The organism is Plantactinospora sp. B5E13 (assembly GCF_039871775.1).
GTDB lineage: Bacteria > Actinomycetota > Actinomycetes > Mycobacteriales > Micromonosporaceae > Plantactinospora.
The window spans coordinates 57,672-115,342 of the sequence record NZ_JBDPLT010000019.1 but is presented as its reverse complement, the minus strand read 5'-3'; the positions used below and the strand labels follow the sequence as shown (position 1 = coordinate 115,342).

General features: G+C 72.1%; 48 protein-coding genes and 2 pseudogenes (2 of these 50 cut by a window edge). 29 read left to right on the top strand and 21 right to left on the bottom strand.

Annotated elements, in window-relative coordinates; all coding sequences use genetic code 11:
* From ABGB05_RS19180 to ABGB05_RS19155, 6 genes are all read left to right on the top strand, one after another.
* Positions 1–5,177, top strand: the 3' portion of a protein-coding gene (locus tag ABGB05_RS19180; protein WP_347654800.1) for an SDR family oxidoreductase. The gene continues 2,005 nt to the left of window position 1, outside the view; the window shows 5,177 of its 7,182 coding nt (coding positions 2,006–7,182); the start codon falls outside the window, past its left edge; its stop codon occupies positions 5,175–5,177.
* Positions 5,174–9,907 (top strand): beta-ketoacyl synthase N-terminal-like domain-containing protein, encoded by a 4,734-nt coding sequence (locus tag ABGB05_RS19175; protein WP_347654799.1) that lies wholly within the window; start codon positions 5,174–5,176, stop codon positions 9,905–9,907. Before ABGB05_RS19180 ends, ABGB05_RS19175 begins: the two co-directional genes overlap by 4 nt.
* A gap of 28 nt (positions 9,908–9,935) precedes the next feature.
* Positions 9,936–10,292: a phosphopantetheine-binding protein gene (locus ABGB05_RS19170; RefSeq protein ID WP_347654798.1), complete on the top strand. Its 357-nt coding sequence runs from the start codon at positions 9,936–9,938 to the stop codon at positions 10,290–10,292.
* A gap of 79 nt (positions 10,293–10,371) precedes the next feature.
* Positions 10,372–11,253: an alpha/beta hydrolase gene (locus ABGB05_RS19165; RefSeq protein ID WP_347654797.1), complete on the top strand. Its 882-nt coding sequence runs from the start codon at positions 10,372–10,374 to the stop codon at positions 11,251–11,253.
* Between the two features lie 36 nt (positions 11,254–11,289).
* Positions 11,290–12,255: a hypothetical protein gene (locus tag ABGB05_RS19160; protein WP_347654796.1), complete on the top strand. Its 966-nt coding sequence runs from the start codon at positions 11,290–11,292 to the stop codon at positions 12,253–12,255.
* Between the two features lie 124 nt (positions 12,256–12,379).
* Entirely contained in the window at positions 12,380–12,511 is a 132-nt protein-coding gene (locus ABGB05_RS19155) for a hypothetical protein (RefSeq protein WP_347654795.1), read from the top strand.
* A 75-nt stretch (positions 12,512–12,586) separates the two neighbouring features.
* On the opposite strand, the gene ABGB05_RS19150 is transcribed toward ABGB05_RS19155, so the two are convergent.
* The 3 genes from ABGB05_RS19150 to ABGB05_RS19140 form a co-directional block, all read right to left on the bottom strand.
* Positions 12,587–13,513 (bottom strand): carbohydrate kinase, encoded by a 927-nt coding sequence (locus ABGB05_RS19150; protein WP_347654794.1) that lies wholly within the window; start codon positions 13,511–13,513, stop codon positions 12,587–12,589.
* Positions 13,514–13,566: 53 nt separating this feature from the next.
* On the bottom strand, positions 13,567–14,532 hold the full coding sequence (locus ABGB05_RS19145) for a family 43 glycosylhydrolase (protein WP_347654793.1): 966 nt from the start codon (positions 14,530–14,532) through the stop codon (positions 13,567–13,569).
* 74 nt (positions 14,533–14,606) lie between these two features.
* Positions 14,607–15,632, bottom strand: a complete 1,026-nt coding sequence (locus ABGB05_RS19140; protein ID WP_347654792.1) for a LacI family DNA-binding transcriptional regulator — start codon at positions 15,630–15,632, stop codon at positions 14,607–14,609.
* 452 nt (positions 15,633–16,084) lie between these two features.
* On the opposite strand from ABGB05_RS19140, the gene ABGB05_RS19135 reads away from it, so the two are divergent.
* The 6 genes from ABGB05_RS19135 to ABGB05_RS19110 all read left to right on the top strand — a co-directional run bounded on the left by ABGB05_RS19135 (position 16,085) and on the right by ABGB05_RS19110 (position 22,819).
* Positions 16,085–17,377, top strand: a complete 1,293-nt coding sequence (locus tag ABGB05_RS19135) for an extracellular solute-binding protein (RefSeq protein ID WP_347654791.1) — start codon at positions 16,085–16,087, stop codon at positions 17,375–17,377.
* Positions 17,378–17,523: 146 nt separating this feature from the next.
* Positions 17,524–18,348, top strand: a complete 825-nt coding sequence (locus ABGB05_RS19130) for a sugar ABC transporter permease (protein WP_347654790.1) — start codon at positions 17,524–17,526, stop codon at positions 18,346–18,348.
* Positions 18,345–19,169, top strand: a complete 825-nt coding sequence (locus ABGB05_RS19125) for a carbohydrate ABC transporter permease (RefSeq protein ID WP_347654789.1) — start codon at positions 18,345–18,347, stop codon at positions 19,167–19,169. Before ABGB05_RS19130 ends, ABGB05_RS19125 begins: the two co-directional genes overlap by 4 nt.
* Before the next feature lie 137 nt (positions 19,170–19,306).
* On the top strand, positions 19,307–20,599 hold the full coding sequence (locus ABGB05_RS19120; RefSeq protein ID WP_347654788.1) for a hypothetical protein: 1,293 nt from the start codon (positions 19,307–19,309) through the stop codon (positions 20,597–20,599).
* 105 nt (positions 20,600–20,704) lie between these two features.
* Entirely contained in the window at positions 20,705–21,064 is a 360-nt protein-coding gene (locus ABGB05_RS19115; RefSeq protein WP_347654787.1) for a YkvA family protein, read from the top strand.
* Positions 21,065–21,130: 66 nt separating this feature from the next.
* Positions 21,131–22,819 (top strand): hypothetical protein, encoded by a 1,689-nt coding sequence (locus tag ABGB05_RS19110; RefSeq protein ID WP_347654786.1) that lies wholly within the window; start codon positions 21,131–21,133, stop codon positions 22,817–22,819.
* A 48-nt stretch (positions 22,820–22,867) separates the two neighbouring features.
* On the opposite strand, the gene ABGB05_RS19105 is transcribed toward ABGB05_RS19110, so the two are convergent.
* The 7 genes from ABGB05_RS19105 to ABGB05_RS19075 all read right to left on the bottom strand — a co-directional run bounded on the left by ABGB05_RS19105 (position 22,868) and on the right by ABGB05_RS19075 (position 30,949).
* Positions 22,868–23,473 carry a response regulator transcription factor gene (locus ABGB05_RS19105; protein ID WP_347654785.1) on the bottom strand — a complete coding sequence of 202 codons (606 nt, stop codon included), beginning with the start codon at positions 23,471–23,473 and terminating at the stop codon, positions 22,868–22,870.
* Positions 23,470–24,570, bottom strand: coding sequence for a sensor histidine kinase (locus ABGB05_RS19100; RefSeq protein WP_347654784.1), 1,101 nt, complete (start codon positions 24,568–24,570; stop codon positions 23,470–23,472). Before ABGB05_RS19100 ends, ABGB05_RS19105 begins: the two co-directional genes overlap by 4 nt.
* Before the next feature lie 9 nt (positions 24,571–24,579).
* Complete coding sequence (locus ABGB05_RS19095; RefSeq protein ID WP_347654783.1) at positions 24,580–25,341, bottom strand: ABC transporter permease; 762 nt, start codon at positions 25,339–25,341, stop codon at positions 24,580–24,582.
* Positions 25,338–26,225, bottom strand: coding sequence for an ABC transporter ATP-binding protein (locus ABGB05_RS19090; RefSeq protein WP_347654782.1), 888 nt, complete (start codon positions 26,223–26,225; stop codon positions 25,338–25,340). Before ABGB05_RS19090 ends, ABGB05_RS19095 begins: the two co-directional genes overlap by 4 nt.
* A 183-nt stretch (positions 26,226–26,408) precedes the next feature.
* Positions 26,409–27,608 carry a PQQ-dependent sugar dehydrogenase gene (locus ABGB05_RS19085; protein ID WP_347654781.1) on the bottom strand — a complete coding sequence of 400 codons (1,200 nt, stop codon included), beginning with the start codon at positions 27,606–27,608 and terminating at the stop codon, positions 26,409–26,411.
* Between the two features lie 133 nt (positions 27,609–27,741).
* Complete coding sequence (locus ABGB05_RS19080) at positions 27,742–29,391, bottom strand: AMP-binding protein (protein ID WP_347654780.1); 1,650 nt, start codon at positions 29,389–29,391, stop codon at positions 27,742–27,744.
* Positions 29,378–30,949: an NAD(P)-binding domain-containing protein gene (locus tag ABGB05_RS19075; protein ID WP_347654779.1), complete on the bottom strand. Its 1,572-nt coding sequence runs from the start codon at positions 30,947–30,949 to the stop codon at positions 29,378–29,380. Before ABGB05_RS19075 ends, ABGB05_RS19080 begins: the two co-directional genes overlap by 14 nt.
* A gap of 74 nt (positions 30,950–31,023) precedes the next feature.
* On the opposite strand from ABGB05_RS19075, the gene ABGB05_RS19070 reads away from it, so the two are divergent.
* Positions 31,024–32,538, top strand: coding sequence for an aromatic amino acid ammonia-lyase (locus ABGB05_RS19070; RefSeq protein WP_347654778.1), 1,515 nt, complete (start codon positions 31,024–31,026; stop codon positions 32,536–32,538).
* A 26-nt stretch (positions 32,539–32,564) separates the two neighbouring features.
* Here ABGB05_RS19070 and ABGB05_RS19065 read toward each other — a convergent pair whose 3' ends face one another.
* Positions 32,565–32,693, bottom strand: coding sequence for a hypothetical protein (locus ABGB05_RS19065; RefSeq protein WP_347654777.1), 129 nt, complete (start codon positions 32,691–32,693; stop codon positions 32,565–32,567).
* Between ABGB05_RS19065 and ABGB05_RS19060 the strand changes: the two genes are divergently transcribed.
* Positions 32,664–33,113, top strand: a complete 450-nt coding sequence (locus ABGB05_RS19060) for a nuclear transport factor 2 family protein (RefSeq protein WP_347654776.1) — start codon at positions 32,664–32,666, stop codon at positions 33,111–33,113. The genes ABGB05_RS19065 and ABGB05_RS19060 overlap by 30 nt on opposite strands.
* On the opposite strand, the gene ABGB05_RS19055 is transcribed toward ABGB05_RS19060, so the two are convergent.
* Positions 33,024–33,416, bottom strand: coding sequence for an STAS domain-containing protein (locus ABGB05_RS19055; protein WP_347654775.1), 393 nt, complete (start codon positions 33,414–33,416; stop codon positions 33,024–33,026). The genes ABGB05_RS19060 and ABGB05_RS19055 overlap by 90 nt on opposite strands.
* Positions 33,417–33,548: 132 nt before the next feature.
* Here ABGB05_RS19055 and ABGB05_RS19050 point away from each other — a divergent pair, with 132 nt between their 5' ends.
* From ABGB05_RS19050 to ABGB05_RS19025, 6 genes are all read left to right on the top strand, one after another.
* Positions 33,549–35,129: an FAD-dependent oxidoreductase gene (locus ABGB05_RS19050; RefSeq protein WP_347654774.1), complete on the top strand. Its 1,581-nt coding sequence runs from the start codon at positions 33,549–33,551 to the stop codon at positions 35,127–35,129.
* A gap of 66 nt (positions 35,130–35,195) precedes the next feature.
* A complete protein-coding gene (locus ABGB05_RS19045; RefSeq protein ID WP_347654773.1) occupies positions 35,196–36,254 on the top strand; it encodes an alpha-hydroxy acid oxidase in 1,059 nt (352 codons plus the stop codon).
* Positions 36,251–37,630: a cytochrome P450 gene (locus ABGB05_RS19040; protein ID WP_347654772.1), complete on the top strand. Its 1,380-nt coding sequence runs from the start codon at positions 36,251–36,253 to the stop codon at positions 37,628–37,630. Before ABGB05_RS19045 ends, ABGB05_RS19040 begins: the two co-directional genes overlap by 4 nt.
* A gap of 43 nt (positions 37,631–37,673) precedes the next feature.
* A complete protein-coding gene (locus ABGB05_RS19035) occupies positions 37,674–38,960 on the top strand; it encodes a cation:proton antiporter (RefSeq protein ID WP_347654771.1) in 1,287 nt (428 codons plus the stop codon).
* A gap of 98 nt (positions 38,961–39,058) precedes the next feature.
* Complete coding sequence (locus ABGB05_RS19030; RefSeq protein ID WP_347654770.1) at positions 39,059–39,697, top strand: response regulator transcription factor; 639 nt, start codon at positions 39,059–39,061, stop codon at positions 39,695–39,697.
* Positions 39,694–40,974, top strand: coding sequence for a HAMP domain-containing sensor histidine kinase (locus ABGB05_RS19025; protein WP_347654769.1), 1,281 nt, complete (start codon positions 39,694–39,696; stop codon positions 40,972–40,974). Before ABGB05_RS19030 ends, ABGB05_RS19025 begins: the two co-directional genes overlap by 4 nt.
* A 123-nt stretch (positions 40,975–41,097) precedes the next feature.
* Here the strand turns inward: ABGB05_RS19025 and ABGB05_RS19020 are convergent, their stop codons facing one another.
* Complete coding sequence (locus tag ABGB05_RS19020) at positions 41,098–41,355, bottom strand: hypothetical protein (protein ID WP_347654768.1); 258 nt, start codon at positions 41,353–41,355, stop codon at positions 41,098–41,100.
* Positions 41,356–41,888: 533 nt separating this feature from the next.
* Here ABGB05_RS19020 and ABGB05_RS19015 point away from each other — a divergent pair.
* The gene (locus tag ABGB05_RS19015; protein WP_347654767.1) at positions 41,889–42,425 is read left to right on the top strand and encodes a class I SAM-dependent methyltransferase; all 537 of its coding nucleotides are present in this window, start codon (positions 41,889–41,891) and stop codon (positions 42,423–42,425) included.
* Here ABGB05_RS19015 and ABGB05_RS19010 read toward each other — a convergent pair.
* Positions 42,403–42,861: an FUSC family protein gene (locus ABGB05_RS19010; RefSeq protein ID WP_347654766.1), complete on the bottom strand. Its 459-nt coding sequence runs from the start codon at positions 42,859–42,861 to the stop codon at positions 42,403–42,405. The two genes, ABGB05_RS19015 and ABGB05_RS19010, sit on opposite strands and share 23 nt — an antisense overlap.
* Positions 42,862–42,971: 110 nt before the next feature.
* Here ABGB05_RS19010 and ABGB05_RS19005 point away from each other — a divergent pair, with 110 nt between their 5' ends.
* Positions 42,972–43,244 carry a VOC family protein gene (locus ABGB05_RS19005; protein WP_347654765.1) on the top strand — a complete coding sequence of 91 codons (273 nt, stop codon included), beginning with the start codon at positions 42,972–42,974 and terminating at the stop codon, positions 43,242–43,244.
* Positions 43,245–43,296: 52 nt separating this feature from the next.
* Here the strand turns inward: ABGB05_RS19005 and ABGB05_RS19000 are convergent, their stop codons facing one another.
* Both ABGB05_RS19000 and ABGB05_RS18995 read right to left on the bottom strand, forming a co-directional pair.
* Complete coding sequence (locus ABGB05_RS19000) at positions 43,297–44,085, bottom strand: alpha/beta hydrolase (RefSeq protein WP_347654764.1); 789 nt, start codon at positions 44,083–44,085, stop codon at positions 43,297–43,299.
* A gap of 115 nt (positions 44,086–44,200) precedes the next feature.
* Complete coding sequence (locus tag ABGB05_RS18995) at positions 44,201–44,824, bottom strand: LysE family translocator (RefSeq protein WP_347654763.1); 624 nt, start codon at positions 44,822–44,824, stop codon at positions 44,201–44,203.
* A gap of 108 nt (positions 44,825–44,932) precedes the next feature.
* Between ABGB05_RS18995 and ABGB05_RS18990 the strand changes: the two genes are divergently transcribed.
* Positions 44,933–45,907: a LysR family transcriptional regulator gene (locus tag ABGB05_RS18990; RefSeq protein ID WP_347654762.1), complete on the top strand. Its 975-nt coding sequence runs from the start codon at positions 44,933–44,935 to the stop codon at positions 45,905–45,907.
* Between the two features lie 102 nt (positions 45,908–46,009).
* Positions 46,010–46,072 (top strand): annotated as a pseudogene (locus ABGB05_RS18985) (VOC family protein); the annotation flags it as partial.
* A gap of 331 nt (positions 46,073–46,403) precedes the next feature.
* On the opposite strand, the gene ABGB05_RS18980 reads toward ABGB05_RS18985, so the two are convergent.
* The gene (locus ABGB05_RS18980; protein ID WP_347654761.1) at positions 46,404–47,462 is read right to left on the bottom strand and encodes a lytic polysaccharide monooxygenase; all 1,059 of its coding nucleotides are present in this window, start codon (positions 47,460–47,462) and stop codon (positions 46,404–46,406) included.
* 393 nt (positions 47,463–47,855) lie between these two features.
* Between ABGB05_RS18980 and ABGB05_RS18975 the strand changes: the two genes are divergently transcribed.
* On the top strand, positions 47,856–48,494 hold the full coding sequence (locus ABGB05_RS18975; protein WP_347654760.1) for a response regulator transcription factor: 639 nt from the start codon (positions 47,856–47,858) through the stop codon (positions 48,492–48,494).
* A 76-nt stretch (positions 48,495–48,570) separates the two neighbouring features.
* Here ABGB05_RS18975 and ABGB05_RS18970 read toward each other — a convergent pair whose 3' ends face one another.
* Together ABGB05_RS18970 and ABGB05_RS18965 are read right to left on the bottom strand one after the other, a co-directional pair.
* Entirely contained in the window at positions 48,571–50,193 is a 1,623-nt protein-coding gene (locus tag ABGB05_RS18970) for a GAF domain-containing sensor histidine kinase (RefSeq protein ID WP_347654804.1), read from the bottom strand.
* A 146-nt stretch (positions 50,194–50,339) separates the two neighbouring features.
* Positions 50,340–50,642 (bottom strand): annotated as a pseudogene (locus ABGB05_RS18965) (trehalase-like domain-containing protein); the annotation flags it as partial.
* A gap of 217 nt (positions 50,643–50,859) precedes the next feature.
* Here ABGB05_RS18965 and ABGB05_RS18960 point away from each other — a divergent pair.
* From ABGB05_RS18960 to ABGB05_RS18950, 3 genes are read left to right on the top strand one after another with little or no spacing between them, the layout of a single operon-like run.
* Positions 50,860–51,882, top strand: coding sequence for a 3-oxoacyl-ACP synthase III (locus ABGB05_RS18960; RefSeq protein ID WP_347654759.1), 1,023 nt, complete (start codon positions 50,860–50,862; stop codon positions 51,880–51,882).
* Positions 51,879–54,518, top strand: a complete 2,640-nt coding sequence (locus ABGB05_RS18955; protein ID WP_347654758.1) for an alpha/beta fold hydrolase — start codon at positions 51,879–51,881, stop codon at positions 54,516–54,518. Before ABGB05_RS18960 ends, ABGB05_RS18955 begins: the two co-directional genes overlap by 4 nt.
* A complete protein-coding gene (locus ABGB05_RS18950; RefSeq protein WP_347654757.1) occupies positions 54,512–55,528 on the top strand; it encodes an NAD-dependent epimerase/dehydratase family protein in 1,017 nt (338 codons plus the stop codon). Before ABGB05_RS18955 ends, ABGB05_RS18950 begins: the two co-directional genes overlap by 7 nt.
* On the opposite strand, the gene ABGB05_RS18945 is transcribed toward ABGB05_RS18950, so the two are convergent.
* Together ABGB05_RS18945 and ABGB05_RS18940 are read right to left on the bottom strand one after the other, a co-directional pair.
* The gene (locus ABGB05_RS18945) at positions 55,480–55,995 is read right to left on the bottom strand and encodes a hypothetical protein (RefSeq protein WP_347654756.1); all 516 of its coding nucleotides are present in this window, start codon (positions 55,993–55,995) and stop codon (positions 55,480–55,482) included. The genes ABGB05_RS18950 and ABGB05_RS18945 overlap by 49 nt on opposite strands.
* Before the next feature lie 216 nt (positions 55,996–56,211).
* The gene (locus ABGB05_RS18940) at positions 56,212–57,003 is read right to left on the bottom strand and encodes an NAD-dependent deacylase (RefSeq protein ID WP_347654755.1); all 792 of its coding nucleotides are present in this window, start codon (positions 57,001–57,003) and stop codon (positions 56,212–56,214) included.
* A 311-nt stretch (positions 57,004–57,314) separates the two neighbouring features.
* Between ABGB05_RS18940 and ABGB05_RS18935 the strand changes: the two genes are divergently transcribed.
* Positions 57,315–57,671, top strand: the 5' portion of a protein-coding gene (locus ABGB05_RS18935; protein ID WP_347654754.1) for a hypothetical protein. 51 nt of this gene lie beyond the right edge of the window; only the first 357 of its 408 coding nucleotides appear in the window; the start codon lies at positions 57,315–57,317; its stop codon lies beyond the right edge, outside the window.

Here is a 57,671-nt window from a genome sequence, read left to right as displayed (position 1 = left end):
AGGTGCCCGCCCAGCGATGGCCGGTGGAGACCTACTACGCGTCCGAGGTGGAGCCGGGCCGGGCGGGCCGGACCAGCGTGTCGAAGTGGGGTGCGTTCATCGCGCCGGTGCCGTTCGACGCCATCCGGTACGGCATCCCGCCAGCGGCGTTGGCGAGCATCGACCCGACCCAACTGCTGGCGTTGGAGGCGTCGCACCGGGCCCTCGTCGACGCCGGGTACGGCTACGACCTTCCGGGTGTCGACCACTCCCGTAGCGGGGTCGTGTTCGGCGCCGAGGCGGGCAGCGACATGGGACACGCACAGACGCTGCGCACCATGCTCCCGGCGTACCTCGGCGAGGTCCCCGCCGAGTTGGAGGAGCAGTTGCCCAGGGTCACCGAGGACTCGTTTCCCGGCATGCTGGCCAACGTGATCGCCGGGCGGGTCGCGAACCGGCTGAACCTGGGCGGACCGAACTTCACGGTGGACGCGGCGTGCGCCTCGTCGCTGGCGGCCATGGACGCGGCGTGCAAGGAACTGGCGGCGGGCGGCAGCGACCTGATGATCTGCGGCGGCGCCGACCTGCACAACGGCATCAACGACTACCTGATGTTCACCTCGGCGCACGCGCTGTCACCCACCGGTCGGTGCCGTCCGTTCGACAGCACCGGCGACGGCATCGCCCTCGGCGAGGGTGTCGCCTGTGTCGTGCTCAAGCGGCTCGCCGACGCCGAGCGTGACGGCGACCGCGTCTACGCCGTCGTCAAGGGGGTCGGCGGGTCCAGTGACGGGCGCGCCCTGGGCCTGACCGCGCCACGTGCCGAGGGGCAGCGTCGGGCGCTCGACCGGGCATACGCGCGCAGCGGCGTCTCCCCGCGACAGGTCGGGTTGGTCGAGGCGCACGGCACCGGCACGGTGGTCGGGGACCGTACCGAGTTGGAGACCCTGACCGGGTTCTTCGTCGAGTCGGGTGCCCGGCCGGGCGGTACCGTGCTCGGCTCGGTCAAATCACAGATCGGCCACACCAAGTGCGCCGCCGGACTTGCCGGCGTGATCAAGACGGCGCTCGCGCTGTACACCGGCGTTCGGCCACCGACCATCAACCTGACCCGGCCCAACCCGGCCTGGGACCCGCAGCGCAGCCCGTTCGCCTTCAACACCTCGGCCCGCCCGTGGAGCGTCCCGCCCGGCGACCGGTTCGCCGGGGTCAGCGCCTTCGGCTTCGGCGGTACCAACTACCACGTGGTCCTCGCCGCACACCCGCACACCCTGGAACCACGCCACGCACGCCAGGAGTGGCCGGCGGAGCTGTTCTGCTTCCGGGGCCCCGACCGGGCCGCGGCGCACCGGAGCGTACGGAAGCTGGCCGCCACACTGCGGACCACCGACCGGTACGACCGGCCGTGGCGACTACGTGACCTGGCCGCTACGACCGCCGCCCAGGCCGACCCGCGCTCCGGAGAGGTCCAGGTCGCGATCGTCGCCCGGGACGTCACCGAACTCGGAACGCTGCTGGACCGCGCGCTCGCCGGCGAGCACGACCCCGGACAGGGACTCGTCCAACCGCCGCCGTGGCCCACCGGATCCGCCCCCGGGAAGGTCGCGTTCCTCTTCCCCGGGCAGGGCAGTCAACATCCGGGTGCCCTGGCCGACCTGTTCGTGACCTTTCCCGAGCTGCGCCAGTACCTCGAGCTCGGTCAGGAGTGGACAGAGCTGCTGTTCCCGCCGAGCGCGTTCGATACCGCCACGAGGGCCGCCCAGCAGGACCGGCTCCGCGACACCCGGGTGGCCCAGCCGGTGCTCGGCGTCGGCGGGCTCGCCGTCGACCACCTGCTCCGCCGGCTCAACGTCCACCCCGACCTCACCGCCGGACACAGCTACGGCGAGCTCGTCGCCCTCTGTGCCGCCGGCGCGTACGACCCGCCGACCCTGCTGCGGCTCAGCCGCGAACGCGCCGACGCGATCCTCGCCGCCGTCCGGGACGATCCGGGGACCATGGCCGCGGTCGGCGCCACCGCCGAACGTGTCGGTGCGGTCCTGGACAGCGCCGGTCTCGCCGACCAGGTCGTCCTGGCGAACAGCAACGCGCCCACCCAGCAGGTGATCTCCGGCCGTACCCCGGCGGTGCGGGCGGCGGTCTCGGCGCTGCGGGCCGCCGGTCTGACGGCGCGCGAACTCAACGTCGCCTGTGCCTTCCACAGCCCGCTCGTCGCCACCGCCGTGGACCACTTCGCGCGGGTGCTCGCCGCCCAACAGATCGGCACGCCCACCATCCCGGTCTGGTCCAACCGCACCGCCATTGCCTACCCGGCGGACGCCGACGGGCTGCGGCACGAACTCGCGGCCCAGATCGGTGCCCCGGTCCGCTTCGTCGAGCAGGTCGAAGCCATGTACGCGGCCGGCGCCCGGACCTTCGTCGAGGCCGGGCCCGGGCAGGTGCTGACCGGCCTGGTCCAGGCCATCCTCGCCGCCCGGCCGCATCTCGCCGTGGCCTGCGACCGGCGTACCGGAGAGGGGCTCCGGGACTTTCTCCTCGCCGTGGCACAGCTGGCCTGCACCGGGGTACCGGTCCGGACCGGTTGGCTCTTCCACGGCCGCGAGACCGTCGTGGCGGGTACGACCGAACCCAGCAGCCGTCCCTTCTGGACAGTCGACGGGCAACTCGTCCGCGACCGCAACGGAGACAGTCTCCCCGGCGGCATGACGCCCCCGCGACGCAGCAAGGAGTTGTCCATGAGCGCAACAGTCGGGCCCACGGCCCCCGGCACCGATGACCGTGACCGGCGGGACGGGCGGGACGAACTGCTCGCCGAGTTCCTCCGGACCAACCGCGAGTTGATCGCCGCTCAGCACGACGTCCTGCTCGCCTACCTCGGCGGCACCGGCGGCGGAGATCCCGCCGGACGGATGCCGGGGAACCGCCACCTGGCAGGCCCGTCGGTCGACGCCAGCGCCGTCACGGCAGGTCCGCCGACACTGGTCTCGCCAGCGCCGGCACGGGCGCAGGCGGCGACGAACCACGGCGTACCGGTCCTGCCGGCCAATCAGACGCTGTCCATCTCGTCGGGGCCGGCCACGGGCAGCGCGACCGTGCCGTTCCCGGCCGGGCCGACGTCGCGCCCGGCGCCGAGCTCGGTCACGGCACCGACGCCGATCACGGCACCGACGGTCGAGCCGCCCGGCGGCGACAGAGCCGCCACCGGCCCAGGAGGAACCGGCCCAGGAGGAACCGGCGCCAGCGTCGGCACCCGGAGCGCCACGGCCGGCGTACCGGTCGGCGCGCTCGCGGCGGAACCACCCGCGCTCCACTTCCAGGCCGCGGTGCTGGTGGTGCTCAGCGAGCGGACCGGTTACCCGGCTGACCTGATCGAACTCGACCTGGATCTGGAGGCGGACCTCAGCATTGATTCGATCAAGCGGGCGGAGGTGGCCGGCGAGGTGGCGACCCGGCTCGGGCTGTCGGCGGAGGGCGATGAGTCGGAGCTGGAGGGGTTGGTCAAGGCCCGGACGGTACGGGCGATGGTCGACTGGCTCACCAGCCGGATGAACGACGCCGTGGCCGCCACGGTCTCCGTACCGGCCACCCGGACGGCGATCGCCGAGGCCCCGTCGGTCGTACCGGCACGGGCGGGTACCGGACCGGCCGTGGCGGTGCCCGCCGATCAGCGACGGCCCTCTCCGGCGCTGGCGACGACGAGGGGCGGCCCGGGACCGGTGGATGCCGCCGCGTCGCTCGGTGTCGGGCCGACGCGGATGCTTTACACGGTGGTCCCGGTCCCGGAGGCACCGAGACGACCGGCGACGGCGCTGGCGGGTACCACCCTGGTGGTCACCGGAACCGGTCCGGTCGCCGTACGGCTCGTCGACCTGCTCCGCGGACACGGGGCGGAGGTACGTACCGGCACCGCGGCCGAGCCCGGCGGCCTGGCCGGGGCGGACGGGCTGATCCTGCTCGACGCGCTGGTCGACGGGGAGGCGCCGCCGGTGCTTCCCGCTGCGTTCGCGTCGATCAGGAGGGCCCTGACCGACGGGGTGCGGTGCGTCCTGGCGGCCGCCGACCCGAACACCGGTGCGGAGGCGGACGGGCTGCGCGGCCTGTTCCGCACCATCGCCCGGGAGTTTCCGTCCGTCGACGCGCGCCTGGTCATCGTGGACGGCAGGGAGCCCGTGGAGCGGCTCGGTGAGACGCTTGTCGACGAGCTGCTGGCCGGCGGCGAGACGCCGGTGGTGGACCGGGGCGGCGGCGGGCGGCGCACGTACGACCTGGCGCCGGCGAGTCTCGGGGCGCTGGCGACCGGTGGTGCCGGCCCGGCCGGCGACGGGGTGGCGGAGGCGCGGGCGATCGGGCTCGACCCCGACTCGGTGCTGCTGTTGATCGGCGGCGCCCGGGGCATCACCTCCTGGGCCGCCCGTGCCCTCGCGACGGCTGCCCGGTGCCGTATCGAACTGGCCGGCCGTACCCCGTTTCCGGACGGACTCCCGGATCCGGCCCTGGCGGCGGCCACCGACGCGGCGGCGGTCCGGGCGGTGCTCGCCCGCCAACGGACCGGCTCCCCGGCGGCGATCGCCCGCGCCGCCCAGGCGGTCCTCGCCGGCCGGGAGGTCGAGGCGACCGTACGGGAACTCGGTGAACTGGGCGCCAGCGTGCGCTACCACAGCCTCGACGTCCGCGACGCGCAGGCGACCGAGCGGCTGATCACCGCCGTCCACAACGAGTACGGCCGCATCGACGGACTGGTGTACGCCGCCGGCGTGATCGAGGACAGGCTGATCGTCGACAAGGACCCCGAGTCGTTCACCCGGGTCTTCGACACGAAGGTGGCGGGCGCCCGGTCGGTGCTGAACGCGCTGGACACCCTCGGCAGTCGACCGAGATTCGTGGTGCTGTACGGCAGCATCGCGGCGGTGCACGGCAACCGTGGCCAGGGCGACTACGCGGCGGCCAACGACGCCCTGGAGACGATCGGCGCCCGGTGGGCCGCCCGGACGGGCAACCGTTGCCTGACGGTGCACTGGGGGCCGTGGGCGCCGGTCGACGGGCACGGCGGCATGGTCAGCCCGGAACTGGCCCGGGAACTCGCCCGGCGCGGCATCGGCCTGATCGACCCGGAGGACGGCGCGCGGAGCCTGCTGAGCGAGCTGGCCTGGGGCGACCCGACGCTTACCGCCGTCGTCTACACCGCGTCGGGTTGGTGACCGGCGTGCCCGGCGACCCGGTCGCGATCGTGGGGATGGCGGTGCTGCTGCCGGCCGCGGCCGACCTGGACAGCTACTGGCGCAACCTGGTCGAGGGTGTCGACGCCATCACCGAGACGCCGCCGCACCGCTGGGATCCGGAGTTCTACGACCCGGCGCGGGCGCACCGGCCGGACCGGCTCTACTGCCGCCGCGGCGGATTCGTCGACGACCTGGCCACCTTCGACCCGCTCCGGTTCGGCATCATGCCGGCGTCCATCGCCGAGATCGAGCCGGACCAGCTCATCGCGCTGAACGTCGCGGCGGCGGCGATCGAGGACGCCGGGGGGATGGACCGGCTGCCCGCCCGTGAGCGGGTGGGGGTGATCCTCGGCCGGGGCGGCATCCTCAGCCCGGCCCAGGCCCGGTACGCGCAGCGGGTCCGGATGTCCAGCCAGGTCATCCAGGTGCTCCGGGAGCTGATCCCGGACCTGCCGGAGAGCCGGCTGGACGCGGTACGGGCGAGGTTCGACGAGCGGCTCGGCGAACACCGGCCGGAGGGGACGATCGGACTGGTACCGAACCTGGCCGCCTCCCGGGTGGCCAACCGGCTGAACCTGCTCGGGCCCGCGTACACGTTGGATGCCGCCTGCGCCTCGTCGCTGATCGCGGTGGACCAGGCGATCTCCGAGCTGAACAGCGGCCGGCTCGACGCGGTCCTCGCCGGTGGCGTACACCACGTGCACGACATCAGCTTCTGGTCCGTGTTCAGCCAGCTCGGCGCGCTCTCCCGTCGGGGCGAGATCCGACCGTTCGACACCGCGGCGGACGGGCTGCTCATCGGCGAGGGTACCGGGATCGTCGTACTGAAGCGTCTGGCCGACGCGGTGCGCGACGGCGACCGGACGTACGCGGTGCTCCGGGGCACCGGGACGTCCAGCGACGGGCGCGCCGCGAGTATGGTCAATCCGGCCAGCTCGGGTCAGGTGCTGGCCGTCCGGCAGGCGTGGGCGGCGGCCGGGCTGGATCCGACCGCACCGGACGCGCTCGGCCTGCTGGAGGCGCACGGCACCGCGACACCGACCGGGGACGCCGCCGAACTCGTCACCGTCGCCGAGGTGTTCGGTCCGCACCGGGGCGGGGCACGACCGGTGATCGGCTCGGTGAAATCGATGATCGGCCACGCTATGCCGGCGGCCGGCGTCGCCAGCCTGATCAAGGCGGCCCTGGCCGTCCACCGGGGCGTGTTGTTGCCGACGTTGCACTGCGACACGCCGCGGCCGGAGCTGGGGCGTACCCGGTTCGCGCCGATCACCACCGCCCAGCCGTGGGAGAGCGACGGACCACGCCGCGCCGCCGTCAACGCGTTCGGCTTCGGCGGCATCAACGCCCACGTGGTCCTCGAGGAGGCGCCGGACGCGTTCGCCGACCGGCGGGCTGGCACCGGCTCGGGCGCCCCGGTGACCCGGCCGGTTCTCCCCCCAGGGTCGGTGGCCACCCGGGGGGCGGTCGGTCAGGCCACGGCGCGGGTCACCGTCGAGCAGCCCGACGAGGTGCTGTGGCTGGCCGCCTCCGAGCCGGCCGCGCTCGCCCGTCTGCTCGACACCGACGACCACGACGTACGCGTCCTCGGCGCCGCGCGGGCGCGTCAGGCCTCTCCGGCCGGTGGACGAACGCTGACGGCCGACGAACGCTGCCGGCTCGGCATCGTCAGCCCCGATCCCAAACGGCTCGGCGTCGCCCGGCGGGCCGTCGCCCGGGGACAGTCCTGGCGCGGTGCCCGGGACATCTGGTTCAGCCCGAGCCCACTGCTCGCCGACGACTCCGGGGGGCAGCTCGCCTTCGTGTATCCCGGGCTCGAGACGGAGTTCAGTCCACGTACCGCGGACGTGGCGGCGCACTTCGGCCTGCCGGACCGGCAGTGGTCCGCCGACGATCTCGGCCGGCACGGCGCCGGTGTGATTGAGGTCGGCAGGCTGCTGAACGAGGCCCTGCACCGGGTCGGGGTCACCCCGCAGGCGGTCGCCGGGCACAGCATCGGCGAATGGACCGCCGCGGCCACCACCGGACAGATCAGCTCGACCTCCGTCGACGAGTTCCTCGCGGCGTTCAGCGCGACGTCGATCGAGGTGCCCGGCCGCGCGTTCGCCGTCATCGGCGGAGCCGCGGAACAGGTCACCCCGCGACTCGCCAGCTATCCGGGGGTGGCGCTCTCGCATGACAACGCGCCCGCCCAGTGCATCGTCAACGGACCCGAGAGCGAGATAGAACTGCTCGTCGAGGCGCTACGGCACGACGGCCTGCTCTGCCGGAAGCTGCCGTTCCGCTCCGCCTTCCACACGCCGATGTTCGCGTCCGGACTGGAGTCGATCGGCGCGGCTCTCCGCCGCTGGCAGGTCCGTCCCACCCGGGTACCCGTCTGGTCCACCACACTACGGGCGCCGTTCCCCACCGACCCGGCCCGGGTACAGGAGATATTCGTCCGGCACATGCTCGAACCGGTCTGGTTCCGGCAGACCGTCCAGGCCATGTACGACTCCGGCGTCCGGGTGTTCCTACAGGTCGGCGCCGGACAGCTCGCCTCCGTCATCGCCGACAACCTGCGAGGTCGCGACCACCTCGCCATGCCGGTCAACGTCACCCACCGCAGCGGGCTGGACCAACTGCGCCGGGTCGCCACCGCACTGTGGGTCGAGGGTGCCGCACCGGACCTGTGCGCCCTCGACCCGCCGCCTCCGGGTGGTGCCCGGGTCACGGCGCCCGCCCCGGCCCAGGCCGTCCGCCGCGGCCCGACCGTACGGCTCGACCTCGGCGGTCCGCTGGTCCGTCTCGGCGAGGGCGCCGACGGTCTGCTCGCCGTCTCGGTGCACGACGCGCCGGGCGGCAGCCCGGACGACCACGGCGGCGTCGGCGTCACGTCGGGCCCGACCGGGGGAGGGGACGGAGCCCGCTCGGCCGTCGCGGAGGGGACGGTGCCGCTGCTGGTGAAGACGCCTGCGACGGGACCGGACCCGGTGGCGGCGCAGGCCGCTGCGGCGCTGCCGGGATCGCCGGCCCTGGCCACGCTGCACCGGCTCGCCGGCGACTCCAGCGCCGCGGCGGAACTCGCCACGCTGCTCTCCGGCACCCCGACCGTCGAGGGCACCGACGGCGGGACCGGTCAGCCGACGCGGACACCACCGCCGCGTCCGTACCGCACCGTCCTGCGGGTCGCCCTCGACACCATGCCGTACCTGCGCGACCACTGCTTCTTCGTGCAACCCGATGACTGGCCCGACGCGGAGGACCGTTGGCCCGTGGTGCCGGCCACCACCGTCGTACAGCACATGATGGACGCCGCCGAGCACGCCGCCCCGGGTACCCGGGTGATCGGGGTACGCGCCGCGCGGTTCACCCGTTGGTTGATCGCGGCCCCGCCGCAGGACGTCGAGATCACCGTCCAACCGGTCGGACCCGGCCGACTCGAGGTGTCCCTGAGCGGTCACGCCCACGCGACGGTGGAGGTGGCGCCGGACTACCCGGCCGACCGTCCGGCGGTCTGGCGGTACGACCCCGCGACCGAGCGACCGCCGCAACTGCACGCCGAGGAGATGTACGCCGAACGCCTGATGTTCCACGGTCCCCTGTTCCGGGGCGTGACCAGGGTGCACGCCCTCGGCGACCGGCACATCCGTGGCGTGGTGACCGCCCCGGCCCCGCCCGGCGCGCTGCTCGACAACGCGCTCCAGATGGTCGGCAACTGGCTCGTCACGACGCAGCCGGTACGGACCGTCGCACTGCCGATGGAGTTCGGCCATGTCCGGTTCTTCGGGCCGGCGCCCGCGCCCGGTACGGCGTGTGAGTGCGTGGCCCGGGTGCGCGCGATCGACGACCGGCAACTCGTCGCCGACACCCAGCTCTCCGTCGACGGTCGGGTGTGGGCACAGATCGAGGGCTGCGTCGACCGGCGGTTCGACAGCCACCCCACGTCCCGCCCGGCGGAGCGCTTTCCCGAGCGCCATCCGATGTCGCTGCGCCAACCGGAGGGCTGGACCATGGCCTTCGACTGCTGGACGGACCTGATCACCCGTGGCATGGCCGCTCGCGGCATCCTCGGCAGCCGCGGCTACCTCGACTACGAGCGGCAACCGCCCAAGGCACGCAAGCACTGGCTGCTCGGCCGGATCGCGGTCAAGGACGCGGTCCGCTTCCGACAGTGGGAGGACGGCCACACCGACGTCTACCCGATCGAGCTGACCGTCACCGACGAGCCGGACGGCCGTCCCCGGGTACGCCTACGGCCGGGCCGGGGGTTCCGCGACTGTGACGTCTCACTCGCCCACACGGCCGAGATCGGCGTGGCGATCGCGAAGCCCCGCCCGCCCGACGCGCCGCCGGGTGCCGCCGGCGTCGGCATCGACGTCGCCGAGATCGCGGATCAACCGGACGGCACGGTCACGGCCGCGCTCTCCGAACCGGAACGGCGGCTGCTCGACTCGGTGGCGACCGGCGAGGAGGTCTCTGCGTGGCTCGCCCGTTTCCAGGTGGCGAAGCGAGCCGCGGCCAGGGCGGAGGGCGCCGGCGTCACCGGGGACCCAGGCCGGTTCGCGGTGGTGGGTGCCAGCCCGAGCGTGTCGACCGTCCAGGTGGGGGACCGCGTCTACCAGGTCGCACACCGGGTGGTCGCCAATCCTGACGATCTGCCCGCACGGCGGTACGTCGTCGGCTGGACCTGGGGGCCGGAGCCTGCCCACCGGGCCGGCCGTCCGTAGCGTCCTGGAGCACGAAAGGGGACATCACATGCCTGTGGACCGGGCCCGCATCCTCGCCGAGGTTGCCGAGATGCTGCACGCGATCCGCGACGACGCCGGAGTCGACGAGGAGATCACCATGGCGACCAGGTTCCAGGACGACCTGGAGATGGAGAGCATCGACGTGGTCTCCCTCGCCGGTCGCCTACAGGGGCGGTACGGCGACGCGGTCAACCTCGCCCAGCTCGTGGCCGGCCTCGACCTGGACTCGATCCGGCAACTGCAGGTCGGTGACCTCGTCGAGCACATCGCCGCCGCGCTCGACCGGACCGACGCCAGCAGCACCGCGGACATCGGTGTCGGCACCGCGGACCCGAGCCAGGGCAGAGCGGGTACCCCGGCATGAGCGGGGGTGGCGACGAGCGGATCGTCAGGCCCGGGGTGTGCGGGCCCGCTGGCGGGATGACGCGAAGCGGGGTGCCGGGATGAGTACGGTCCGGGCCAACGGCCTGTCCGTCCACGTGGAGCAGCTCGCCCCGGCCGACGCCGTCGCCGGTCGGGACGGTGCCGCACCGACCGCGGTGTTGATCCACGGCCTGACCACGGACACCCTGGCCAGTTGGTATCTCACCCTCGCCCAGCCGCTCGCCGCCAACCGCCTCCGCGTGGTCATGTACGACCTGCGCGGGCACGGGCACACCGAACGCCCGCCGGCAGGCTACGCGTTCGACGATTTTGTCAACGACCTGGCGGCGTTGCTGGCCGCGCTCGACGTGACCGGTCCGATCCACCTGTTCGGGAACTCTTTCGGCGGCACGATCGCGATCGGCTACGCCGTACGCCACCCCGGGCGGGTCGCCGCCATCGCCGCGATCGAGTCCTCCCCGCCGACGGCGACGTGGTTCGCCCGGGTGGCCCAGCAGCTCGAGCACGCTGCCGCCTACCTGCCGCTCGACCACGCGCTGGCCGAGATCAGGGCCGAACGTGGGGAACTCGCCAGCCGGCGGGCCAGGACCGCCCGGGAGGTGCTCGCCGCCACGAGCCTCGTACGCGACCTGCCGGCCAGCCGGCTGCCGGCGGAGGAGAGCATCGCCGCGATCGACTGCCCCGTGCTGTGGGTGTACGGCGGCGACTCGCCCGTGGTCGGGATGGTTCCCGAGGCCCGGCGGCTGTTGCCGCGGGCGCGGTTCGTCACCGTGCCCGGCCAGCGGCACTCCCTCCTTGTCGACCGGCCGGGTGCCGTACGCGACATCGTCCTGTCCTGGCTTCGCGAGGAGTGCGGCCTCCCGGTCGGCCTGCCGAACATCACGGGGTTCTCCGGTCACGACGGTCAGGATCAGCCGTCCGCACCGGCGACCGCCCACTGATCCGCTCATCGATCCACAGCGCAGAGGAGGACCTCGATGGAGCAACCGCCCGTCGGCCAGGCGATCATCATCAGTACCGGTCGGTGCGGGTCGACGCTGCTGTCCGACCTGGTCGCCGAGCAGTCCGACACCCTTTCGGCCCACGAGTTCCTCGCGTCGGCGGAGACCTGGTCCGGCGACAGAGGGGTGCTCAGCGGAGCCGAGTACTGGTCACGGCTGAGCAGCCCCAGACCGGAGCTCGCCACGCTGTTCCGGATCGGCGTCGGCCCGGTCGAGGTGTGCTACCCGGCCGACGGTCGATGGGCCGGCAACCTCGTCGAACTGCCCCGGATCCTCGCGACCACGCTGCCGAAGATCTCGCCCGAGCCGGACCGTCTGTTCGACCGGCTCGCCGGGCTGGTGCCCGGTTTTCCGGCTCAGTCGTTGGCCGGGCACCACCAGATGTTCCTGGAACTGCTCACCTCGCTCGTCGGCCGGCGGCGCTGGGTCGAGCGTTCGGGCGGCTCCAGTCATTTCGCGCGGTACCTGCTGGAGGGGTTCCCCACCGCGAAGATCGTCTACCTGACCCGCAACCGGGAGGACACCGCCCGATCGATGAGCCGGCACCCCTCCTTCCAGCTTCTCCAGCTCGGCCTGGAAGTTCTCGGCCGGTACGGGGTCGACCTGTTCCAACCCGGCGCCGATCAGCAGGTGCCGGAGGAGCTGGTGCGCTACCTGCCGAGCCGACTGACCGCCGAGACGCTGAGCGAGCGTGGCCGGGACGTCCAGCGTTACCGGCGGTTGTGCGCGTTCCTGACCAGTGAGGCCGAGCAGGCCATCACCGATGCCGGGCCACGGGACCTGTTGAGGATGACGTACGAGGACCTTGTCGGGGACCCGCTGGCGCAGCTCGCGCGGCTGGGCCGGTTCCTGGAGTTCGACGACTGGGAGCAGTGGGCACAACGGGTGGCCGGGGCGGTGGTGCCGGGCCCCCGCCAGCGCGATGCGGCGACTGTCGCCTGACCGGAGTGACACGTAGTCCTGGACGGACCATCCGCCGGGAGGTGGCCGGGCACGTCGGGTGGTCGGCAGGGATCCGAATCATTGATGACGTGGTCGGGCCGACCGGAGCGAACAGGGGTCGCAGATGTTGGCGGTGACGCCCCGCCTCACCGGTGGCGGCGGGTTCTACGTCCTGAACAGCGAACGCGGTCTCCAGACCCCACCCGGCCAACCGGGTGGCACCGGTACGGTCGACTTCCTGCTCGCTTACGCATGATCGGATCCGGTGTCCCCGGTCGTTCCCGGGGTGGCGGAGGTGCGGGGCGCCCTGGGCGGTCCCCGGACGCCAGCGTCAGGTCGTCGGGCGTTGCAGTTCGTGCCGGTACGGTGGGTCCGCACCCGCGCGGGTACAGGTGATCGCGGCCACCTCGACGGCGAACCGTACGGCGGTGGCGACGTCGTCGTCGGGCCAGGACGGTCCCGAACGGGACCGGTGCAACCGGGCGAGCAGGCCGGCGGTGAACGCGTCACCGGCGCCGATGGTGTCGACCACGTCCACGACCGGTGCCGATCGGCGCAGCAGGCCGGCACCGGTCGCGGCGACCGCGCCCCGGGGGCCGAGCGTCGCGATCGCGAGCACGGCGCCGAGGTCACGCCACCAGCGGAGCACGTCCTCGAGCTGATCCTCCGGGTAGAGCCAGCCGATGTCCTCGTCGCTGGCCTTCACCACGTGGGCGTGGCCCACCAGCCGCTCGACGCGGGCGCGGGCCCGGTCCGGGGTGCCGACCAGGCCCGGGCGGATGTTCGGGTCGAGGCTGACCAGCATGCCCTGGTCGCGGGCGGTGCGCAGGGTGTCGTCGATGTGTTCGGCTCCGGGTTCCAGGAACACCGACAGCGAGCCGGCGTGGAGGATGCCCTGGTGGTCGAGGGCGGCGGCCAGCTCGGCCGGTTGCCACTGCCAGTCGGCTGTCCCGTCGAGGTAGAAGTCGTAGCCGGCGGTGCCGTCGCCGGACGTGGTGACAACCGCGAGGGTGGCCGGTTCCGGGACGGTCACCGAGGGTCCCAGGTCGACGCCGTTGGCCTCGGCATGCTGGCGCAACCGGCGGCCGAACCGGCTGGTGCTGAACCGGGCGAGCAGTCTGGTCGGTACGCCGAGTCGGGCGAGCCCGACGGCGACGTTGAGCGGGCTGCCGCCGGGGTGCGCGGTGAATCGGCCGTCGGGTCCTTCGACGAGGTCGACGACGGCCTCACCGATGACGGTGACCGCTGCCGTGCTCACGACGTGCCTCTCTGCTCGGGTGGCGTTGGTCCTGGTTGGGTCGCTACGGATTGTCACGGTGCCGGAGTCGGCGAGGTGTTCTCGCCCGGTACGTCGGTGACCAGCCCGGTGCCGGGCTGGTACCGGACGGGGATGGGGTCGCTGAGTTCGCCGACGAACTCGCCGTCGACGTCGTCGAGGAAGCCGATGAGTGCCCATCGGCCGTCGGTGTCGGAGACCAGCCGGGGGGCGTACAGGTGCGGGTGCGGCCAGGGCCGCGCCGACGCGATGTCCCAGGGGCCGTTGACGGTAGGGCCGGTGGCGGTCCAGATCCGGTGCTCGACGCGCTCCGGGGTGGTCGCGGCGTTGGTGCAGAACAACAGGACGGGCTGACCGTCGACGACCGCGACCTGGGGGACCTCGAGGTGGCCGAACCCGGCCGGGGTGGACAACGGCGGCTGGACGGTCCAGTTCAGCAGGTCCTCGGAGGTGGCGTGGCCGATGACGCCACGTCCGGCCGCCGTGCCGTGGTTGGCCCGGGCGGTGACCAGCATGTGCCAGCCGGTGCCGCCGGGGTCGGGGAAGACCCAGGGGTCGCGCCAGGCCTGTTCGTACCACAGGTTCCGGTCCAGATGCTCGTACCAGGTCGGGTCGGCCTCCACCAGCGGACCGGTACCGTGCCGGTGCCAGCTGGTCAGGTCGTCGGAGACGGCCAGGCCGATGCGTTGCACCAGCCCGTCCTCGGCGCGACTGACCCCGGTGTAGAACAGGTACCACCGTCCGTCCGGGCCCCGTACGACGCACCCGGTCCAGGTGGCCAGGTCGTCCCAGGCGGGCGTGTCGGCGGGGACGAGTGCGTCGGCAACCAGGCGCCAGGTGCGCAGGTCGGTGGAGGTGGCGTGGCCGATGGCGGCGCGCAGGTGTCGGCGGTGCGGATCGAGCAGGGCGCGGGAGGCGCGCAGGAAGAACGCGTGCCGCAGTCCAGCGTCGTCCTGCACGTACCAGCTGTCCCACACCCAGTGGTCTGGCAGACGGAGCATGGCGGGCAAGCTATCAGATAAATCGGTTTAGCAACATCGGAGCCAGGCTCGGCCAGCGCGTGACGACGCGGGGATTACGCCACGGGTGCGGCGATGGACCTGCGCCGCCGCAGCGGCATGGGAACGAGGGTCGGTTCCGTGGTTCCGCCGTCGAGGAGGATCTCCACCGCGCGCCGCCCCATCTGCTCGTGCGGCAGGGCGGCGGTGGCCAGGCCGGGACGCAGCCAGGTGGCGATGGGGTCGTCGTCGAAGGAGACGACGGAGATGTCGGTGGGCACGGCCAGCCCGGCCTCGCCGAGCGCCTGGTAGGCGCCGAAGGCCAGCCGGTCGTTCATGCAGATGACGGCACTCGGGCGGGTGGGCCTGGTGAGGAGGCCGCGCATGGCGGCGTAGCCGTGTTCGGGCAGCCAGTCGCTGCAGAACACGTCGGCGAACAGGGTGGCACCGGCGGCCGAGAGGGTGTCCTGGATTCCCCGCAGGCGGGCCTGCGCGGCGAGGGAGACCTCGGCTTCACGCTCCTTGAGGCGGTTGCGGCCGATGAGCGCGATCCGGTCGCGGTGGCCCTTGTCGAGGAGGGCGGTGGCGACGGTCCGACCGGCGCGTTCGTCGTCGGGGAGTACGCAGGGCAGGTTCTCCGGGCTGGTGGCGTTGAGTAGCACCACGGGGCCGCTGTGGATGGCGGGCGGTACCGCCAGCCGCCGGGTCGCCATCGCCGCGTAGATGACCCCGTCCACCTGGCGGTCGAGCATCGCCTCGATGGCGTACTGCTCGAACGCCGCGTCGCCCTGGGTCTCGGCGATGAGCAGTACGTGGTCGCGTTCGCGGGCCGCGTCCAGGGCGCCGCGGATGAGCCCGCCGGCGAACCGGGTGGTGGCGACGATGTCGGAGACGAACGCGATGGTGGCCGTCTTACGGGTACGCAGGCTGCGCGCGGCGACGTTGGGCCGGTAGCCGAGCTCCTCGGCGGCCGCGAAGACGCGCTGGTGTGCCTCGGGGGACAGTCGGGTGCCCTCCCGCCCGTTGAGCACCATCGACGCGGCGGTCTTGGACAGCCCGGCGAGCCGCGCGACGTCAGCCAGGGTTGCTCTGTTGCGGCCCATCAGTCCTCCGAATCGGGGCGGGTGATCCGACACCGCCGCTGCCCATCATGCGGGGTGGGTTGATGGTGTCCAGCGCCGGCGACGGCCCGACGCGGTCCGGTCGGGTGAACCGGTCGTTTCCGGGCCGTTGCCGGCTTGTTCTTGACAGCTACACGCCCCGCGTTCATGCTCTGCTAAATCAGTTTAGCGGACGTTCTGCTTCCGCCGAGGGCATGCCACGCCCCTCGCGGGAGTGACCATGGTCGGTTACCGCGCGCCGGGGTCAGGGGCTGGCCCGCGACGTGGATCACGTGGCGGCCGCAGGCTGTCGCGGCGGGTCTGAGAAACCTGCCGGGACAACTGCCGATCGGCGAGACGCGCGGACGAGTCAAGGAGCCGTAGGAGTGGACGGATTTTCGACGAGGTACACGCGGCGCAGGCTCGTGTTGCTCGCTTCGCTGGTCACTGCCGCCGTGTCGGTCACCGCGTGCAGTGCGCCCGGATCGGATCAGGAATCCCCGGCTGATTCCACCGCGCCGATCAGCACCGAACTGGGCACCGAGCCGATCACCCTGGAGATGTACGCCGAGACCGGCTTCCCGCTGGCGAAGGCGCTCGCCGACGAGTTCACCAGGCAGCACCCGAACGTGCGGTTCAACGTCCGGGAGGACCAGTTCACGGTCATCGTGGAGAACGCACCGCGGGTGCTGGCCTCGGACAACGCGCCGGACATCATTCGGCTGCCCACCATGGTCGACCTGGTGAAGGACGGGCTGCTGAAGAACCTGGACCCGTACTTCACCGCGTACGGCTGGGACAGGTTCCCGGCCTCCCAGCTCGTGCAGCTGCGCGTCGGGGAGGGGGGCCGGCCACGTGGTGCCGGGTCGCTGTACGGGATGGGACTCGGGTACAGCGTGACCGGGGTGTTCTACAACAAGAGCCTCGCCGAGCGGGTCGGCATGACCGCGCCGCCGGCCACCATCGCCGAGTTCGAGCAGCTGCTCGCCAAGGCGAAGACCGCCGGGGTGCAACCGATCATGCAGTTCAACAAGAACACCGCCGGGATCAACTTCCCCCACCAGGCGCTGCAGAACCAGTTCGGTGACCCGGCCCAGATCGCCGACTGGATCTTCCAGAAGCCGGGCGCGACCTTCGACACGCCGGCCGCGCTGAAGGCCACCCAGGTCATCCAACGGTGGGCACAGGCCGGGTACTTCCCGAAGGACGCGAACGCCCTGGACTACACCGCGATGATGGGCGAGTTCCAGAAGGGCAACGGCCTGTTCATGTTCAACGGCGACTGGGAGTCGGGCAATCTCGACAAGTCGATGAGCGGCAAGGTGGGCTTCTTCCTGTTCCCCACCGAGTCCGGCAGCGGCAACCACGTCGCGATGTCCGCGCCCAACACCTTCGGCGTCGGCGCGAAGGCCAAGCACCCGGACGCGGCCGCCTTCTTCCTCAACTGGGTCCACACCAACGCCAAGGCCCGGGAGATCTCCGTGACCGTCGGCGGCTCGCACCCCGGCGGCCCGTCCGACCTGGCCATCCCGACGGTGGCCGAGGGAAGCGTGCTGGCCCAGACGCTGAAGGCGTCCCAGCAGCTCGGGGCGGAGAACGGCGCGGTGGACTTCACCGCGAACGCCACCGGCGGCATCTTCGCCGCGGCGATCACCCCGGAGATGCAGAAGCTGGTCGCCGGTCAGCAGACCCCCGAGGGGTACGTGAAGGCGGTCCAGGCCGAGTACGAGAAGGAACTGTCCCGATGACGCCTGCTGCCGTCGGCAGCGCCCGGACCGGGCCGGCGGCGACCTCGTCGTCGGCCCCGCCGAACCGCCCGTCATCCGTGCGGCCCCACCGACGTCGGTGGGGCCGCACGGCCCGGTGGGCCGGCTGGCTGTGGGTGCTGCCTGCCATGATCATGTACGCCGTTTTTGTCCTGCGCCCCCTCGCGTTGACGGTCCAGTACTCGTTCTACGACTGGAACGGCATCGGCGTGGCCCGGTGGGCGGGCCTGGACAACTACCTGACGGTGTTCACCGACAGCGACCTGTTGAAGATTATTTCGAACGCGTTCGTCCTGATCATCTTCTTCAGTCTCATCCCGGTCGCCCTCGGGCTGCTGGTCGCCAGCCTGGTCCGGCGGATCACCGCAGGGCCGTTCGGCACCGTCGTGCGGACCATCCTGTTTCTGCCACAGGTGATCCCGCTGGTGGCGGCCGGCATCGCGTGGAGCTGGCTGCTGTCGTCGAACGGCCTGGTCAACCAGGCGCTGCGCGCGGTCGGCCTCGGTGGGCTCGCCCGGGCCTGGCTCGGCGACTTCGACACGGCGCTGCCCTCCGTCGGCGTCATCGGCGCCTGGGTCCTGCTCGGTCTCTGCACGATCCTGCTGGTCACCGGCATGAGCAAGATCGATCCCGCGCTGTACGAAGCGGCCCGCATCGACGGCGCCGGACCGGTACGCGAGTTCTTCGCCGTCACCCTGCCCAGCCTGCGCAACGAGATCGGGGTGTGTCTCACCGTGACCGTGATCGCGGCCCTGGCCAGTTTCGACATCGTCTACATCTCCACCAGCGGCGGTCCCGGCCTGCAGACCACCGTGCCGGGGCTGGAGATCTACCGGCTCGCGTTCTCCCAACGTCAGGTCGGGCTCGCCTCGGCGCTGGCCGTCGTCCTCATGCTGCTGGTCCTGGCCTGCGTACTGCCGATCCAGCGGCTCACCCGGGAAGGCAAGGAATGAACCTGAGTCGAAGCGAACGGCTGACCGGCCGCGTCTTCCTGATCGCGCTGGTCCTCGTCACACTCCTGCCGTTCGTGAGCATGCTGTCGGCCGCGTTGCAGCCCCGCGGCACGGTACCCACCGGGCTGGCCTGGCCGTCGGATCCGCAGTGGGGCAATTTCGTCGACGCGTTCACCGCCGCGAACATGGCCGCGTTGCTCCGCTCCAGCCTGCTGATCGTGGTCGGGGTCGTACCGGTCTCCGTGGTGATCGCCACCATGGCCGGCTTCGGGCTCGGTCACCTGCGGGTACCCGGCGGCAGGTTCGCCTTCGGCCTCCTGCTGCTCGGCCTGACCCTTCCGTTCGAGGCGGTGATCACCCCGATCTACTACCAGATGCGGGACTTCGGCCTGCTCAACACCCGGTGGGCGATCATCCTGCCGCTCATCGCGCTCTACATGCCGTTCGGTGTGTTCTGGATGCGGGCGCACTTCAGCAACGTCCCGACCGAACTCTCCGAGGCGGCGCGGATGGACGGCAGCAGCACCTGGCAGCTGTTCTGGCGGATCCAGGTGCCGCTCGCCCGGCCGGCGATCGCGTCCCTGACGATCCTGCTGTTCCTGTGGACCTGGAACCAGTTCCTGCTCGCCATCGTGCTCGTCGACGATGCCACCAAGCGCACCATGGCCGGCGCTCTCGGCGCGTTCCAGGGCCAGTGGGGCACCGACCTGGTGCTGCTGTGCGCCGGCTCGCTGCTCATCCTCACCCCGACCCTCATCGTGTTCCTGATCTTCCAGCGCCAGTTCATCAAGGCTCTGCTGCAGGGATCCCTGAAGGGCTGACTCCTTGACACCGGCGGCGGGGCTGGCGAGAGTACCCGCTGACTCGATTCGGCGCCGGTCGTGCTCGGTCGTTCCGTCCCGTCTGCCGATCGGCGGTCACCGATCCTGGGACACCAGTTGACGTGGAGGTGCCACCCATGGCGATCCGCCGTACCACCGCCGCTCTGGCCGCTGCCGGACTCGTCGTCGCGCTGACCGCGTCGGCGATGGCCGCGCCATCGGCGTACGCGGGTGCCCGGACCGGGATCCAGAGCGTCACCGCGATCACCAAGGTCTACACCTTCGGCCAGAAGGTCGCGGCGGTCGCCATCGAGTACCGGGATCCGGTCGACCCCCGCACCCTCGACCGGGACACGTTCACCGTCTCGGACAGCATCTACAACTTCCGCTTCAACCCGCCCGAGGACCTGCCGAAGCGAGCGGACCGGACGGTTACCCGGATCTACACCAACGACGAGCCGACGATCATCCCCGACGGACGATCGCACCGGGGCCGGTACGTCATCGTCGAGCTCGACCCCGGCGACCCCGGCGGCAACACGGTCATCCGCTCGACGTGCACCACCCGCTGCTACGAAAAGATCAATCCGAACCTGCCCACCGAGGTTGTCCAGAACGAGGACGTGTACGCCAGCGGCGGCCCGGGCCGGGGTCGGGTGCTCGGGGCGGGGGGACCGGCCCGCTATCCGCTGACCACCGAACCGGTCAACCTTCTGGCGGACGAGTTCCGCCACGAGACGTACGACCACCCGGGCATGACCGTGCCGTACGCGTACCACCTGCCGACCCGGTACAACCCGAATCGGGCGTACCCGCTGGTGGTCGTACTGCCGGGTTGGGGCTCCGGGTACGACGGGGAGAACGTGGGCGTACAGGTCGCGGTCGACGTCACCGCGACCGCCTGGCTGCAACCGACCTGGACCGGCGGCCGCGAGAACGTCATCGTCCTTTCGCCGCAGACCCAGCGTGTCGGCACCGAGGCCGAGTCAGCCGCGTTGGTGGCGCTCCTCGACGCGTTCACGAAGCGCTACCACGTCGACCGGAAGCGTGTCTACGTGTCGACCTACTCCTGGGGCTCGACCCTCGCGTACGACGCGATGGCCAACCATCCCGGCCTCTTCTCGGGGGCGTTGATCAACGCCGGTTTCCGGATCAGCCCCGACCAGGCGGCCCGGATCGCCCGGGCGGAGACGCCGTTCTGGATCACCCACGGCACCAGCGACCCGATCCTGCCGGTCACGTTCGGCCGGGACACCGCACAGAGCCTGCGTGCCGCGTACGTCGCCGCCGGTGTCGACCCCGCCAGGCTCGACGAGCTGATCCGCTACACCGAGTTCCCCGACGAGGCGTTCGCCGAGCCGGACTACCACGCGGTTGTCGGCCCGACGTACGAGGATCCGTCGATCCTCCGCTGGCTCCTCACCCGGTAGGCCACCGGTCGGGTGTGGGGGACGCCCGTTCCCCACACCGGCTTTCCGGGGCACCACGGTTGGTGTCGCCGGCCGGGCGAGCGCCCGCCGGGTTACGGTTGCGGCATGTCTCGGGAGACGTGGACCGTGATCCTGGTGCTGGGTGGCATCGTGGCCGTCGCCACGCTGGTCGGGGCCGTTTTGCTCGCGGTCAGGGTGTGGCGTACCCGCAAGCTGCTCGGCGAGTTGGGTGCCGGCGGCAAGGTCGCGTTCTACGGGGCGTTGATCTACACCGTGCTGCCGGTGGACCTGTTGCCCGATCCGATCTACCTCGACGACATGGGCGTACTGGCCGGCGCGCTGCTCTACCTGACCCGGCTGGTCCACCGGCACCGAGCGGCCCGCGTCGGGTCGGATCCCGCTCATCGGTCCGGTGACGGCGCGTTGCCGCCGGGCCCGACCAACCGGGCGCCCAGCCGACGATGACCTGAGCACCGGCGGGTGCCCGGGCGGACCGGCGCCGGAAGTGCGGGTCCGGATAAGGTCGGGCGCGTGTCAGTCGATCTGCATACCTCCGTCGACCTCGCCGACCACGCCCGCTCCGCCCTCGCCCGGTCCGGCGCGGCGCCGTCCGAGTGGAAGTTCGAGCCAGCTGAGCGGGTGGAGTGGGCGGTCGCCCGGTTCGACGGTGGCGACCAGGCCGGAGCCGCCGAGGAACTGACAGCATGCCTGGACGGTTTTCTACCGAAGGAGTTCGCCGAGGCGGCACCCCGGATCCTCACCGGCGAGCAGGCGGTACGGGTCGTGGCCGCCGCACTCGATGGTGAGCATCCCTACCGGTCGTTCGCGAGTGGACACAACGGCCCCGGGCACGCGGTCGCCGGGACGCTCGCCCGCCTCGCGGCCGGCAACGCCGAGGCGGAGGCCGCCCTGCTCCGGGCCGTACTGGTGGTCCGGCCGAACGAGGAGCATATGTGGGCGTCCCATCGGCAGGCGCGGATATCGGCGGTTCTCGCGGCGCTGGCTGAGGCGCACGCCGGCGAGCCCGAGATCCTCGACCGCTGGTCGGCGCTGCTGGACGGGACCGACCGGCCCAGCCTCGCCGCGGCGGCCGCCCTGTGGGGACCTCTGGGCCTCGCCGAAACCGACCGACGCTGCGAAACCGTCCGGGAGGTCGACGGTGAGCGGCTCGTCGCCGCGTTCGTCGCGGCGGACCGGTTCGACGACGCGCTCACCCTGGCGACCCGGCTTGGCCCACGGTCACAGCAGCGCGCGCTGCTGACCCTGGCCACGCCCGGACTCTCTGCGGCCCGGGCGAAGGCACTGGTGGCCGCGTTCCGGAGATGCCCGAAGGGCGGCCGCGACCGCGACCAGCAGATGGTCTACCAGCACCGGTTCGCCCGGCTGTTCCTGGCCCTGGACAGGGTCGACGACGCGCTCGCCGTGCTCGGCCGGATGCGGGACTGTCGTGTGTCGGGATACGGGCCGGGGCCGCTCGCCCTCGAGGTGGTGCGCTGGCTCGACGGCCGACGGGAGGCGGTCACCCCGGAACGGCTCCGCGCCGTGCTGGAGGCGTTGGCCGGTCCGGGGGTCATCCCGCAGGAGTTGGCCGCTGTCGTCGCGGAGGTCGTACCACTCGTGTACCCCCTGGCCGACGAGGAGTTGCGTGCCGAGATCGTTGACGTGCACGTGCCACGGCTGCGGGGACGGGTGGGAAACTGGCGACCGTCGCGGCTGATGGTCGACGCCGGGCTCGGCGCCGCGCTGGTCGAGACCGGCGACGCCACCGCGCTCGACCCGGTCTTCACGGCGGCCGTTGCCGGCAGGACCGACTCGCGGCTGAGTCTCGTGCTGGGCCGGCTGGCCATCCACACCGGACTGGTGGCGCGGGATCGCGAGCTGTTCACCCGGCTGGTGGCCGGCGCACTGTCCGAGGGCTACTGGCGGTACGGCGAGGCGCTGCTGCCGGCTCTCGACGCCGAGGCCCGTACGGTCGTGCCGGACGTGGTGGCGGCCGTGCCGGTCGAGGGCCGTCGCTACGTGGTCGCGGGCGTCGCGCGCTTCGCCGAACACGTCGGTGAACCCGGTCTTCTCGCCGCCATGCTCGATCTGGCACCGGACGCGGCGAGCACCTGTCGGACAGCGGCGCGCGTCGCGATGATGCTGGCCCGTCGCGGGGAGTTGTCGACCGCGTTGGACGTCGCGCGACGGTGCGGCCTGGTCGGGGGCAAGCCAGGGTGACCTAGCCCAGGCCCGTCGAAGCCGGCAGGCTCCCGACCGTCCTGACGATCACAACCAGCCGGCGTCCTGGGCGATGCGGATCGCGTCGATCTTGTTGCGGGCGCCGGTCTTGGTGATGGCGCCGGTCAGGTAGTTGCGAACGGTGCCCGTGGACAGGTGGAGGCGGTCAGCGATTTCCTTGGCCGAGGCGCCCTGCGCGGCCTCGCGGAGCATTGTGGTCTCCCGTGGGGTGAGCGGGCTCTCGCCGTATTCCATCGCCGAGGAGACCAGCTCGGGGTCGAGGACCCGCAGACCCTGGGCGGTGCGCCGGACGGCGTCGGCGAGATGGTCGCCGGGGGCGTCCTTGACCAGAAACGCCTCGATGCCGGCCGAAAGCGCCCGTCGTACCTGGCCGGGACGGCCCAGCGCGGTGAGCACCAGCACCCGGCACTCCGGCAGCTCGGCGCGCAGCTCGGCGGCGGCGGTGATGCCGTCGAGCACCGGCAGGTCGATGTCCACGATCGCGACGTCGGGGCGGGTCCGCCTGGCCTCGGGGACGATCCGGTCGCCCTCGGTCACCTGGGCGACGACCTCGATGTCGGACTCCAGCCGTAGCAGCGCCACCAGCGCGGCCCTGATCATGTGCATGTCCTCGGCGAGCAGGACCCGGATCATGCGGACGGCACATCCATCAACATCCGGAACCCGCCGCCTTCCGTACGCGCGAACTCCACCTGCCCACCCAGCGTCGCGGCCCGCTCGGAGAGCCCTGTGAGGCCCGAACCCGCCGGCCCACCCCGGTCGGGTGCGAGCGCGCCGTCGTTGACGATTTCCAGCCGCACCCGCCCACCTCGGACGGAGGTGGTGATGGAGCAGGTGGTGGCCCGGCTGTGGCGGAGCACGTTGGTGACACCCTCGCGGACCGCCCAAGCCAGTGCCTCGTCGCTGCTCCTCGGTAGTCCGGCGACGCCCACGTTGGCGGTGCAGGCGACACCGGACGACGTCAGCAGCGACACCGCCCGCGGTACCTCCTGGGCCAGCGACACCTCACGGTAGCCGCGGGCCACCTGGCGGACATCCTGGGCGGCGTCCCTGGCCACCTTGACCAACTCACTGAGTTCCACTCTGGCCTCCTCGGGATCGTGGTCGAGCAGTCGCCGCGACAGGTCGCCCTTGAGCGCGATGGCGGTCAGGCTGCGGCCGAGCCCGTCGTGCAGGTCGCGCGAGATGCGCAGCCGTTCCTTGAGCACGGCTGCCTCGGCCAGGTCGGCCCTGGCCTGCTGTAGCTCCCGGGTGACCGTCACGAGCCTGACCGCGGCGTAGATCACCGACCCGGCAACGATGACGGTGAGCAGCGCGTACAGGCCGTTGTAGATGTTGAGAGGGCTGGTCTCCACCCCGATGTAGCCGAGTGCTCCCTGGCCCAGCGCGATCGGTATGAAGAGCACCATCTTCCAGGGCGCGCGCAGCCGCAGCAGCACCACGGCGGAGAGGATGTGCGGCACGCTCGTCCAGAATGCGCCGAGCCAGAGCATCGGCAGGTAGGCCGCGAGGACCAGCACCGCCAGGTCGACGGTGAACCCGCCCTCCGGGCTCCCGCGGAAGGCAAGTCGGATCTGCCTGAGGTACGGGACGTAGAAGACAACCAGGCTCGCCAGCATGACGCCGACCTGGAACGGTGTACCCATGGGCCCGACCAGCACAAGCGGGGTCAGGGGGAACCCGACGCTGATGACGGTGACCACGCCGATGGCCAGACGGAGAGGGTGCATGAACCGACACTATGATCGGCGGGGTTCCCAGCGGAACCAGCGCGCGAGGGCGAAGATCCCGATCAGCCCCCAGACCACGAGCTTGATCGCCGGGACGAGCGCGGCCCGCAGGTCGCCGGCGATCGTGCCAGACGCGATCGTGGTCCGTGCCACCGTGACCACCGCGTCGGTGGGCAGCGCCGCGAAGACCATCCGCAGGGCGGTCGGCATCATCTCCATGAACGGTCCCATCGCGCCGGCGCCGACCCCGGCGACCAGGAAGAACGGCATCGACATGACAGCGGCGAGTTCCAACCGCGGCACCAGGGCGGTGAAGGCCGCGCCGAGTATGGCGACCACGGTGGTACCGGCGACCACGAACACCGCGTAGAGCAGCGGGTTGCGGGGCAGGGGGACGTCCGCGGCGAGGTGCACGGCCAGCGTGCACACGGCGACCAGTGCCACCGTCTGGACAACCTGTCCGCTGATCTCGCCGACCAGGATCTGTCGTTCGGTGAGCAGTGTCGTCCGTAGCCGCTTGAGCAGGAGTTGGTCGCGTCGGGCGGTGAGGGCCTGGACGATGCTCATGAACGTGGAGACCGACAGCACGATCGCGAGCCCGCCGACGAAGGTCTGGACGGCGCCCGCGACGCCGTCCGGCCTGAGGGCACCCATCAGCACGGGCATGCCCACGCACAGCACGACGGGCGTCACCACCGTGCCGAAGACCACCCCCCTGTCCAGCCAGAACAGCCGGGTGCTGAGCCGGAAGGCGGCGGCCGTGCCGGTCATCGGTCATTCCCTGCGGCCTCGAGGAAAAGGTCTTCCAGGGTCGCCATGCGGACCTCCAGACTGGCGAGCCGTAGCCCGCGCTCACTCGCCCAGCTCAGCAGGGTCTGTGCGGCGAGGTCGGGATCCGCCGCCTGGCACACGGCCCGGCCGTCGATGACAGATGCGGGAACGGGCAGGTCGTCCGGCGCGACGCTGTCGGGAAGCGTGAAGGAGACGCGTCCGGAGCGGCCCGCCAGTGTCTCCACCATGCCGCCGTAGGCGACGACCTCGCCCGCGTCCAGTATCGCCAGACGGGAGGCAAGGCGCTGGGCCTCCTCCAGGTAGTGGGTGGTGAGCAGGACAGTCGTGCCCTCGGCAGCGAGGCCGCGCACGATGTCCCAGGTGTTCTTACGGGCCTCGGGGTCCATTCCGGTGGTCGGCTCGTCGAGGAACAGCACGTCCGGCCGGCCGAGGGTGGCCAGGGCGAGGTCGAGTCTGCGCTTTTCGCCGCCGGAGAGTTGCCGGACCTTCGTGTCCGCCTTCGTCGTGAGGCCGGTCAGGTCGAGAGCCTCCTCGAGCGGCCGGGGTACGGCCGTGAAATCGCGCCACATTGCCACCGTCTGACCGACGGTGAGCTCCTGGAAGAACCCCGCCTCCTGCAGCATCACGCCGGTGCGCCTGCGCAGCTCAGCCTGGTCGGCTACCGGATCGAGGTCGAGCACCCTGACCGTGCCGCCGTCGGGCCGCTGGAACCCTGCCAGCATTTCGACGGTTGTCGTCTTGCCGGCACCGTTACGCCCGAGGAGTGCGAAGATCTCGCCCTCGCCGACCTCGAACGAGACGCCCCTCACCGCTTCGAATCCGCCGTGGCTCTTCCTGAGCTTGGTCACCTGAATCGCCGTCACGTCGCTGATTGTTCAAACCGGACGCGCCCGGTTGTAGTGAGGAAATCACGACTTGCGCGGGTGGGCACCGCAGCTGTCGCCAGTCGTGGTGTTCCGGCTACCGGGCTCCCTCCATCGTTCAGGCGCTCAGGCCGAGGAGCCGGCGACGTCAGCCGAAGTGGATCCGACGTACGGTGCCGCCGGTCAGATCCACGTAGTAGATGTCGTTTCCGGGGCCGAGCACAAGATCGACCGGACCGGCGTCCCGTCCGGGATGTGGCAGCCGTCCCCGGGCACCACCGCCTGGCTGTGCTGGTAGGCGTAGTACGGGGCGGTGACCGTGCCGGCCGGTGCCGCGTACAGGCTCTGGCAGAGGTTCAGCCCGGCGGCCCGGTAGTTGGGCTGCTGGCCGACGCCCTCGTAGCACGGCCAGCCGTGGTTGTGTACCGGCGCGGCGAGCGGGGCGACGACCCGGTCGATCTCCTCCCAGGTACGGAAGCCGACGTCGCTGAGCCAGACCTCGGTGGTACCGGGCCGGAAGGTGAGCCGGAAGGGGTTACGCAGCCCGTAGGCGACGATCCGCCGGGTGTTGGGGTCGGGGCTGGCAACCAGGGGATTGTCCCGGGGCGCCTTGCCGGTCGTCTCGTGCACCCGCACCAGGGTGCCGGAGAGGCCGGTCGGGTCCGCCGGGGTGCGGAGGTCCTGGGCACGCAGCGCCCCACCCTCGGCGGTCGGCGGGGTCATCGGCCCGCCGACCCGGGCCGGCGGGTCGCCGCACGGGTTGGGCCGGCTGCCGAGCTGGCCGTAGTCGACGACCCGACCGGAGGCGCCGTCCCCGCCGCCCACGAACAACGTGCCGTCCGGGGCGAAGACGACGTCCCCGATCGAATGGGTGTCACTCTGCTGGCACCAGTCGTTGAGCAGCACCCGCTCCACGAGCTGCCTGTTGCTGATCACGAGCCGGGACACCCGGGCGCTGACCAGACAACCGTCCGGTGTCGGGCAGGTGTCGTTGTACCGGGGGGCGGTGCCGCCGATCGGGGCGTCGTAGGTGTAGCTGACGTACACCCAGGGGTTGCTGGTAGGGAAGCCGGGCGGCAGGGCCAGCCCGACCATGCCCAGGTCGGAGTAGTCGAACACCTGCCGGCGGAGATCGGCGAAGACGGTCGGGGTCGGGTCGGTGAGACTGTCGAAGACCTTGACGATGCCGCGCTTCTCCGCGACGAAGACCCGGCCGTCCTGAGCGAAGGCCACCTTGGTCGGCTCGACCAGCCCGGAGAACACCACCTGGTCGGTGAAGCCGGGCGGCAGGGCCGCTGCGGCCGGAGCCGTCTCCGCCCAGAGGGGTACGGCGAGGGCCGCCGTCAGCAGGGACACCACGGCGCGACGTGTGGTTTTGGACATGACAGCCTCCTGGCGTGTGCCGCCATGCCCCGAATGCCGGGCATGGCCGGCATGACCAGATTGCGCCGGCCCGCCGACGTCGGCCTGTCGGCCCGACGACCGAAACGGTGGCGGGAAGCCGACCCGGGGTACCTCACCCGCCGGCCAGGAGGCGTCGCTTGTCGGGCTTGCCAGCGGGGGAGACGGGCACCTCGTCGACGACGGTGACGAGCCGGGGCACGCTCGCCTCGCCGAGCCGGTCCCGGACCAGGGCCCGCAACACACCGGGGTCCGGTCGGTGGCCGGGGGCGGGTACGACGAAGGCGTGCACCGCCTCGCCGGTCTCCTCGTCCGGGGCGGCCACCACGTACGCCTCGGCCACGTCCGGATGGGTGGCCAGGGCGCGTTCGATCGGGCCCGCGTACTGCAGGTTGGCGTTGACGATGATGACGTCCCGGGTCCGGCCCAGCAGGTACAGGTATCCGTCGGGGTCGAGTCGGGCGAGGTCGCGGGTGCGGACCCACCCGTCCACGAAGACCTCGGCGGTCTCGGTCGGGTCGGCCCAGTAGCCGCTCGCCTGGGCCGGGGTGCGGACGAACAGCTCGCCCTCGGCACCGACCGGCACCGGCCGGCCGTCGGCGTCGCGGACCTGCACCTCGACCGCGTCCGGCGGGCGACCCACCGAGGCGAGCACGGCCGGCGGGCGACCCACCGAGGCGAGCACGGCCGGCGGGCGGCCGGTGCCGCCAGGAGGGCTGCCGGCCAGGGCGGCGGTCAGTTCCGCCGGGGTGACCATGGAGATCATGCCGGTCTCGGTCTGGCCGTAGCCGTGGTAGACGACCGGCCCGAGTACGGCCATCGCCTCGACGAGCCTGGCCGGATCGAGCGGGGAACCCGAAACCAGCAGGGCGCGCAGCGTACCGAGGTCGACCGGGTCGCTGCGCTGGACGGCCACCAGTTTCGCCAGCCGGGGCACGGTGATGACGCTGGCGGTGGCCCGGTGCCGGGCGATCGCGGAGGGAAAGAACGGTTCTCCGTCCCGGGGTGGTTCGGCGACGACCATGGTGCCGCCGGCGGCCAGGGTGAGGACGCCGTACTCCAGCATCACCTGACTGCTGAGCGAACCGAAGACCAGATACCGGTCGAGGTTGCCGGCGAGGTCGCGGACCGCCGGCGGCCACCGGTCCGGGTACGGTGTCCAGGCGCGGCCGAGCGCCGCGTACGTCTGCAGGCAGCCCTTCGGGTCACCGGTGCTGCCACTGGTGTAGATCACCCGGGCGACGTCGTCCGGCCGTCCGACCGGCGTCGGCGGAGCGGGTGGCGCGGAGGCGACGGTCAGGTCCGGTGCCCCGGCGACCGGGCCGACCGCCAACAGTCGCAGGCCCGCGGCCGCCGACCGCAGCGGGCCGGTCGCGGTCGACGGGTCGACGAGCACCGCCGTGATCCGCTGACCGAGGATGTGCCGCAGTTGGCCGGGGGTGAGCCCCGGCCGGATCCCGGCGACCCGGGCCCCCACGACCTGTGCCGCGATGGTGGCGGCGAACGCCTCCGGCGTCACCCCGAGCGCCAGCGCCAGCCCGGCGCCGGGACCGATTCCCGCCTCCCACAGCCCGGCGGCGAGCCGGCCGATCAGGTCGAGCATCTCGTCGGCGCCGACGGTCCGGTCACCGTGTTCGAAGACAGGACGGTCGACCGGACGCTCCCGGCCGGCGGTGAGCAGGTCGAGGACCACCTGCGGATAGCGGGATCGGGTCCGGGGTGGACGGTCAGCCCGCGGCGGACGGTCGGGTTCAGCCGATGCCATCGCCCAGGCGTTCCTTGACGAAGCCCGCCAACGGCTGCTGGTGGACGGCCGGCAGGTTCCACTCGTTCTCCAGGTTCTCCGCCAGGTGGTGCACCGCGACCACCGTTCCGTCCCGGTAGTGGCGGACGACCGGGTGCAGGTAGCTGGCGTCGTGCGCCGCGTGCGCGTCGTTCTCCCGGGGGCGGGGGACCGAGATGTCGAACGGGTCCACCGTGTCGTGGTTGGCGCCGTACTCCAGGGTGGTGACGAGGGCGGAGCCGCCGCCGAGCCCCCGCTCGGCGAGGTACGCCACCGGAACCTCCTCGTGATGGTACGCGGTACCGCCCCGGACCGTCACCGCGTCACCGAGTACGCCGAACTGCTGCCACAGCGCGGACGAGCGGTTGACCCGGTTGACGATGGCGTCGGCGATCGCCTCCGGGGTCGCCTCCAAGGCAGTGGCCGGCCAGGCGACCCCGTGGTAGCGGGCGTTGAGGATCCGGTACAGGGCCCGGACGCCGTACCGGAAGCCGTGGATGAAGCCGCTGGTCGACTTCTTGAAGTCACGCTGCTGGGTCAACGTACCGGCGAAGTACAGGTCGGGGACGGTCGTCGACTCGTACGCCGGGTTCTGTTCCGGGAACCGGTCGTTGATGACCAGACGCGGCCGGCAGCTTTCGTCGAAGACCGACGCGTCGAAGCGGAAGCCGGTGCAGGCGATCACCCGGTCGTACTCGATCTCCCGGATCGCCTCCACGGTCCGGGCGTACCGGAACCGGACCCGGTAGCCGCCGTCGGGACGGCGATCGATCTGTTCGACGGTGCCGTCCAGCACGGCGTTCTGCGACTTGAGCTGGTACGTGTCGAGGAAGTTGTTGTTCACCGCCCGCAGGTGGCCGACATAGTGCGTCTGCCAGGCGAACCGGACCGAGTGCGGCCCGGCGACGTGCACCACGGCGGCGGTCTCCACCAGGTTGTCGGCGGTCTCGAACGCCGAGTTGCCCTTGCCGATGATCATGACCCGCTGGTTGACGAAGTCCGCCGGGTCGACGCTGACCGTGTCGTACCGTTCGGCGTGCTCGATCCCGGGGATCGGTGGCACGTGGAGCTGGGAGACACCGGTCGCGACCACCAGGCGGCGGCCGCGCCAGGTCCGGCCGTCGGCGTCGACGGCGGTGAAACCCTCGGCGTCGCGGCCGAGCCGGACCACCCGGGTCCGGTAGGACACCCGGACGCCGGTCGCGGCGGCGAAGTCGGTCAGGTAGCGCCGCAGGTCGTCGGCGGCCGGGAAGTAGCGCTGGCTGTACCGGCCGAACCGCAGGTCGGGGTCGTCGCTGAGCAGCGAGTTCCAGTCCATCCGCAGGTTGAACTCGTCGTCGGTGGAACCGGTGTAGACCTTGTTGATGGAGATCAGCGTGCGGTGCCGTGGGTAGGTGCTGAAGAAGGTGCCCGGCCCGTCGCCCGCCTCCAGCACGACGTAGTCGTGGCCGTCGGACTCCAGCAGGGCGGCGAGTTGCAGGCCCGCCGGTCCCGCGCCGATGATCAGGTAATCGTGCGTGGTCAGGCGTTCGCGCGTCATGCGCCCGGACGGTAGCGGTCGGTCATCAGAGATAACTCAGACCGCTCTGAGAATCCGTGGCTACCGTCGGCCCGATGACTTCCCGGACCGGGACCGCCGCCGTCCACACCGTCGACCTGGCCCGTCCGCTGCGGTCGGAGGACCTGCGGCGGGCGGCGCTGCCGCTGCGCGTCGAGGTCACCGGCCCGGTCCGTGACCGGGTACGACGGTCCCGCGACCACCTGCGGACCGTGCTCGGCGACGACCGTCCGGTGTACGGCGCCACCACCGGGTTCGGGGCACTGGTCGGCTACGCCGGCCGGGACGACGAGGCCGACCAGTGTGACAACACGCTCGCCCACCTCGGGGCGGGCCAGGACGTGCAGCTCGACCCGGCCGTGGTCCGGGCCACCATGCTGGTCCGGGTCTGGTCACTGGCCCAGGGCGTCTCCGGGGTCTCGGTACGGGTCGTCGAGGGACTCGCCGCGATGCTCGGGACGTCGTTCGTACCGGCGATGCCACGGCTCGGCTCGGTCGGGGCCAGCGGCGACCTGATCCCGCTCGCGTACGCCACCCAGTCGCTGCGCGGGCGGGGCTGGGCGTGGCTGGACGGGAAGCGGATGCCGGCGGCGCAGGCGCTGGAGGCGGCTGGCCTGACCCCGCTCGTGCTGGACGGCCGGGACGCGTTGGCGCTGGTCAACGGCACGTCGCTGACCACCGCCGCCACCGCGCTCGCCCGGGACGCCGTCCGGGCCTCGCACCGGGCGGCCCAGTTGCTGACCTGTCTGCTCGTCGACCTGCTCGGCTGCGACCCCGACCAGTTCCTCCACCCCCGGCTGCTGACCGCGTACGGCCACCCGGCCGCCGCCGACGTCGCCGCCCGGATGCGGGCGCTGCTCGCCGGGGCGGTGCCCTCCGGCGACCGGCCACTGCAGGAGGCGTACAGCATCCGCTGTGCCCCGCAACTGCTCGGCGCGGCCGAGGAGGCGCTGCGGTACGTCGACGGGGTGGTCGCGGCGGACCTGGGCGGGGTGAGTGACAATCCGCTGTTCTTCCCCGACGACGACCTGGTGCTGCACGGCGGCAACTTCTTCGGCCAGCCCGCCGCCTTCGCCGCCGACATGCTGGCGCTGGTCACCGCGCAGCTCGGCAACCTCGTCGAACGCCAGCTCGACCTGCTTGTCGACCCGGTGCGCAACGGCGGACTGCCGCCGATGCTGGCGGCCGGACCCGGCCGCCAGCACGGGCTGCAGGGTGTGCAACTGGCGACGACGGCGATCGTGGCGGAACTGCGCCGGGCCGCCACCCCGGCGAGCATGCAGAGCCTGCCGACCAACCTGCACAACCAGGACGTGGTGCCGTTCGGCACCCAGGCGGCGCTGCGCGCCGTGGAACAGGCCGGACTGCTCCGGCTGCTCTGCGGCTCGTTGGCGGTCGGGCTGCGGCAGGCCGGTCACGTCGGCGCCCGCACCCCGACCGCGCCCGGCTGCGCCGCCGCGTTCGACCGGCTCGCCGAGGTCGTACCGGCGATCGACCCGGACCGGCCCCTGGACGCGGACGTGATCCGCGCCGCCGACCTGCTGGACGAGGTGACCGGGCCGACCGCCTGACGCGTACGGGGGTGGAGCACCCGCGGTCAGCCCCTCGGCTGGTCGAGGAAGGCGAGGGTGGCCGCGGCGAACAGCGGCGACATGAAGATGTCGTAGTGGGTGCAACCGGGCAGGGCGGCCAGCGCGTGGCCGCCCTTCGGTCGCCCCTCGCCCATCCAGCCGCCGTCCCGCTGGCCGCCGCCGACCTCGGCGGCGACACCGCGCGCCCGCTCGACGCGGACCAGTCGGAGCTGCTGGACCGCTACGTCAGGGCGTTCGAGGGGTACGACATCGCCGCGCTCACGTCACTGCTGCACGAGGACGTCACGCTGAACATGCCGCCACTGCCGCTCTGGCTTCGCGGGCACGCCGACATCCGCGACTGGATGCTCGGCACCGGCTCCGGATGCCGAGGGTCCCGGCTGGTGCCCACGGTGGCGAACGGGGTGCCGGCCTTCGGCCAGTACCGTCCGACCGGGCCGTGGGCGCTCATCGTCCTGGACATCTCAGCCGGGCGGATCCGCGGGATCACCAACTTCCTCGACGTGGAGCGGCTGTTCCCGCTGTTCGGCCTCCCGATGCGGTTCGACGCCTGAACCGTCCACCACCGGGATGACCGCGTCCAGGCCGGTGAGCGTGAGCAGCTGACGCAGGCGCAGCGACGCACCGCGGAGCTGGAGGTCGACGCCGAGCCGGCGTGCGGTCAGCCGCAGCCGGGCGAGGGTGTCGAGGGTCGCCACGTTCTGGTCGACGATCCGGCTGACATCGCAGACGACGACGCGGACCTCGCCCGGCCGCCGGGTCAGCAGGTCGGCCAGTCGGGCGCGGAGGACCGGGGTGTCGGCCCGCCCGACGGTGGGGCCGACGACCAGAACGGGTGGCGTGGGATCCTGGCGCACGGCGGCTCCCTTCCGGTTGTGGGCACTACTGGTGGGATCCGTCGACACGCCGGAACTCATCGGTCCCGGGCCGACGAACTCCTCCCGGCCGGCCTGAGTTTTCTCTGAGTTCCCCCTCGTACGGTCTGCTCCGTGAACGCAGAGATGCTCGACTATCTCGTCATCGGGGCGGGCCCGGCCGGCCTGCAGCTCGCGGCGTTCCTCGAGCGCGACGGCCGCCGCGACTACCTGGTACTGGAGTCCGCCGACGGCCCGGGCGCGTTCTTCACCCGGTTTCCCCGACACCGGCAACTGATCTCGATCAACAAGCCGCACACCGGCTCGGACGACCCCGAGCTGAACCTGCGGCTGGACTGGAACTCGCTGCTCAGCGAGGACCCGGCGCTGCGGTTCACCCGCTACACCGAGCGGTACTTCCCGCCCGCCGACGAGATGGTCCGCTACCTGGCCGACTTCGCCGCCGCGACCGGGGTACGGGTCCGGTACGGCACCCGGGTGACCCGGGTCAGTCGGGCGGCGGGCGGCGGCTTCGCGGTCACCGACCGGACCGGCACGGTTTACCGGGCCCGGCGGGTGGTGGTGGCGACCGGAGTCGGGCAGCCCTACGTCCCGCCGATTCCCGGCGTCGGGCACGCGGAACGGTACACCGAGATGTCGGTCGACCCCCGGGACTTCCTCGACCAGCGGGTCCTCGTGATCGGCAAGGGCAACTCGGCGTTCGAGACCGCCGACAACCTGATGGAGACCACCACCCTGATTCACGTCGCGGGGCCGGGATCGGTCCGGATGGCCTGGCGGACCCACTACGTCGGGCACCTGCGGGCGGTGAACAACAACTTCCTCGACACCTACCAGCTCAAGTCGGCGAACGCGATCCTCGACGGGCACGTCCGCGAGATCGTCCGCGACGGGGACGGTTACCGGGTGAGCTTCGCCTTCTCCCGGGCCGACGAGGTCGTCCGGGAACTGCACTACGACCGGGTGCTGCTCTGCACCGGCTTCCGGTTCGACGCGTCGATCTTCGACGGGACCTGCCGTCCGGCGCTGGCGATCAACGACCGGTTCCCCGCCCAGACGGCCGAGTGGGAGTCGGTTAACGTACCGGACCTCTTCTTCGCCGGCACACTGAGCCAGCAGCGGGACTTCAAACGCTCGACCAGCGGCTTCATCCACGGCTTCCGGTACGGGGTACGCGCACTGCACCGCATCCTCGAACGGCGGTACCACGACGAGCCGTGGCCGGCCGGAAAGGTCGACGTCGCCGGCGAGCCGATGGCCGACGCGATCATCGAACGGGTCAACCGCAGCTCCGGGCTGTGGCAGCAGTTCGGGGTGCTCGCCGACGTCCTAACGGTGGCCGGGTCGGAGGCCCGGTACCACGAGGAGGTGCCGGTCGACTACCTCACCGGGATCGGCCTGACCACCGTGGACCATCCGGTCGAGCACGCCTTCGTCGTCACCCTGGAGTACGGCCCGGAGCACGACCGGGTCGACCCGTTCGACGTCTCGGTGCGCCGGGTCGCCCAGGACGTGGCGGGCCAGGCGCACGACGCCGCGTACCTGCACCCGGTGGTCCGGTACCACCGCGACGGCCGGGTGGTCGCGGTCCACCACCTGGCGGAGAACCTGGAGAACCGGTGGAACCGGCCGGACGTGCACCGGACACCACTGGTCGCCTTCCTGGACCGCTGCCTAGACGGCGCCGTGGGCTGAGTCGTGCCCCCGGTGGCGGACCGGGTGGGCCCGCGTCATTCACCCACGGCCGGCGCGGGCCCCCTGGTGAACCTCAACGACCTGCGAGCCGAGGCGCAACGCCGGCTCGACCCGGCCCACTGGGACTTCTTCGCCGGTGGGGCCGGGGACGAGCGCACCCTGCGGGCCAACGAGGCCGCCTTCGACGCGTACCGGATCCTGCCCCGGGTGTTGCGCGGCGGAGGCGCACGCGACCTGCGGACCCGGCTGCTCGGCGACGACCTCGCCGTGCCGGTGCTGGTCGCCCCGACCGCCTTCCACCGGTTGGCACATCCCGACGGGGAGGCGGGATGTGCCCGCGCGGTCGCCGCCGCCGACACGGTCATGGTGGTGAGCATGGCGGCCACCACGCCGATCGAGGCGGTCGCCGCGGCGACCGACGCGGACGGGCGGCGGGCCCGGTTGTGGTTCCAGCTCTACCCCCAGCCGGACCTCGGGTTCACCCGGTCGGTGGTCCGCCGTGCCGAGGCCGCCGGCTGCCGGGCCCTGGTGGTCAGCGTCGACTCGCCGGTGTTCGGCCGGCGCGAGCGCGACCTGCGCAACGGGTTCCTCGATCTGCCGCCCGGGCTGTGCTGCGAGAACATGCGCGATCCGGAGACCGGACGGGTCCGGGACATCGTCATGGACGACCGTCTCGACTGGACCCGGATCGACTGGCTGCGCGGGATCACCCGGCTGCCGGTCGTACTGAAGGGCATCCTGCACCCGGACGACGCCCGGCTGGCCGTCGCGCACGGGGTCGACGCCGTCCTGGTCTCCAACCACGGGGGGCGACAGCTGGACGGCGTACCGGCCAGCGTCGACGCGCTGCCAGCGGTCGTCGACGCGGTCGAGGGGCGGATCCCGGTCCTGCTCGACGGTGGTGTCCGCCGGGGCACCGACGTGCTCACCGCGCTGGCCCTCGGCGCCGTCGCGGTCGGGGTGGGCCGGCCGGTCGTCTGGGGGCTCACCACCCGGGGCGAGGCCGGGGTACGGCAGGTACTCGACTGGCTGCGCGCCGACCTGGCCCGGGCGATGACCCTCGCCGGCGCGGCCCGTCCCGGCGACCTCACCCCGGACCTGCTCCGCACGGGGGTGGCCGGATGACCGGGCCGAGCGTTCTTCCGTGGGGTCTGGTCGCCGTCGCCGCCGTGGTGGTGGGGTGGTTGCTGCCGCGCTGGCTGCCCCCGACGGTGGTCCGGCTCCGGGAATGGATCTTCGCCCGGGTGAACGGTACCGAGGGGATCCCGATCCCGGGCCCGCTGGTCGGCCCCGAACACTTCGAACGGGTCTACGCCCATCCGGCGGCGAACGGACGCAGCCGGGGCGCCGGGCTCTCCGACCTCTTCTGGTACTGGCTGGCGCCCGGCCCGCAGCTGCACCAGGAACACCTCGAACCGGGCGAGCGCTACCGTACGGTCGCCCGGACGACCCGACAGGTGCTCGCGGTGCCCCCGCGCCGGTCGACCGAGCTGGCCGCGGCGGCGGCCCGCCGGCTGCTCGACCAGCTGCCGTCCGACCGCCCCAGCCGGGTACGGCTGCGCGACCTGATGATGCCGGTCTGGGCCGAGGTCTACTTCGAACTCGTCTTCGCCGAGCCGTGCCCGGCCGAGGCCCGGGCGCTGATCGTGGCCAACGCCGACGACGTGGTCACCGCCCTCAAGTGCTGCGGGCTGCGGCACCTTGGGCGCCGGGACCGGCTCAGCCGCTACCTGCGGGCGCGGGTCGATGCCGGTACGGCTCCGGTGACCCTGCCAGCGCCGTTCACCGCCGAGGAGACGGTCTGGTACCTGCAGGGGACGTACTTCAACACCGCGGTCGTCCAGATGTCGGAGGCGATGGCGCACCTGCTGCTCGCCATCGCCCAGCATCCGTCGACGCGGCGCGAACTGCTGGCCACCCTCGACGACGTCGGCGGCGAGGGGGACCGGGCCCTGGACCGGGTCATCGACGAGACGCTGCGGGTGCACCCGCTGTTCGGGGTCGCGCACCGGATCACCACGGGACCGATCGAGGTCGACGCCGAGGTCACCATCCCGGTCGGGTCGGTGCTGCTCTTCAACTACCTCGCCTTCCAGCGCACCGGGGCAGCCGCCGACGACACCTTCGACCCGGCCCGGTGGCGGACGCTGCGGCGGGGCGACGCGCACTTCGTCCCGTTCGGGGTCACCGCCAACCGGGCCTGCCCGGCACGCGGGGTGGCGCCGGTGATGATGCGGGCGGTCGTCCGTGAGGTGCTGCGCCGCTACACGCCGGTCTCCAGCGTCCGGCACACCCGGTCACTGCCCAACCGGGGACCCTGTTTCCTCGTCCCGGCCGGCGTACGACCCCCGGGGCGGATCCGGCTGTGGGCGATGCGGCTGGGCGACCGCTGGGCCGACGTCTGGCGCAGCCTCGTCCAGCTCGTGCTCGGCACCTGGATGGTGGTCGACGCGCGACGCCAACGGCTCTGCGCCACCTACTTCGAGGAGGTACGGAAGTGATCACGACTGGTCCGGTGGCGGCCGTCGGCAGAGGCGGGACGCGATGAGTCCGGTGGAGCTGGCACCGCGGTTCTTCCTCGCCGTCGCGGTGATCCTGCTTTTCTGCCGCCTGATGGCGTGGCTGCTCGGCAAGGTCGGCCAGCCGGCGGTGGTGAGCGAGATGGTGGCCGGGGTGCTGCTCGGGCCGTCCCTGCTGGGCCTGCTGGCGCCCGACGTCCAGGACGCGTTGTTTCCGGAACCGCTCTATCCGGTGCTCTACATCGTCGGTCAGGTCGGCCTGGTCATCTTCATGTTCCAGGCCGGGTACGCGTTCACCGCGCACCGGGTGACCGGGCTGGCCGGCACCGCCGGAGCGGTGTCGCTGGCCGGCATCGTGGTACCGCTCGGCCTCGGGGTGCTGCTGGTGCTCGCCACCGCCGCGCACGCCCCGGTCGTGGCCGACGGCGCCTCCCTCGGCGTGACGGCAGCCTTCGTCGGGGTCGCGCTGGCCATCACCGCCTTTCCGATGCTGGCCCGGATCATCACCGAGGGCGGACACGCCGGTACGCGGTACGGCTCGCTCGCCCTGGCCAGCGGCGCGCTCGACGACCTCGTCGCCTGGATCCTGCTGGCCGTGGTCCTCGCCACCGCCTCGGGCCGGCCGGGGCCGGCGCTGGTCACGGTCGGCGGGGCGGTGCTGTTCGGGCTGCTGCTCTGGTTCGTCGGCCGGCGGCTGGCGGCCGCGCTGGTCGGCAGCGACCGACTCGGCGACCAGTCCCGGCTGCTCGGCCTGTTCGCGCTCCTCTTCGCGGTTGCCTGGTACACCGACGAGATCGGCCTGTACGCCGTCTTCGGCGCCTTCGCGGTCGGTGCGATCATGCCGCACACCGAGCGCACCGACGGGATGGTCGCCACCGTGACGCCGGTCTGCCAGATCGCCTTCCTACCGCTCTTCTTCACCTACTCGGGTCTGCACACCGAGTTCGGGCTGCTCGGCGAACCGTCGGTGTTGCTCTTCGCGCTGGGTTGCGTCGTTCTGGCCATCGTCGGCAAGTTCGGCGCCTGCTTCGCGGTGGCCCGGGTGCGGGGCGAGCCGAAGGGGGTGGCCCTGCGGATCGGCGCCCTGATGAACGCCCGCGGGCTGATGCAGCTCATCGCGATCAACGTCGGCCTGGCGGCGGGGATCGTCAACTCGACCCTGTTCACGGCCCTGGTGCTGGTCGCGCTCGTCACGACGCTGATGACCACACCGGTGCTGCGGTGGATCGCGCGGCGGGAGGCGAGGACCCCCGCTCTGCTTGACACGAAGGAACCGATGGTAGTGGTTCAACGGAGTGCCGACATGACATAGAGACATCTATCACAGTCTATCTATGCGGGTGAGTGTGCCATTCTCGAGGTGTGCTCAAGGCAATCGCGCCGTCACCCGTCGTGCCTCGACTACTCCTGGTGGAGGACGACGCGGACCTCGCGGACATGCTCAGCGAGGTGCTGACCGACGAGGGTTACCTGGTCGACGTGGCCCGGGACGGGCAGCGGGGCCTGCACTTCGGGCTCACCCGGCCGTACGACCTCATGGTGATCGACCGGCTGCTGCCGGCCATCGACGGACTCAACCTGCTGGCCCGGCTGCGGTCCCGGGCGGTCGGCGCCCGGGCCCTGATGCTCACCGCCCTCGGTACGGTCGACGACCGGGTCGCCGGGTTGGATGCGGGCGCCGACGACTACCTGATCAAGCCGTTCGACCTGGACGAGCTGATCGCGCGGCTGCGGGCCCTGTGTCGACGTGCCTCGGACGGCGCCGACGCGCTGCCGATCGGGCTCGGTCGGCTCGATCTCGCGCTGCGCGACGTCGTGCTGCCCGACGGGTCCAGGGTGGCGCTGTCGGCTCGGGAGTTCGAACTGCTCCGGGTCCTCGCCGTCCGCCCCCGGGTGGTGCACTCCCGGGCCGAGCTGCGCCGTCGGGTCTTCGACGAGGCGGCCGCACCGTCGCTCGTCGACACCTACGTGTACTACCTGCGTCGCAAGCTCGGCCGGACCTCGATCCGAACCGTGCACGGCCTCGGCTACCGGCTTGGTGAATTGTGAGACCGGACCGGCGGGCGGGATCGCGGACCGATACGTCCTGGGCCGCCGCCGAACGGGCGGTGGTGGCCCGGGCCCGTCGGCGGATCGGGCTGCTGGTCGCGGTCGCGGTGACCGTGCTGGTGACCGCGGTCGGCGTGGTCGCCTACGGGATGCTGGTCCGCGGTCAGGAACGTCAGATCACGCGTGAGCTGGCCTACAGCGCCGATCACAGCGACCCGTCCGGCCCGCCCGGCTGTACCTGGCTCTTCGTCCTCCACGACGGCGAACTGGTCACCGGCCGGGTCCCCCCGCCGGCGGGTTTTCCGCTGACCGAGGAGTTGGACGCGACCGTCGCCACCGGGTCCGCCCGGGAGACCAGGGTCGCCCGCAACAACACTGTCTACTTCGTCCTGACCCGGCCCCGGGACGGCGACGTGGTGCAGGCCATCTTCGACGCCCGCTACCAGCTCGCCGACCGGCGGCACCTGCTCCTCGCCCTCGTCATGGCCGAGGCGGCCGGGTTGCTGGTCGCGGTCGCCAGTGGACTGGTGCTGGGCCGACGCGCGGTGGCGCCGCTGGCCGAGGCGCTCACCCGGCAACGCCGGTTCATCGCCGACGTCAGCCACGAACTGCGTACGCCCATCGCCCAGGTGCACACCCGGGCGCAGGTGCTCGCCCGCCGGGCCGGTAACACCGGTGTGCCGGCCGGCTACCGCGACGAGCTGGACCGGCTGGTCGGTACGACCCGGCGGCTCGGTGAGGTTGTCGAGGACCTGCTGCTCTCGGTGCGGCTGGCGGCACTGCCGGACGCCCGGCCCACGGCCGATCCGGTCGATCTGGCCGCGCTCGCCGAGACGGCGGTGCTCGCCGAGACGGACCGCGCCGGCGAGCAGGGGGTGACGGTGACCCTGGACCGTTCCGACGTGCCGTTGCCGGTACTCGGTGTCGCCTCCGCGCTGCGCCGGGTGGTCAGCGAACTGCTGACCAACGCCCTGACCCACACGCCCGCAGGTGGGCGGATCGAGGTGGTCGTGCGTCGGGTCGGCGACGCTGCCGAGCTGGTCGTCACCGACACCGGACACGGGTTCGACCCCACCGACCGGATCTTCGACCCGTTCCACAGTGTCGGCAGCGGGCGCCGGCACACCGGCCTCGGGTTGGCGCTGCTCCGCGAGGTCGTCACCGGCCACGGCGGCACGATCGAGGCCCGGGGGCGTCCCGGCCAGGGCGCCAGCTTTGTCGTCCGGTTGCCGACCCGGGCCGGGGAGGCCCGGCCGGTGGCCCGGGTCGGCGACTGAGTCGGCGGGCAGCAGGGACGGTGCGAGCGGATGTGGCGGATGCGCCGCGGGCTGCGTCGCCGGAGACCTCGGGTGGGCCACCGCCGGGTCGACCCGGCGGTGGCCGAACGGCTCCGGGCCTGCTCAGTAGGTGAAGGTCCAGAGGAAGTAGAAGCCGGGGGCGGTGGGGCTGTACTGGCGGTACTCGCAGTAGTACCAGCTCCAGAGGCCGGTCTGGGCGCCCTCGCTGCCGTAGCTGTTGCAGAACTGGCCGTCGTAGTAGACGCCGCGAAGCGTGCCGCCCGGCGGGTCGGCGGCGGCCGGAGCGGCGCTCGCTCCGAGCACACCGCCCAGTGCGAGGGTGGCCGCCGCTACGAGCGTGGCCCATCTGCGTCCGCGCATGAGGTCTCCTCCCGATGGTGTCCGCGGCGCACGGCGGCTCCCCGTCGAGCCGGGATCCGGGACATCGAAGAACGTGACTGTAAGGCTCACACGGGTGCGGGCGGACGGGCTTCCGACAACGGGCGGGGTCACGGCGACGATCCGTCAGCGCGGGCTCCGTCGAACGGGCATCCGCCCTGACCGGCCGGGTTGCCGGCCACCTCCGGGTACGCCCCGAGCGCGACCTCCGGTCAGGTCGATGGTGGCGCATGGGCGGGGTCGAGGTGTCGACCGCAGGGCGAGGGGAGCGCCGAACGTCCGATTCGAGTACGGTTGCTCAGCGGCGCAACGGCCCGGAACCACGAGTAGCGACTCGCCGGCCGGGTATCTCCCCTCCGCTCCGTCTGGTGACGGAGGGCACGGTGCGTCCGGCTCCTCCGCGAGGTGTTATGGATGGGTGAGCGGAACCCGGCCCGGCGAGTGACGTTGTGGGATGTGCTTTGCCGACTTATGACCCGGGTCTCGTCGTTGACGACCCCGTTGTGCCCCCGGGGGTGCCAGCGCAGGCCCCGATCGCCACCTACCGGCAGCGTTGGGCGGTGCAGACGATGGCCGTCGCGCCCCACGACCTCCTGTTGGAGATCGGGTGCGGCCGCGGAGTGGCCGTCTCCCTGATCGCCGACCGGCTCACCACCGGCCGGATCGTCGCGATCGACCGCGCGACGACGATGACCCGGCTCGCGACCGAACGTAACGCGAGGCACATCAGGTCGGGTAGGGCCGAGATCCGGTGTGCCGAGTTCGAGTCGGTCGACCTTCCGCACCGGTACTTCACCAAGATCTTCGCGGTGAACGTCAACCTGTTCTGGCTGGGTGCCGGGGCGCGGCAGATCGACCGGATGCGCAGCCTGCTGGCACCGGGCGGCCGGCTCTACGTGTTCGGCGAGCGGCCCACGTCCGTACACCCCGCAGCGAACCTCACCTCCACCGAGCGGCTGCTGCGGTCCCAGGGGTTCGACACCACCAGTTCGATCGAGGATCGCGGGCAGGGCCGGGTGCTCACCTGCGTCACCGCCACACCGACCCGATGAGCCGGATGCTGAGCGCCAGCGCCACCAGGATGGCCGCCGCGACGACCACGCCGGTCTGCCACACGCCGACGCCGGTGACCTCGATCAGCAGGTCCGAGACGAAGATGCCCAGCGTCACCCCGGCGAGCAGCTCGATCGTGTTCGCCAGCCGTTGCCCGAGGGACGACGTGATCACGGCGACCGCGGCGGCCGGGGCGAAGATCGGACTCGGCATGTCGGTGAACCAGCGGGCGGCGGCCCAGGCCAGCGCCGCCGCCACCCCGGCCCGGATGGCGATCAGGGATTTGACCTGGAGCTGCTGGAGCCGGGTCCGACCCGCCGACCGGCCCCGCTTGTTCAGCCGTTCCAGCGCCTCGTCGAACCGCTCCTCGTCGTGGCCGGCGCGTTGTTTCGACCCGTGTCGTCCGTTGTTCCCCTTCCTCCGCGCTCCGGTCACCGGCGACGGCTACCCGCAAACACCGCCGGCAATCGTGGTGCCGAGGTTGACCGGCGGGGAAGCGACGACGACCGCACGGCACGCTTAACGGTCGCGCGTAACCTGCTGACATGGCGGGCGGACCGGCACGTTTCGGCGGGCGGAGTGACGTTGTCCTGGCGGTGGTTCTGGACTGTGCCGACCTGGCCCGGTCGGGGGTGTTCTGGTCCGTCGTACTCGGGTACGTCGCCGAACCACTCTCGTCGGGGCGTTACCGGCGCCTGCTACCCGCCGACGGGGACGGCGTCGAGTTGCTGTTGCCGCGGTTTTCCGAGGGGAAACGTGACGAACCAAGAACTAATTTCATGTTTGCGGCGGTGGCCGGCACGCGGTTGATCGCGTGATGCCTTGGCAGGTCAGCGCGCTGGTTCAGTCCGAGTATCGGCTGCGCTGTTCTTACGGCTTGTGCGCGGTGGTGAGGAAGTCCAGGACCAGAGGGCTGGCGTGGGCGCGGCACTCCTCGAAGTAGGCGTGCCGACCATTCGGGACCAGGTGCAGTCGGGCGTCGGGGATGCGGTCGGCGAGCAGGGGTGCGTTGGCGGTGGGGTTGAGCAGGTCGTCGCTTCCGTGGACGACCAGGGTGGGGGCGCTGATGTCCGGCAGGAGGTCCCAGGCGTTGTGCTGGTTGCTGGCCGCGAGGTGGTGGCGCCGAGCGTGGGCAGGCATGTGAGGGTCGCCGAGGGTGTGGTACGGGCCGGGATGGGCGGCGAGCCATCGAGGGGTGTACATCAGCTCCAGCAGGGCCTGTCGCGCGGCTCGAGGCTGAGGTTGTGTCAGGGCTTGGCGGACGTCGTTGCCGCGTTCGACGCTGTGCGGGCCGCCGGGTGAGGTGCAGCCGAGAACCAGGGCGCCTACCCGGTGGGGGTGGCGGGCCGCGATCTGCTGGGCCACTCGTCCGCCCATGGACGTGCCGTAGACATCGGCCCGGTCGATGCCGAGTTCGTCGAGGACTGCGATGACGTCCTGGGCGAACAGTTCGGTGCTGCAGGGGGTGTCGGGCTTGTCGCTGTCGCCGGTGCCGCGATAGTCGAGCGTGAGGGTGCTGCGAGCGGGATGGAAGTCGGCACGAACCGCATCCCACCAGTGGTGGTTGTTGGCCTGGCCCGCCAGCAGGACCAGCGGCGCCCCCTGGCCCTGGAACTGGTAGGCGATGCGGGTTCCGTCCGGTGTCATGGCGTACGTCATCGGCTTCCTCGCTCCCGTGCCGTCGGGCAGAATACCCGCATGGCCCCGGGCCTGAGCGGACGGCGAAGCCGGGGAAATGTTTAGGGCGGTCGGGCGCCGGAAGAAGTACCGGCATTCAGACACCTGCTGCCACCGCAGCGCCCAACCCCAGCAGGACGACGCCGGTGGTCACGCTGATTCCCCGTAGGACGGTCGGCTGCGATACCAGGGCGCGCCCTCGGCTGACGGCCCAGGTGAGCAACATGTACCAGGAGGCGCTGACGAGCGCCCACAGGGCCCCCAGTGCGACGGTTGACAGGAACACCGGGCCTTTCGCGGTCACGAACTGGGGCAGCACCGAGACGGCGAACACGCCCGCCTTGGGGTTGCCCAGGTTGGTGATCAGGCCGGTGAGGTATCCGCCCGCGAAGCCAGTACCGCGCCGGCCCTCGTAGGGCGGGCGGGTGGAGACGGTGGTGAGCGCAGTCCGTAGCGTCTTCACCCCGAGAACCATCAGCACGATGCCGCCTGCGATCCGGAGCACCGCGTACGCGGTGGGGCTGGCCAGCAGGACGGCGGACAGCCCGGCCGCGGCGGCCGTGGACCAGAGCAGGAAGCCGCTGGCATTGCCCGCGAGCGTGCCTCGGAGCGTACGTTGGCCGCCTTCCAGAACCTGCCGGATCATCAGGGCTTGGCTCGCGCCTGGCAGCATCGCCAGCAGCAAGGTGGTGGTGATGAAAACGGGCACATGCGTGGGCATGGAAAGGAACCCCTTCCCGGGATTGCGCCGATGGGTGTACCACCAGGCTTCCTGTCTCGTGCCCCTAAGAGAAGTTAAAAGAGAAGGGTGTAGCGTTAGGATTAGTGAATGCTGGTGGATCCGGGACAGTTGCGGCTTCTCGCGTTGATCGAGCGGCACGGCTCCCTGACGGCGGCGGCTCACGCACTCCAACTCACGCCCGCGGCGGTCACCCAGCAGGTGGCCAAGGCCGAGCGCGACTGGCAGGTGCCCCTGGTCATCCGTGGTCCTCGCGGAGCAACGCTCACTGCGGCCGGTGCGCTGCTCGCCTCCCACGGTCGAACTGTGGAGGAGGCATCGGACAGGGCCGAGGCGGAACTGGCCGCGCTGCTCGGCCACCTCTCGCTCCGTCTGCGGATCGGGACGTTCCAGGCGGCCGCCGTGCACCTGCTGCCACCGGCCCTGACGACTCTGCGACACCGCCATCCGGACGCCGACGTCTCCGTCATAGACGTGGTGTCCGGACGCGGAGCGGACGAGATCAGCGCGGGGCGCCTGGACGTGGCCATCGTCGCGTCCTGGGGCACGCCGCTCGCGCCGCCCACACACGTACGGGCCCACTCGCTCCTGTTGGACCCGATGGTCGTGGTTCTCCCCGATGACCATCCACTGGCCACCGGGCAGCCCGCGGACACCGAACTCCACCTGGAACAACTGCGCGACGAATCGTGGGTTTCGATCCTGGCCGGCCATGCCGCCCGCGAACAGTTCCACGACGCTGCCCGCGAGGCCGGCTTCACTCCCACCGTGCGGTTCGAGACCGAGTCCTACGACGTCGCCCAGGCCCTCGTCGGCACAGGTATCGCAGTGGCCCTGGTCTCGCGCCTGGCCCTAACCCATGCACCTGGCACCACCCATCGCGAACTGGCCCACCCCAGGCCCTACCGCCAGCTCTACGCCGTGACCAAAACCGACGCCAGCCTCACGCCACTCGCAGACATGCTCATCGACCTCCTACGTGATGTCGCCCGCGACATCACCGCCACCTGGGAGGCTCCCCTGCAAGAAAAACAACGCTCATCGAACTCACCGCACGGAGCCTGAAAAGCTCGGCCCGCCTGCGGTAGCCGTCCCAACCGGAATCGAGAGCGGGCTACCGGCAGGCGGTCCTCACGATTATTCCTTTATGACCCCGAGCCGAAGGCGCGCAAGAACCGGATGCATCTCGACCTGCGGGTGCCGGACCAGGACGCGGAGGTGGCCCGCTGACGTCCCTGGGGGCGCGGTGCGTGACGGACAGCCCCGTCGAGGAGGACGGCTGGGCCTGACACGTGCTCGCCGGCCCCGACGGCAACGAGTTCCGCCTACTGCGGCCACCGCCGACCAGGGGCGGGCCCTGACCCGCCGGTCGGCCGAACGGCGACGCGACGACCTGGGCCTCGGGCCGGTGGGGCCGACGCCGCTTCCGGACCCCCTCCGCGGTGCGCCGCCGTGGCGAGACCGCCTCCAGACCCGGCCGCGGTTCCGGTCTCCGGGCCCCGTCCTCCGGGACAGTCGACGGGGGTGGCACCCGGGGTGCCACCCCCGTCCGGGTCAACTGTCAGCTTGCCGTACAGGTAAGCGTCGGTGCGGCGTTCGTGCCGTTCCAGGAGCCGTTGAAGCCGAAGCTGGTCGAGGCGTTGGCGCTCAGCCTGCCGTTGTGACCGGCGTTCGCGGCGGTGACCGACGATCCGCTCGAGGTGATCGACGCGTTCCACGAACTGGTGATGGTCTGGCCGTTGGGCCAGCTCCAGCTCACCCGCCACCCGGAGATGGCGGCGTTCCCGGCCCGTACGGTGACCTGGGCGCCGAAGCCTCCGGACCACTCGCTCGTCTTCGCGTACGTCGCGGAGCAGCCACCGTTACCGGCGGGCGGAGTGGTGGGCGGCGGGGTGGTGGGCGGCGGGTTCGTCGGCGGCGGCGTGGTGGGCGGCGGGTTCGTCGGGTCGCCGCCACCGCCGAAGGTGACGTCACTGCACAGGTAGTACGGCTGGTCGAGGTGGCTCGCCTGCCAGATCGTGTAGATGACGTGCCGACCGGTGCGGTTGCCCGCGTTCACCTGGGCCTCGTACAGACCGGTGGTCGGGTAGCTGCCGGTACGTAGCACCAGGTCCAGGCTGCCCCAGGTGAGCGGCTGGCGGGTGGGGTCGAAGCCCTGCTTGGTGATGTAGATCAGCAGGTAGTCGGCGCCGTGTCGGGCGCCGTCGGTGAGGGTCAGGGTGAAGTTGTTCGGCATCGGCTTGGCGACCCAGGCGCCGACCGCGTCGAGCGAGGCGTACAGCCCGCCCTGGGTGCGACCGCCACTGCACAGTTGCCCGTCCGGGACAGCGGCCTGGTGGTTGCCGCCGACGTTCTCGCGGAACAGGCCGTTCCAGTTCCACATCGTGTTCGGGTTGGCCTGCCAGGCCTGGGCACACATCGGGTCGGTCTGCGCCATGTTGGGGTTGAGGTGGTCGTCACCCCAGCGTTCCCAGCACCCGTAGTTCCGGGACGGCGGGTTGGTGACGGAACCGTGCGCCGAGGCCGGGCCGGCGTGGTTGACGACGACCATCGTGAACCCGGTGACCAGGACGGCGACCGTACCGAGTATCAGACGGCGGGCCGTTCGTGCGACGTTCATCTACGCTCCAGCGTTTTGCCGGCGCGGGTCACTCGACGGGATGCCCGGCCCCGCGAGGAGACATACGCCGATCAACAAAAGGAATTCGGAAGCGCAGGCGGTACGGCGCTGCAGGGCGGTGAGGCACTGCAGGCGGTACGGCCGCGCCCCCTCCGATGGCTGGGGCTCCCGCGTCGAGGCTACCAAAGATATCCAGCAACGCGAATCCGTGCTCCGTCGGGCGATCCCGTGGGGGCCGGTCGCAGGTCTGTCCGGTGGTCGTCCGGGGCGGATCCCCGATGTTTCCGTTCCAGGTCATCGGCACCGACGTGGGCCTGCCGTACGGAGGCCGGAATTTCCGACTCGGGACCTTCGGCCCTGTCGGACCGGGCCGAAGGCGGGTAGGAACGAGGGGTGATTCGTGTGTTCCTGCTCGACGACCACGAGGTGGTCCGGCGCGGCCTGGCCGAGCTGCTGCAGAGCGACGGTGATATCGAGGTGGTCGGCGAGTCCGGCTCCGCCCAGGAGGCGACGCGGCGGATCCCGGCGCTGCGCCCGGACGTGGCGATCCTGGACGCCCGCCTGCCGGACGGCAACGGCATCGACGTGTGCCGGGACGTGCGGGCGGTCGATTCCACGATCAAGGGCCTGGTCCTGACCTCGTACGAGGACGACGAGGCGCTGTTCGCGGCGATCATGGCCGGGGCGGCCGGATACGTGCTCAAGCAGATCCGCGGTACCGACCTGGTCGACGCGGTCCGCCGGGTGGCGGCCGGTCAGTCGCTGTTGGATCCGGCGGTCACCGCCCGGGTGCTCGATCGGATCCGTAACGGTGTCGAGCAGCCCACCGAGTTCCAGTCGCTGACCGAACAGGAGCGCCGGATCCTGGAGTACGTCGCGGAGGGGCTCACCAACCGTGAGATCGCCGGGAAGATGTTCCTGGCCGAGAAGACCGTGAAGAACTACGTCTCCAGCCTGCTCGCCAAGCTCGGCCTGGAACGGCGTACCCAGGCGGCGGTGCTGGCCACCCGGCTGCTCGGCGAGCGGCACTGACCCGGCCGACCTCACCGTCCGCCCGGCACCGGTCCGTTGCGCAGCCGTCCGTTCCCCGGGACGGACGGCTGCGGACTCAGTCCCGCAGTGGCACCCGCCAGACGACCGTCGTCCCGGTCGGCTCACCCCGTCCCACGTCGAAGGTGCCGCCGTGGGTTTCGGCTCGTTCCCGCAGGTTGACCAGGCCGCCCCGGGCCCCCGCCGGATCGGTGCCCACCCCGTCGTCGGCCACCCGGACGGTCAGCTCGCCGTCGTGCGCCTCGACGAAGACCGTGACCCGGGTCGCCCGGGCGTGCCGGACCACGTTCGACAGTGCCTCGCCGAGCACCGCGAGCAGGTCGGGCCGCAACCGGTCGGGTACCGCGCTGTCCACCGGGCCGGACATCTCCAGCCCTGGCCGGAACCCGAGCGCCTCGGTGAAGCCGGCGACCAGGTCCCGGATCTCGGTCCGGAGCGCGGCGCTCATCGGGGTACGCAGCTCGAAGATCGCCCGCCGGATGTCCCGGATGGTGGAGTCGAGGTCGTCGACGGTGCCGCTGAGCCGCTGCCGTACGTCCGGCCGGCCGGCCAGTGGTGCCACCGTCTGGAGCTGCAGACCCATCGCGAACAGTCGCTGGATCACCACGTCGTGCAGGTCGCGGGCGATCCGCTCACGGTCCTCCAGGACCACCAGCAGTTCCCGTTCCTCCTGCGCCCGGGCCCGTTCCAGGGCCAGCGCCGCCTGTCCGGCGAACGTCGCCAGCAGGGTGTCCTCGGCGTCGGTACCGATCCGCTGTCCGGACGGGTAGGCGATGACGAGCACGCCGTGCAGGGTGTCGCCGGCGGTCAGTGGTGAGATCACCGCCGGACCGGTGCCGACCGGGGCGGGCCAGGGGGCGGCCTTGGCCAGGCTCTCCAGCACGGCCTGTCGACGTCGGGTCACCGGTTCGACGAGGTCGGTGTCGGCGGCGGCCAGCACCGTACCGGCCAGGTCGTCGGCGCCCCGGCCGTCCGCGACCTCGACCGTGAGCTGTCCGGTCGTGTCGTCGTAGAGCAGCACGAGGGCCAGTTCGGCCTCGGCGACCTCCCGGGCCCGGCGGGCGATCAGCCGCAGTGCGTCGGTGCGGCGTACCTCACCCAGCAGCACGCCGGTGATCTCGGCGGCGGCGGCCAGCCACCGTTCACGCCGGTGGGCGACGGCGAACAGGCGGGCGTTCTCGATGATCACTCCGGCGGCGGCGGCGAGGGCCACGACGATCTCCTCGTCGTCGTCGGTGAACTCCGCCGCACCCTGCTTCTCGGCCAGGTAGAGGTTGCCGAACACCTGGTCCCGGATGCGGATCGGCACGCCGAGGAAGCTGTGCATCGGCGGGTGGTTGGGCGGGAAGCCGTACGACTGCGGATGCCGGGTGATGTCGGGCATCCGTACCGGACGGGGGTCGGCGATCAGCAGGCCGAGCACTCCTCGCCCGTGCGGCAGGTCGCCGATCCGGCGCCGGGCCTCGGCGTCGACGCCGTGCGTGATGAAGTCGGTCAGCTGGCGGTCCGGTCCGATGATGCCGAGTGCGCCGTACCGGGCGCCGGCGAGCCGGCAGGCCGCGACCACGATCCGGTCCAGTGTGCTGTGCAGGTCCAGGTCGGTGCTGATGCCGACCACCGCGTCCAGGAGCGCACGCAGTCGTTCCCGGCTGGTGAGCACCTCGCCGACCCGGTCCAGCATCTCCTGGAGCAGCTCGTCGAGCCGGATCCGGGACAGCGGGGTGATGCCCAGGGACGGCGGCGCGAAATCCACCTCGGCCGGGGTCGGCGGGGTCGGCTCGGTCACCGGGCGATGGTATCGGCCGGAGGGCCCGCCCCGGCAGCCCCGTGTCCGCGTGCTCCGGGTTCCGTGACGAGTCCCTCGCTGACCGCGACGACCCCGTCGGCGCCGCGGTGCACGGTCCGTAGCACCAGTGAGTCGTCCAGGTACGCCCGCTCGGTCCGCCGGTCCGACCGGCTCACCGGGCCGAGCGACCAGTGCCCGCCGTCGGCGTCGAGCAGCCGGGCGAAGACCGACGGGGCGTCGAACCGGCCCGGACACCACCAGTCGATGGACCCGTCCCGGCTGACCAGCGCGGCGGAGCCGCAGTCGGAGAGGAGGCCGTAGTCGGCGATGTCGACCTCGGACATCCTCGACGAGTACCTGGATCGCTGCCGGGCAAACGTGGCGGACGTGGATTTTCGGCTGCTCGTACCGGCCATCCGGGGGCCTGCGGACCCACTCGACGCCGTCCGTCGCGGATGTGGGGGTGCCGTGATGCTCGCCGCTGACCTCCATGATCATTGGTGGGTGACGGCCGGAGTGGATAACTTCGAGCCTTCGGGGTGGGCGAGGGACGGGGGCTGGATGACGGACGGTAACGCTGAGTACCGCTACGACAACACGGCGGTGCTGTCGGTGACAGCGCTGGAGGCACCGGTGGTGGTGACCTCCGACCAGATCGACGACGAGTTGAGCGGAACCCTCGAACGGCTGCGGCTGCGCCGGGGCATGCTCCAGCGAATCGCCGGCATCCGGGAACGGCGTTGGTGGTCGGACGACGTCAGCTTCGTCGACGCGGCGGCGACCGCGGGGGCGAAGGCGCTGTCGGAGGCGGGCGTCGACCCGCGCGACGTCGGGCTGCTGATCAACACCTCGGTGTCCCGGGCGCATCTGGAACCGTCTACGGCGGTGGCCGTCCACCACGCGCTGGGTCTGCCGCAGACGGCGTTGAACTTCGACATCGCCAACGCCTGCCTCGGGTTCGTCAACGGCATGCAGGTCGCCGCCAACATGATCGACGCCGGGCAGATCCGGTACGCGCTGGTCGTGGCCGGGGAGAGCTCCCGGCAGGCACAGGAGGCGACCATCGAGCGGCTACGCCGTCCGGAGACGACCCGGCGGGACATCCGGGACCAGTTCGCCACGTTGACCCTCGGCTCAGGCGCGGCGGCCATGGTGCTGGCCGCCGCGGACGCCCACCCGGACGGCCACCGCCTGGTCGGCGGCGTGGGTCGGGCGGCCACCCAACACCACGAGCTGTGCGTCGGGGACAACACGAGGATGCGTACCGACGCGAAGGGCCTGCTCGACGCCGGTCTGGAGTTGGCGGAGGCGACCTGGGCGCACGTCGGCGCATGGGACTGGCAGGACATGGACCGGTACGTGATGCACCAGGTCTCGGTGGCCCACACCCGTGGTGTCGTCGACCGGCTCGGTCTCGACCCGGCCCGGGTGCCGGTGACGTTCCCGCTGCTCGGCAACGTCGGGCCGGCGTCGCTGCCGCTGACTCTGGCGCAGAGCGTCGACTCGCTCAGCGCGGGCGAGCGGGTGCTGTGCATGGGCGTCGGCTCCGGCCTCAACACCTGCGCCCTGGAGATCGTGTGGTGAGCGGCCCGGAGCAGTGGGGACCGGGCCCGCTGCCTGGTCTGGACCCGGCCTGGTCCCGGTCGGTCACCGCACCGGACAGCCAGGGCGTACGCCGTACCTGGCATGTCCTGGACAGCGCCGGCGCGGAGACCGGTGACCACGGTCGGTACGCGGGCACGTTGCTCTGTGTGCACGGCAATCCCACCTGGTCGTACCTGTGGCGACACCTGCTGGCCCGGTTCGGCCGACCCGGGGCGCCGCCCTGGCGGGTGGTCGCCGTCGACCACCTGGACATGGGGTTCTCCGAGCGCACCGGCACCGTACGCCCACTGGCGCAGCGGATCGCCGACCTCGGTACGGTCACCGACGCCCTGGGCCTGACCGGTCCGGTCGTGACCGTCGGGCACGACTGGGGCGGCGCCATCTCGCTCGGCTGGGCGCTGCGGCACCGCGACCAGCTCCGTGGCGTGGTGCTGACGAACACGGCGGTGCACCAGCCGAGCGGCTCCCCGGCCCCGGCGCTGATCCGGCTGGCCCGGTTGCCCGGAATCCTGCCGGCGGTGACGGTGGCGACTCCGACTTTCCTGCTGGCCACGCTCGGGTTGGCGAATCCGTGGCTGCCGGCGCCGGTCCGTGACGGCTACCTCGCCCCGCACCGATCGCCGGACCGTCGGGCGGCGATCGGCGGTTTCGTCGCGGACATCCCGCTCACCCCGGAGCACCCGAGCTGGTCCACCCTGGTGGCGGTCGCGGAGGGCCTGGACCGGTTGGCCGAGGTGCCGGCGCTGCTGCTGTGGGGGCCACGCGACCCGGTCTTCGGCGCCGCCCACCTGCGCGATCTGCGCGAACGGCTGCCGCACGCCCGGCTGCACCGGTTCGAGGGTGCGGGACACCTGCTCGCCGAGGATGCCGACGTCGCCGGCGCCGTCGAACAGTGGGTGACCGACCTGGGGCAGTCCGCGCCGTCGGCGGATCCCGGCCCGGTCACGCCGTGGGCGCCGGTGACGACCGTGGACCCGACGCCGGAGTCGGCACCGGAGCCGCCGTTGTGGCGTCCACTGTGGGCGTCGCTGGAGGAGCGCGCCGACGACCGTTCCACCGCACTGGTCGAGCTGGCCCGGGGCGGCCGGCGGGTGAGCTGGTCGCTGCTGTGGCGGCGGATCCGGGAGATCGCCGCCGGACTGTCCGCCTCCGGGGTACGCCCCGGCGACCGGGTGGCGTTGCTGGTGCCGCCCGGCGCCGACCTGACCGCCGCCGTCTACGCCTGTCTGCGCATCGGCGCGGTGATCGTGGTCGCCGACCCGGGGCTGGGACTGGCCGGCATGAACCGGGCCCTCCGGGGGGCCGCTCCCGCGCACCTCATCGCGATCGGCCCCGGACTCGCCGTCGCCCGGGTCCTGCGCTGGCCGGGACGCCGTCTCGGGGCCGGGCCCGGCGCCGCCGCCCTCGGCGCGTTGACCCTGGGCAGACTCGCCCGACTCGGCGCGAACGAGCGGGCAGTGTCGCTCGTGCCCGTATCCGCGCCGAAGCCGGACGACGACGCGGCGGTGCTCTTCACCTCCGGCTCCACCGGGCCGGCGAAGGGCGCCGTCTACACCCACCGTCAGCTCGCCGCGATGCGGGACGCGCTCGCCGGCCTCGGGCTGGCCGCCGAGGGCGGGATCGTGGCGGCGTTCGCGCCGTTCGCGCTCTTCGGACCGGCCCTCGGCGTTCCTTCGGCGATCCCGGACATGACCGTGACCGCACCCCGGACGTTGACCGCCGCGGCGCTCGCCGAGGCCGCGGCCACCGTCGACGCCTCCGCGGTGTTCGCCTCACCGGCCGCGCTGCGCAACGTGGTCGACACCGGCGACCTGCTGGATCCCCGGCACCGTGCCGCGCTGGCGGGGGTCCGGCTGCTGTTCAGCGCCGGTGCGCCGGTGCCCGCCCCGCTGCTCGCCCAGGCGCGGACGCTGATGCCCGCCGCCCAGCCGCACACCCCGTACGGGATGACCGAGGCACTGCCGGTCACCGACATCACCCTTGACGAGATCGTCGACGTCGGGCCGGGTGACGGGGTCTGCGTCGGGCGGCCGCTGCCCGGCGTGCGGGTGGCGGTCGCCCCGCTCGACGGCACCGGTGAGCCCGCCGCCGAGCCGGGCGCCGAACCCGGACGGACCGGCGAGATCATGGTCAGCGCCGCACACGTCAAGGACCGGTACGACAATCTCTGGCTCACCGAGCGGGCCAGCTCCCGGAACCCGGGCTGGCACCGCACCGGCGACGTCGGACACCTCGACCCGGACGGCCGGCTCTGGGTCCAGGGCCGGCTGGCGCACGTGATCGTCACCGCGGACGGCGTCCTCACCCCGGTGGGGATCGAGCAGCAGGTGGAGTCGTTGCCGCAGATCGCCCGGGCGGCGGCGGTCGGGGTGGGTCCACGCGGTGTGGCGCAGGTGGTGGTCGTCGCCGAGACCCGGCCCCCGGTACGTCGGCCGGGACTGGCGAGCCGCGAACTCGCCGACGCGGTACGCGCGGTGACCACGCCACCGGTCGCGGCGGTGCTCGTCGTGCCGTCGCTGCCCACCGACATCCGGCACAACTCCAAGATCGACCGCTCCCGGCTTAGTCGCTGGGCGGAACGGATACTCGCCGGTGGGAGGATCGGCGGATGGTGAGGGTCCTGGTCACCGGTGCCAGCGGCATGCTCGGCCGCGCCGTCGCGACCGCCCTGCTGCGCCGGGGCGACGAGGTCCGGGTCCTGCAACGCCGGTCCGCCGGGCTGGGCGGTGTTGACGAACGGCGTGGCGACATCACCGACCCGGCCGTCGTACGGGCGGCCGTCAGCGGGGTCGACGCGGTGGTCCACCTGGCCGCGAAGGTGTCGATGACCGGGGCCTGGGAGCTGTTCGAGCGGGCCAACATCGGCGGCACCGCGGTGCTGCTCGAGGCCGCCCGGGGGGCCGGCGTGGCGCGGTTCGTGCACGTCTCCTCCCCGTCGGTCGCCCACCACGGTGCCGGCCTGGTCGGGGTCGGTGCCGACCCGGCCGACCCGGACCGGGCCCGGGGCAACTACGCCCGCAGCAAGGCCTCGGCCGAACTGCTCGCGTTGGCTGCCGACTCGCCCGATCTCGCCGTCGTGGCGGTTCGCCCACATCTCGTCTGGGGACCGGGCGACACCCAGCTGGTCGCCCGGATCATCGAACGCGCCCGGTCCGGCCGGCTGGCCCTGGTCGGCCAGGGCACCGCCCTGATCGACACCACGTACGTCGACAACGCCGCCGACGCCCTGGTCGCCGCGCTCGACCGGGCCGCCGAGGACGGCGTGCACGGACAGGCCTTCGTGGTGTCGAACGGGGAGCCGCGGACGGTGGCCGAACTGGTCGACCGGATCTGCGCCGCCGCCGGGGCGCCGTCACCACGGCTGCGGGTGCCGGTCGCGGTGGCCCGGACCGGCGGTGTGGTCGTCGAGCGTCTCTGGTCGGCGTTGCGGCGCACCGACGAACCGCCGATGACCCGGTTCCTTGCCGAGCAGTTGTCCACCGCGCACTGGTTCGACCAGCGTCGGACCCGGGAGGCGCTGGGCTGGTCACCCCGGGTCAGTCTGCGCGAGGGTTTCGCCCGGTTGGCCGCCGCCGCTCAGCCGGGCGCCGGAGACCGGACCGAGCTACCGGGGCGCCATCCCTGACGGTCCGGCAACAGCCCGACCTCCGTCAACGTGTTCTGGCCGAGCCACCCCGTGTCGATGGGATAGGCGTCGACCTCGGTGGCGGCGTCGCGCAGCGGGGCGGCCCACCGGTGCTCCAGGAGGAGGGCCAGGGAGCTGGTGCCGCTGGCGGCCGTCCGAGGATCGGGTAGGGCGTCGCTGCGGAACAGGTAGCTGGGCCCGGTGTTCGAGGTCTGGCCCATGGTCCCGGCGGCTCCCGCTCTGGCCATCAGCCGGTCGAGGATGGCGCCGGGCTCGTGCGCGGGGTCGGGGAGCAGGTCCGGGACCCCCTCCGTCTCGATGGTGCCGTCCCGGTTCTTGTGCGCGGCGAGGGCGTCGAGGATGTGTACGGCGGGTTCGGCCCGCAACGTGTGCAACTTCTCCAGGAGGGGAGCGGGGATCTGTCGCCCGTCGAATCCAATGATCATCAATTGGACCGGCCCGATCATCTGCCACTTCCTTCCGCGAAGGTCTACCACCGTCAGGGACCGCCCACCCCTCGTCGATTTCGTCCGATTGCCCAGGCTCCAGCGCGTAAAACCCGGATCTACCGGCCATACCGGTCGAGAACGTGCTTTGGTGACGCGTCCGTACGGGTCGCCGGCACCGCGTGGACCGACGCGCGTGCCGACCGGGAGCGTCCACGGGCCCCCGCCCGGCACGCCTCACCTCCGCTCGTCGACTCCCCAGGCGGCGTCGACCAGGGCGGGGAGCACCTGTGCGGCGGACCCGCGCAGATTGACGGCGCAGACGGGATCGAGCGGAGTCGGCTCCGGGTTGACCTGGATCACCGTGGCGCCGCGGCGCGCCGCGATCCGGGGGATCTCGGCCGCCGGATGGATGACGCCGGAGGTGCCCACCGTCAGCAGCACGTCGCAGGCGGCGGCCGCCTCGACCGCCGCGGTCAACGCCGCCTCGGGCAGGGCCTCGCCGAACCACACCACGCCGGGACGGACGAGCGCTCCGCAGTGGACACACCGCGGTGGCGGCAGCAGGCGACCGTCACCCGGATCGGTGTCCTGGCCGTCCCCGGCCTCCGGCAGGGCCGCCGGATGCCCGGCCTCCGCCACACAGCGCGGCGCGAAGAGACTGCCGTGCAGGTGGACCGGAGCCCGGGAGCCGGCCCGTTCGTGCAGGTCGTCGACATTCTGGGTGATCACAACGCTGCCGGGGAGACGGGCTTCGATGGTGGCCACGGCCAGGTGGCCGGCATTCGGCCCGGCTCGACGGACCCGGGCCCGCCGCCACTCGTACCAGCCCCAGACCAGATCCGGATCGGCGTGGAACGCCTCCGGCGTGGCGAGCCGTTCGGCGTCGAAGCGGGCCCACAACCCGGTCAGATCGTCCCGGAATGTCGGCACACCGCTCTCGGCCGAGATTCCGGCACCGGTGAAGACGACGACCCGGCGGGCCCGGCCGAGGATGGCCGCGACCCCGGGCGGCAGCACGGTCTCCATCCGGGAGATCCTGCCAGTACGTCCGGACCGGCGCGCTCCCGGACGCGAGCATCGGCGGTGGACGGGCCGGGGCGTCGCGGCTACTGCCGCGTGCCGGATAACCGCGTGGGCTGGCCGCAGGGCGGACGGATCAGGAGTACTCGACACGCGTGAACAGCGCCAACCTCGCCGGATCGGAGTCGGGTTCCGGCACACCACCCGGCTGACGGCCGGCGCCCCTGAGCCGTCGGACGGGCCTGGCGGACACTCTGCTGTCGGTGGGGCGGGCTAGCCTGTGCCCATGTGCGAGTCGGGTTCCGGGGGTGGGTGCGGTGGCTGACGCCGAGGACGTGCGTCGTCTGGCGCTCGCCCTGCCCCACGTGGTCGAGATCGACAGCGCCGGCTTCGACTTCCGGGTCGCGGACAAGGGCTTCGTCTGGTCGTACCCGGAGCGCAGACCCGACGGGCCGCGGGTGATCCGGACCGACATCGCGGTGCTGTACGTCGGCGACGAGGCCGAGAAGCAGGCGCTGCTGCTCGGGGAGCCGGACCTCTTCTTCACCACACCGGCCTACGACGGCCTGCCGCTGGTGATGCTGCGGCTGACGCGGGTCGATGTCGCGCGGCTGCGGGAACTCGTCACCGACGCGTGGCACATGCGCGCACCGGCCACCCTCGTCGACAACCTC

Excerpts from the sequence above, each read along its gene's own strand:
- ABGB05_RS19115 (WP_347654787.1), top strand. The coding sequence starts at position 20,705 with ATGTCTCGGGAGACGTGGACCGTGATCCTGGTGCTGGGTGGCATCGTG.
- ABGB05_RS19040 (WP_347654772.1), top strand. The coding sequence starts at position 36,251 with ATGACCGGGCCGAGCGTTCTTCCGTGGGGTCTGGTCGCCGTCGCCGCC.
- ABGB05_RS19125 (WP_347654789.1), top strand. The coding sequence starts at position 18,345 with ATGAACCTGAGTCGAAGCGAACGGCTGACCGGCCGCGTCTTCCTGATC.
- ABGB05_RS19070 (WP_347654778.1), top strand. The coding sequence starts at position 31,024 with ATGACTTCCCGGACCGGGACCGCCGCCGTCCACACCGTCGACCTGGCC.
- ABGB05_RS19130 (WP_347654790.1), top strand. The coding sequence starts at position 17,524 with ATGATCATGTACGCCGTTTTTGTCCTGCGCCCCCTCGCGTTGACGGTC.
- ABGB05_RS19020 (WP_347654768.1), bottom strand. The coding sequence starts at position 41,355 with ATGCGCGGACGCAGATGGGCCACGCTCGTAGCGGCGGCCACCCTCGCA.
- ABGB05_RS19120 (WP_347654788.1), top strand. The coding sequence starts at position 19,307 with ATGGCGATCCGCCGTACCACCGCCGCTCTGGCCGCTGCCGGACTCGTC.
- ABGB05_RS19080 (WP_347654780.1), bottom strand. The coding sequence starts at position 29,391 with ATGGCATCGGCTGAACCCGACCGTCCGCCGCGGGCTGACCGTCCACCC.
- ABGB05_RS19170 (WP_347654798.1), top strand. The coding sequence starts at position 9,936 with ATGCCTGTGGACCGGGCCCGCATCCTCGCCGAGGTTGCCGAGATGCTG.
- ABGB05_RS19145 (WP_347654793.1), bottom strand. The coding sequence starts at position 14,532 with ATGCTCCGTCTGCCAGACCACTGGGTGTGGGACAGCTGGTACGTGCAG.
- ABGB05_RS19065 (WP_347654777.1), bottom strand. The coding sequence starts at position 32,693 with ATGGGCGAGGGGCGACCGAAGGGCGGCCACGCGCTGGCCGCCCTGCCC.
- ABGB05_RS19075 (WP_347654779.1), bottom strand. The coding sequence starts at position 30,949 with ATGACGCGCGAACGCCTGACCACGCACGATTACCTGATCATCGGCGCG.
- ABGB05_RS19085 (WP_347654781.1), bottom strand. The coding sequence starts at position 27,608 with ATGTCCAAAACCACACGTCGCGCCGTGGTGTCCCTGCTGACGGCGGCC.
- ABGB05_RS18990 (WP_347654762.1), top strand. The coding sequence starts at position 44,933 with ATGCTGGTGGATCCGGGACAGTTGCGGCTTCTCGCGTTGATCGAGCGG.
- ABGB05_RS18995 (WP_347654763.1), bottom strand. The coding sequence starts at position 44,824 with ATGCCCACGCATGTGCCCGTTTTCATCACCACCACCTTGCTGCTGGCG.
- ABGB05_RS19000 (WP_347654764.1), bottom strand. The coding sequence starts at position 44,085 with ATGACGTACGCCATGACACCGGACGGAACCCGCATCGCCTACCAGTTC.
- ABGB05_RS18945 (WP_347654756.1), bottom strand. The coding sequence starts at position 55,995 with ATGATCGGGCCGGTCCAATTGATGATCATTGGATTCGACGGGCGACAG.
- ABGB05_RS19005 (WP_347654765.1), top strand. The coding sequence starts at position 42,972 with ATGGCGGGCGGACCGGCACGTTTCGGCGGGCGGAGTGACGTTGTCCTG.
- ABGB05_RS19105 (WP_347654785.1), bottom strand. The coding sequence starts at position 23,473 with ATGATCCGGGTCCTGCTCGCCGAGGACATGCACATGATCAGGGCCGCG.
- ABGB05_RS19035 (WP_347654771.1), top strand. The coding sequence starts at position 37,674 with ATGAGTCCGGTGGAGCTGGCACCGCGGTTCTTCCTCGCCGTCGCGGTG.
- ABGB05_RS19140 (WP_347654792.1), bottom strand. The coding sequence starts at position 15,632 with ATGGGCCGCAACAGAGCAACCCTGGCTGACGTCGCGCGGCTCGCCGGG.
- ABGB05_RS18970 (WP_347654804.1), bottom strand. The coding sequence starts at position 50,193 with ATGCTGGACCGGGTCGGCGAGGTGCTCACCAGCCGGGAACGACTGCGT.
- ABGB05_RS19165 (WP_347654797.1), top strand. The coding sequence starts at position 10,372 with ATGAGTACGGTCCGGGCCAACGGCCTGTCCGTCCACGTGGAGCAGCTC.
- ABGB05_RS18980 (WP_347654761.1), bottom strand. The coding sequence starts at position 47,462 with ATGAACGTCGCACGAACGGCCCGCCGTCTGATACTCGGTACGGTCGCC.
- ABGB05_RS19155 (WP_347654795.1), top strand. The coding sequence starts at position 12,380 with ATGTTGGCGGTGACGCCCCGCCTCACCGGTGGCGGCGGGTTCTACGTC.
- ABGB05_RS19100 (WP_347654784.1), bottom strand. The coding sequence starts at position 24,570 with ATGCACCCTCTCCGTCTGGCCATCGGCGTGGTCACCGTCATCAGCGTC.
- ABGB05_RS18940 (WP_347654755.1), bottom strand. The coding sequence starts at position 57,003 with ATGGAGACCGTGCTGCCGCCCGGGGTCGCGGCCATCCTCGGCCGGGCC.
- ABGB05_RS19160 (WP_347654796.1), top strand. The coding sequence starts at position 11,290 with ATGGAGCAACCGCCCGTCGGCCAGGCGATCATCATCAGTACCGGTCGG.
- ABGB05_RS19095 (WP_347654783.1), bottom strand. The coding sequence starts at position 25,341 with ATGACCGGCACGGCCGCCGCCTTCCGGCTCAGCACCCGGCTGTTCTGG.
- ABGB05_RS18960 (WP_347654759.1), top strand. The coding sequence starts at position 50,860 with ATGACGGACGGTAACGCTGAGTACCGCTACGACAACACGGCGGTGCTG.
- ABGB05_RS18950 (WP_347654757.1), top strand. The coding sequence starts at position 54,512 with ATGGTGAGGGTCCTGGTCACCGGTGCCAGCGGCATGCTCGGCCGCGCC.